The organism is Ensifer sp. 2TAB8, from assembly GCF_052115125.1.
Classification (GTDB): domain Bacteria; phylum Pseudomonadota; class Alphaproteobacteria; order Rhizobiales; family Rhizobiaceae; genus Ensifer.
In genome coordinates this window covers 1-57,671 of record NZ_JBFRGB010000019.1, presented here as the reverse complement: position 1 = coordinate 57,671, position 57,671 = coordinate 1, and the positions used below count along the sequence as shown (strand labels likewise).

The 57,671-nt window shown below is 60.8% G+C and carries 46 protein-coding genes and 1 riboswitch (1 of these 47 running past the window's edge); of the genes, 23 read left to right on the top strand and 23 right to left on the bottom strand.

The window, feature by feature from the left end:
- The 6 genes from AB4Z53_RS25750 to AB4Z53_RS25725 form a co-directional block, all read right to left on the bottom strand.
- Nucleotides 1-452 carry the 5' portion of a CMD domain protein gene (locus tag AB4Z53_RS25750; protein WP_441598404.1) on the bottom strand. 166 nt of this gene lie to the left of the window's left edge, so only the first 452 of its 618 coding nucleotides appear in the window; its start codon is at nt 450-452; its stop codon lies off the left edge, out of view.
- Between the two features lie 28 nt (nt 453-480).
- Nucleotides 481-1,527, bottom strand: a complete 1,047-nt coding sequence (locus AB4Z53_RS25745) for a putative FMN-dependent luciferase-like monooxygenase (RefSeq protein ID WP_113540632.1) — start codon at nt 1,525-1,527, stop codon at nt 481-483.
- Nucleotides 1,528-1,555: 28 nt separating this feature from the next.
- A complete protein-coding gene (locus tag AB4Z53_RS25740; protein ID WP_441598462.1) occupies nt 1,556-3,187 on the bottom strand; it encodes a dipeptide ABC transporter ATP-binding protein in 1,632 nt (543 codons plus the stop codon).
- Nucleotides 3,184-4,023 carry an ABC transporter permease gene (locus AB4Z53_RS25735; protein WP_441598460.1) on the bottom strand — a complete coding sequence of 280 codons (840 nt, stop codon included), beginning with the start codon at nt 4,021-4,023 and terminating at the stop codon, nt 3,184-3,186. Before AB4Z53_RS25735 ends, AB4Z53_RS25740 begins: the two co-directional genes overlap by 4 nt.
- A gap of 41 nt (nt 4,024-4,064) precedes the next feature.
- Nucleotides 4,065-5,009: an ABC transporter permease gene (locus AB4Z53_RS25730; protein WP_441598401.1), complete on the bottom strand. Its 945-nt coding sequence runs from the start codon at nt 5,007-5,009 to the stop codon at nt 4,065-4,067.
- Nucleotides 5,010-5,077: 68 nt separating this feature from the next.
- Nucleotides 5,078-6,715: a TIGR04028 family ABC transporter substrate-binding protein gene (locus tag AB4Z53_RS25725; protein ID WP_441598399.1), complete on the bottom strand. Its 1,638-nt coding sequence runs from the start codon at nt 6,713-6,715 to the stop codon at nt 5,078-5,080.
- Nucleotides 6,716-7,046: 331 nt separating this feature from the next.
- On the opposite strand from AB4Z53_RS25725, the gene galE reads away from it, so the two are divergent.
- Nucleotides 7,047-8,033: a UDP-glucose 4-epimerase GalE gene (gene galE / locus AB4Z53_RS25720; RefSeq protein WP_441598398.1), complete on the top strand. Its 987-nt coding sequence runs from the start codon at nt 7,047-7,049 to the stop codon at nt 8,031-8,033.
- A gap of 53 nt (nt 8,034-8,086) precedes the next feature.
- Here the strand turns inward: galE and AB4Z53_RS25715 are convergent, their stop codons facing one another.
- From AB4Z53_RS25715 to AB4Z53_RS25700, 4 genes are all read right to left on the bottom strand, one after another.
- Nucleotides 8,087-9,088 (bottom strand): acyltransferase family protein, encoded by a 1,002-nt coding sequence (locus AB4Z53_RS25715; RefSeq protein WP_441598396.1) that lies wholly within the window; start codon nt 9,086-9,088, stop codon nt 8,087-8,089.
- A gap of 23 nt (nt 9,089-9,111) precedes the next feature.
- Nucleotides 9,112-10,395, bottom strand: coding sequence for an O-antigen ligase family protein (locus tag AB4Z53_RS25710; protein ID WP_441598394.1), 1,284 nt, complete (start codon nt 10,393-10,395; stop codon nt 9,112-9,114).
- An 8-nt stretch (nt 10,396-10,403) separates the two neighbouring features.
- Entirely contained in the window at nt 10,404-11,675 is a 1,272-nt protein-coding gene (locus tag AB4Z53_RS25705) for a polysaccharide biosynthesis/export family protein (protein ID WP_441598392.1), read from the bottom strand.
- Nucleotides 11,676-11,745: 70 nt separating this feature from the next.
- The gene (locus AB4Z53_RS25700; RefSeq protein WP_113540625.1) at nt 11,746-12,426 is read right to left on the bottom strand and encodes a sugar transferase; all 681 of its coding nucleotides are present in this window, start codon (nt 12,424-12,426) and stop codon (nt 11,746-11,748) included.
- A 737-nt stretch (nt 12,427-13,163) separates the two neighbouring features.
- Here AB4Z53_RS25700 and AB4Z53_RS25695 point away from each other — a divergent pair.
- Complete coding sequence (locus tag AB4Z53_RS25695; RefSeq protein ID WP_441598389.1) at nt 13,164-13,448, top strand: exopolysaccharide production repressor protein; 285 nt, start codon at nt 13,164-13,166, stop codon at nt 13,446-13,448.
- Nucleotides 13,449-13,656: 208 nt separating this feature from the next.
- On the top strand, nt 13,657-14,676 hold the full coding sequence (locus tag AB4Z53_RS25690) for a glycosyltransferase family 2 protein (RefSeq protein WP_441598458.1): 1,020 nt from the start codon (nt 13,657-13,659) through the stop codon (nt 14,674-14,676).
- Between the two features lie 46 nt (nt 14,677-14,722).
- Here AB4Z53_RS25690 and AB4Z53_RS25685 read toward each other — a convergent pair whose 3' ends face one another.
- Together AB4Z53_RS25685 and AB4Z53_RS25680 are read right to left on the bottom strand one after the other, a co-directional pair.
- The gene (locus AB4Z53_RS25685) at nt 14,723-15,670 is read right to left on the bottom strand and encodes a polysaccharide pyruvyl transferase family protein (protein ID WP_441598387.1); all 948 of its coding nucleotides are present in this window, start codon (nt 15,668-15,670) and stop codon (nt 14,723-14,725) included.
- 88 nt (nt 15,671-15,758) lie between these two features.
- Nucleotides 15,759-16,724: a glycosyltransferase family 2 protein gene (locus AB4Z53_RS25680; protein WP_441598385.1), complete on the bottom strand. Its 966-nt coding sequence runs from the start codon at nt 16,722-16,724 to the stop codon at nt 15,759-15,761.
- Nucleotides 16,725-16,845: 121 nt separating this feature from the next.
- Between AB4Z53_RS25680 and AB4Z53_RS25675 the strand changes: the two genes are divergently transcribed.
- Nucleotides 16,846-18,330 carry a lipopolysaccharide biosynthesis protein gene (locus AB4Z53_RS25675; RefSeq protein WP_441598383.1) on the top strand — a complete coding sequence of 495 codons (1,485 nt, stop codon included), beginning with the start codon at nt 16,846-16,848 and terminating at the stop codon, nt 18,328-18,330.
- A gap of 25 nt (nt 18,331-18,355) precedes the next feature.
- On the opposite strand, the gene AB4Z53_RS25670 is transcribed toward AB4Z53_RS25675, so the two are convergent.
- The gene (locus AB4Z53_RS25670) at nt 18,356-18,553 is read right to left on the bottom strand and encodes a hypothetical protein (RefSeq protein ID WP_441598381.1); all 198 of its coding nucleotides are present in this window, start codon (nt 18,551-18,553) and stop codon (nt 18,356-18,358) included.
- A 174-nt stretch (nt 18,554-18,727) separates the two neighbouring features.
- Here AB4Z53_RS25670 and AB4Z53_RS25665 point away from each other — a divergent pair, with 174 nt between their 5' ends.
- The 9 genes from AB4Z53_RS25665 to AB4Z53_RS25625 all read left to right on the top strand — a co-directional run bounded on the left by AB4Z53_RS25665 (nt 18,728) and on the right by AB4Z53_RS25625 (nt 29,813).
- Nucleotides 18,728-19,861 carry an acyltransferase family protein gene (locus AB4Z53_RS25665; RefSeq protein ID WP_441598379.1) on the top strand — a complete coding sequence of 378 codons (1,134 nt, stop codon included), beginning with the start codon at nt 18,728-18,730 and terminating at the stop codon, nt 19,859-19,861.
- 2 nt (nt 19,862-19,863) lie between these two features.
- The gene (locus AB4Z53_RS25660; protein WP_441598377.1) at nt 19,864-20,646 is read left to right on the top strand and encodes a glycoside hydrolase family 16 protein; all 783 of its coding nucleotides are present in this window, start codon (nt 19,864-19,866) and stop codon (nt 20,644-20,646) included.
- Between the two features lie 100 nt (nt 20,647-20,746).
- On the top strand, nt 20,747-21,952 hold the full coding sequence (locus tag AB4Z53_RS25655; RefSeq protein ID WP_441598376.1) for a glycosyl transferase family 1: 1,206 nt from the start codon (nt 20,747-20,749) through the stop codon (nt 21,950-21,952).
- The gene (locus AB4Z53_RS25650; RefSeq protein WP_441598374.1) at nt 21,949-22,947 is read left to right on the top strand and encodes a glycosyltransferase family 2 protein; all 999 of its coding nucleotides are present in this window, start codon (nt 21,949-21,951) and stop codon (nt 22,945-22,947) included. The genes AB4Z53_RS25655 and AB4Z53_RS25650 overlap by 4 nt, the downstream gene beginning before the upstream one ends.
- Nucleotides 22,944-23,870 (top strand): glycosyltransferase, encoded by a 927-nt coding sequence (locus AB4Z53_RS25645; RefSeq protein WP_441598372.1) that lies wholly within the window; start codon nt 22,944-22,946, stop codon nt 23,868-23,870. The genes AB4Z53_RS25650 and AB4Z53_RS25645 overlap by 4 nt, the downstream gene beginning before the upstream one ends.
- Nucleotides 23,870-24,886: a glycosyltransferase family 2 protein gene (locus AB4Z53_RS25640; RefSeq protein WP_441598370.1), complete on the top strand. Its 1,017-nt coding sequence runs from the start codon at nt 23,870-23,872 to the stop codon at nt 24,884-24,886. Before AB4Z53_RS25645 ends, AB4Z53_RS25640 begins: the two co-directional genes overlap by 1 nt.
- Nucleotides 24,887-24,890: 4 nt before the next feature.
- Nucleotides 24,891-25,796, top strand: a complete 906-nt coding sequence (locus AB4Z53_RS25635) for a UTP--glucose-1-phosphate uridylyltransferase (protein WP_441598368.1) — start codon at nt 24,891-24,893, stop codon at nt 25,794-25,796.
- 68 nt (nt 25,797-25,864) lie between these two features.
- Nucleotides 25,865-28,225, top strand: coding sequence for a polysaccharide biosynthesis tyrosine autokinase (locus AB4Z53_RS25630; protein ID WP_441598366.1), 2,361 nt, complete (start codon nt 25,865-25,867; stop codon nt 28,223-28,225).
- A 481-nt stretch (nt 28,226-28,706) separates the two neighbouring features.
- The gene (locus AB4Z53_RS25625) at nt 28,707-29,813 is read left to right on the top strand and encodes an OpgC family protein (RefSeq protein WP_441598364.1); all 1,107 of its coding nucleotides are present in this window, start codon (nt 28,707-28,709) and stop codon (nt 29,811-29,813) included.
- 747 nt (nt 29,814-30,560) lie between these two features.
- Here AB4Z53_RS25625 and AB4Z53_RS25620 read toward each other — a convergent pair.
- Entirely contained in the window at nt 30,561-32,015 is a 1,455-nt protein-coding gene (locus AB4Z53_RS25620; protein ID WP_441598363.1) for a TrkH family potassium uptake protein, read from the bottom strand.
- A gap of 357 nt (nt 32,016-32,372) precedes the next feature.
- On the opposite strand from AB4Z53_RS25620, the gene AB4Z53_RS25615 reads away from it, so the two are divergent.
- Nucleotides 32,373-32,615, top strand: a complete 243-nt coding sequence (locus AB4Z53_RS25615; RefSeq protein WP_441598361.1) for a hypothetical protein — start codon at nt 32,373-32,375, stop codon at nt 32,613-32,615.
- A gap of 47 nt (nt 32,616-32,662) precedes the next feature.
- Here the strand turns inward: AB4Z53_RS25615 and AB4Z53_RS25610 are convergent, their stop codons facing one another.
- From AB4Z53_RS25610 to AB4Z53_RS25580, 7 genes are all read right to left on the bottom strand, one after another.
- Nucleotides 32,663-33,775 (bottom strand): glycoside hydrolase, encoded by a 1,113-nt coding sequence (locus AB4Z53_RS25610; protein WP_441598359.1) that lies wholly within the window; start codon nt 33,773-33,775, stop codon nt 32,663-32,665.
- Between the two features lie 7 nt (nt 33,776-33,782).
- Entirely contained in the window at nt 33,783-34,955 is a 1,173-nt protein-coding gene (locus AB4Z53_RS25605; RefSeq protein WP_441598357.1) for a polysaccharide pyruvyl transferase family protein, read from the bottom strand.
- Between the two features lie 154 nt (nt 34,956-35,109).
- The gene (locus AB4Z53_RS25600; protein ID WP_441598355.1) at nt 35,110-36,288 is read right to left on the bottom strand and encodes a polysaccharide pyruvyl transferase family protein; all 1,179 of its coding nucleotides are present in this window, start codon (nt 36,286-36,288) and stop codon (nt 35,110-35,112) included.
- Between the two features lie 38 nt (nt 36,289-36,326).
- Entirely contained in the window at nt 36,327-39,008 is a 2,682-nt protein-coding gene (locus AB4Z53_RS25595; protein WP_441598353.1) for a glycosyltransferase, read from the bottom strand.
- Nucleotides 38,998-40,467: a DUF6212 domain-containing protein gene (locus AB4Z53_RS25590; protein WP_441598351.1), complete on the bottom strand. Its 1,470-nt coding sequence runs from the start codon at nt 40,465-40,467 to the stop codon at nt 38,998-39,000. The genes AB4Z53_RS25595 and AB4Z53_RS25590 overlap by 11 nt, the downstream gene beginning before the upstream one ends.
- 176 nt (nt 40,468-40,643) lie before the next feature.
- Nucleotides 40,644-41,897: a glycosyltransferase family 4 protein gene (locus tag AB4Z53_RS25585; RefSeq protein WP_441598349.1), complete on the bottom strand. Its 1,254-nt coding sequence runs from the start codon at nt 41,895-41,897 to the stop codon at nt 40,644-40,646.
- Between the two features lie 45 nt (nt 41,898-41,942).
- Complete coding sequence (locus tag AB4Z53_RS25580) at nt 41,943-42,515, bottom strand: MarR family transcriptional regulator (RefSeq protein ID WP_441598456.1); 573 nt, start codon at nt 42,513-42,515, stop codon at nt 41,943-41,945.
- A 232-nt stretch (nt 42,516-42,747) separates the two neighbouring features.
- Between AB4Z53_RS25580 and AB4Z53_RS25575 the strand changes: the two genes are divergently transcribed.
- From AB4Z53_RS25575 to AB4Z53_RS25535, 9 genes are all read left to right on the top strand, one after another.
- Nucleotides 42,748-44,493, top strand: coding sequence for a type I secretion system permease/ATPase (locus AB4Z53_RS25575; protein WP_113540602.1), 1,746 nt, complete (start codon nt 42,748-42,750; stop codon nt 44,491-44,493).
- A complete protein-coding gene (locus AB4Z53_RS25570; protein ID WP_441598348.1) occupies nt 44,490-45,908 on the top strand; it encodes an HlyD family type I secretion periplasmic adaptor subunit in 1,419 nt (472 codons plus the stop codon). Before AB4Z53_RS25575 ends, AB4Z53_RS25570 begins: the two co-directional genes overlap by 4 nt.
- Nucleotides 45,909-46,221: 313 nt before the next feature.
- Nucleotides 46,222-46,881 (top strand): calcium-binding protein, encoded by a 660-nt coding sequence (locus tag AB4Z53_RS25565; RefSeq protein WP_113540600.1) that lies wholly within the window; start codon nt 46,222-46,224, stop codon nt 46,879-46,881.
- 68 nt (nt 46,882-46,949) lie between these two features.
- Nucleotides 46,950-49,202, top strand: coding sequence for a glycosyltransferase family 2 protein (locus AB4Z53_RS25560; RefSeq protein ID WP_441598346.1), 2,253 nt, complete (start codon nt 46,950-46,952; stop codon nt 49,200-49,202).
- Nucleotides 49,199-50,044, top strand: a complete 846-nt coding sequence (locus AB4Z53_RS25555; RefSeq protein ID WP_441598344.1) for a class I SAM-dependent methyltransferase — start codon at nt 49,199-49,201, stop codon at nt 50,042-50,044. The genes AB4Z53_RS25560 and AB4Z53_RS25555 overlap by 4 nt, the downstream gene beginning before the upstream one ends.
- Nucleotides 50,041-51,303: a glycosyltransferase family 4 protein gene (locus AB4Z53_RS25550; RefSeq protein WP_441598342.1), complete on the top strand. Its 1,263-nt coding sequence runs from the start codon at nt 50,041-50,043 to the stop codon at nt 51,301-51,303. The genes AB4Z53_RS25555 and AB4Z53_RS25550 overlap by 4 nt, the downstream gene beginning before the upstream one ends.
- 10 nt (nt 51,304-51,313) lie before the next feature.
- The gene (locus AB4Z53_RS25545) at nt 51,314-52,045 is read left to right on the top strand and encodes a hypothetical protein (protein ID WP_441598341.1); all 732 of its coding nucleotides are present in this window, start codon (nt 51,314-51,316) and stop codon (nt 52,043-52,045) included.
- 10 nt (nt 52,046-52,055) lie between these two features.
- Nucleotides 52,056-54,275: a hypothetical protein gene (locus AB4Z53_RS25540; protein WP_441598340.1), complete on the top strand. Its 2,220-nt coding sequence runs from the start codon at nt 52,056-52,058 to the stop codon at nt 54,273-54,275.
- Nucleotides 54,272-55,573, top strand: a complete 1,302-nt coding sequence (locus tag AB4Z53_RS25535; protein ID WP_441598338.1) for a glycosyltransferase family 4 protein — start codon at nt 54,272-54,274, stop codon at nt 55,571-55,573. The genes AB4Z53_RS25540 and AB4Z53_RS25535 overlap by 4 nt, the downstream gene beginning before the upstream one ends.
- A 151-nt stretch (nt 55,574-55,724) precedes the next feature.
- Here the strand turns inward: AB4Z53_RS25535 and thiD are convergent, their stop codons facing one another.
- Nucleotides 55,725-56,546, bottom strand: a complete 822-nt coding sequence (gene thiD, locus AB4Z53_RS25530; RefSeq protein ID WP_441598336.1) for a bifunctional hydroxymethylpyrimidine kinase/phosphomethylpyrimidine kinase — start codon at nt 56,544-56,546, stop codon at nt 55,725-55,727.
- Nucleotides 56,547-56,798: 252 nt separating this feature from the next.
- Nucleotides 56,799-56,901, bottom strand: a riboswitch (TPP riboswitch).
- 295 nt (nt 56,902-57,196) lie between these two features.
- A complete protein-coding gene (locus tag AB4Z53_RS25525) occupies nt 57,197-57,424 on the bottom strand; it encodes a helix-turn-helix transcriptional regulator (RefSeq protein WP_441598334.1) in 228 nt (75 codons plus the stop codon).
- Nucleotides 57,425-57,671 lie beyond the last annotated feature (247 nt).

The following is a 57,671-nucleotide window of genomic DNA, read 5'->3' as shown; positions in this document are numbered from 1 at the left end:
CGGAAAACCAGCAGATGTGCATGTTCAAACGCGGCTGAGAGCTTGCCGCCGAGCACGTCACGGTTTGTCTCCGAGACACGGTAGAGCAGACCTGCCTTGTTCTCGACGCTCAGTGGCCCCTCGGGATAGTTGCCATAGGGACCTGTGGCTTGCCCTGCCCCAATCTCGGTGTTCATTATCTCGACAAGCCAACGGCCCGCAGCACCTTCCTCCAGCGGATTGACGTAGAATTCATAGATATCGGGCTGACGGTGCAGCCCGGCGACAAAGCCCGCGACCGCCTGCCGCTCCACCAGTGACACGTCGCCGACGGTCTTGGGCTGAAACAGCGCCAGGTAGCTTTGCTGTGCCTGTTCACGCGTCTCGGGTCGCTGAGCGCGCACGCGGTCGAGGTTCGATCCCGGCGTGATGCCGGCAAGCAGATCGATGATGTCTGGCGACACTTGGGTCATGATAAGTCTCCTTTGGGGGATATCAGTTTCAGCCAACGGCGCCGAAGCGGCGCGCGTGGAACTTCTCTTGCGGCGCCCAGCCAAGCGCCGGCGCGACCTTGGTCGCGATCAACTCGATCGATCGCAGGATCAACGGGTGCGGCGGATCGACGGAATGAACCTGGAACACAAGGTCGGTAACACGCTCGAGCGTCTCGTCGCTGCGGAGGCTTTCAATGACATCGTCCACCGATCCAACATGGACGTCGAATGCAGCAATCAGATCTGCAAGGGAGTTGCCGGCAACCTTGTGGCCGGCGGCGATCAGGCGTTCCGCGCCGCGGTTCAACCCAATCTCTGCCAGGCGCAGCGCTTCGGCCCGGCTATCGGCGACAAACAGGCTACGGGAACCGAGGATGCGGGGCGCACGACCGGGGGGAAGCGCGTGCAGATAGGCATCGATGATCGGGTTTTGCAGTTCCGCCAGTGAGGCGTTCGGGTTTTCCTGCGGTCGCGGTTGCGTGCGCGACAGCATCAAGCCGTCGCCGGCGCGACCGGCACGCTCACCCCCGGCAACCGAGAAGGTTGCCTGCCAAATGCGATCGAGCAGTTGCGGCGCTGCGGGATAGAGACGGTCGCCGCCAGCGAGCGCGCGGCCGGCCCAGGCATCAAGTACCGTCTGCAGATGTCGACCGAAGACTGCGCCACGTTCCGCACTTTCAAGACCAAAAGCCGTGAAGGACGACGGCGTGCCACCGGTTCCAAAGCCGACCTCTAGCCGGCCGCCGGAAAGCAAATCGAGAACCGCTGCGTCTTCCGCCACCCGGGTCGGGTTTTCGAGCGGCAAGGTGATGACGCCCGTGCCGAGGCGGATGCGCGTCGTCTCTGCGGCCACGTGCGCGAGAAAGACCAGAGGCGCCGGCAAGCCGCCCTCATCGGCATGGAAATGATGCTGCGCCACCCAGGCGGTATCGAAGCCGAAGCGTTCGGCCGTCACAATCTGCTCCTTGGCGTAGTAATAGCGGGTACCGGCGGGAACGTCGTCGAGCAGGCGGGTGAAAAAGCCGAGGCGCTTGCGCGGGGTCGTTTCTGTCATGGTCAGTCCTATCTGTGATGTCAGCGCATCAGGCCGCGGCCCGGCGCTTTTGCCCGGGTATGGCGTTGATGAGTTCTCGGGTGTAGTCGCTGCTGGGATGTTCGAAGACCTCAGAGACCGCGCCACCATCGACGAGGCGCCCATCCTTCAGGACGGAGACGGTGTCGGATATCTGGCGCACGACGGCGAGGTCGTGAGACACGAAGAGGTAGGTCAGGCCGAGATCGCTCTGCAGCTCCTGAAGGAGCGCGAGAATGCGCGCCTGGACGCTTACGTCCAGAGCGGATACCGCCTCGTCCAGCACCACCACCTGAGGATCGAGCACAAGTGCCCTGGCGATGGCCACTCTCTGGCGCTGGCCACCGGAAAGCGCATGCGGTCGTCGCGAAAACGCGTCTTCGGGCAACCCGACACGCGCGAGGATCGCCCTCGCCTTCTCCTCGCGGTCAGCGCGCCTGAGCCGGCTGAAATTAAGCAGCGGCTCTGCCACGATCTGCAGGATGCTCTGGCGCGGATCAAGCGATCCGTAAGGGTTCTGGTAAACGAGTTGGATCTTGCGTCGAAATTGCCGGAGGTCTTCCCCGGTAAGGCCAGAAAGATCCGTACCGTCAATCTCGATCCGTCCAGCGGTCGGCTTGTCAAAACCAACGATACTTCTGATGGTCGTCGTCTTTCCCGAGCCAGACTCGCCGACGATCGCGTGGGTCGATCCGCGACGGACACGAAAGCTCAGATCGTCGACCGCGCGAAACCGGCTCTTGCCCACGCCCGCAAATTCGCGAACAAGACCGTCGACGACGACAATATCGTCCTGAACGCCCGAACGGACTTTAGGTGGCCTGGATACCGGCGCGGCAAACGACGGTGCAGCGGCAAGCAGTTGTCGCGTGTAAGGACTGCGCGGTGCCGCCAGAACGACGCTCGCTGCGCCTTGTTCCTGAATTCGCCCGTTCTGAAGAACGACGATCCGGTCAGCGCGATCGGCGGCAACGCCCAGATCGTGGGTCACCAATAGGACGGCAGCGCCATACTCGGCTCGCAACTCATCGATCAGGTCGAGTATGCGTCTCTGCACGGTGACATCGAGCGCACTCGTCGGCTCATCGGCAATAATCAGTTGCGGCCTCAGGGCGATGGCAATCGCGATCAACACCCGCTGGCGCATGCCACCCGACAGTTCGTGCGGATATTGCCGCGCACGCAACGCGGGCTCGCTCAAGCCCACGCGGGAGAGGAGGGAAATAACCCGATCGTCGATCTCTTCAGGACGTAGCGCACCGTGGATCCGGAAGATTTCGCCGACTTGCGCGCCAATGGTCTTGACCGGATTGAGAGAGTTCCCCGGATCCTGCGGCACAAGACTGATCCTGGCGCCACGCACCGTTTCCAGTTGCCGGTCGGTCCAGCGGGCAATGTCGGTTCCGTTGAGCTTGATGGTACCGCGTTCTAGACGACCGTTCGCTGCAAGCAGTCCAATGATCGACTGCGCCGTGGTCGTCTTGCCGGAGCCGGATTCCCCAACCAGCGCAATAACCTCGCCGGGATTGATGCGGAACGAGACATCGTGAACGGCGCGACGAGCCGTGGACCCATCATCATAGGCGATGCACAAACCTTCGACTTCGAGAACGGGCGGTACCTGCTGAGGAATCACGGTCATGCTGCGGCCTTTCCAAAGGATTGGCTGATACGGTTGGCAGCCAGGACGACGAGAACGACTACGACGCCGGGCGCGGTTGTCAGCCACCAGGCCGTCGAGATGTAATTGCGACCCTCCGCGATCAGCAGACCCCATTCGGGTGTCGGTGGCGGCGCGCCATAGCCGAGAAATCCGAGTGTGGAGATTTGCAGCACAGCCGAGCCGAACTGAAGCGATGCGAAGGCGAGGACGGACGTGAGCGAGTTCGGAAGGATGTGCCGCCAGAGGACCGATACAAAGGTACCGCCGCTGCCAAATGCCGCCTCGACATAGTCGCTGCGCCTTACGCGAACGACTTCGGCCCGCGCCAATCGGGCGAAGCCCGCGACCGAGGTGACGCCGACGGCAATCGCCGCATTTACCGTGCCAAAGCCGAGAAGGATGATAATGCTGAGCGAAAGCAGCAACGGCGGGATCGACAGGAAGACATCGACAAGCCGCATGATCGCGTCATCAAGCTGTCGGCGGACGGAACCGGCGATCACGCCGAGCCCGGTGCCGACAATCAGGCCGAGGCCAACGGCAACGAAGGCGCCCGTCAGCGAATGCACGGCACCATGGACGATGCGCGCGTAAAGGTCGCGCCCAAGAGCATCCGTCCCGAGCAGATGCTCTGCACTCGGCCGCTTCAACTGCGCCCCGCCCACACCCTCGAGCGGATTATAGGTAGTGAAGAGCGAGGGGGCGACCGCCCAAAGGAAAACCGTTGCCAGTATGAGCCAGGACAGGGCCAGCCCTGGAGGCACGCGGCGCAGCGCCAAGACCGTGCGAGAGCGTCGCCCATCTGACCTCCGCATAGCATCCGAAGCGATGTCATCGGGAAGCGTATCGAAAGTGGTCATGCGGCAGCTCCGACTTTTGTCCTGAGGCGCGGATCAAGCACTGGGTAGAGCAGATCCACGGCAAGGTTGATGATCACGAAGGCGAGCGCCGAGAGGACGACGATGGCCTGGAGGACAGCAGCGTCCTGGCTGCCGACGGCGCGCTCGGTAAGACCACCGATGCCGTTGAGCCCGAAGACGGTTTCCGTCACTACGGCCCCGGCGATCAATTCACCGAAGAGCACGCCGGCAATGGTCAACGTCGGGAGGAGCGCGTTCTTTGCCACATGCCGCCAAAGAAGCCACTGGCGGTTCGCGCCCTTGGCGCGGGCGACGCCGACGAAAGGCCGCGTCATGACCTCGTCAATGTTGCGCACAAGCACCTGGGCGAGCGGCGCTGAAATCGGTACCGCGAGCGTGAACACGGGTAGGATCAACTCCTGCCAGGGTCCGGGATTGATGACCGGAACGAGCTTCAAGCGAAAGGAGAAGATCTGGATCAGCATGATCCCGAGCCAGAAGGTGGGGATCGAGATGAAGAGCGAAGGAACCGATTGCAGTGCACCGCGAAGCCAGGCGAATGGCGTCAGGCTGGAGAGGAAGGCAATGAGGATTGCCAGCGCGGAAGCAAGGAGAAAGCCAAGGGTGGCGAGTTTCAAGGTTGCCGGCAGATGCGCTGCAAGAAGACGGCTGACGGGCACCCCCGCCTGAACGGAGTAGCCGAAATCGCCGGTCAGGAACTTGCCGATCGTCTGCACGTATTGAACGAGTATGGGGCTATCGGCGGCATAGGACGCACGGATCTCTGCGACCTGCTGGGCGCTCAGTCCGAGATCGGGATTTTGAAACTTGATGAGGATCGCGTCACCGGGCATCGCCTGCAGCAACACGAAGGAGATCGAGAATGCGGCCCACAGGACGAAAAGCGCCTGTCCGACGCGATTAAGCAAATAGGCGGACATGGATCCATTCCTCTGCATGCGAATTTCGGGGAGTGGCGGCCACCGCAGGCGCGGTGGCCGCGTGTCGATCAATGCTCCGCGAGCCAGGTGCTGTAGAAGCTCGGGCGCCCGACAGCCTCGAAGGCGACGCCCTGTACGTAAGGCGCACCGGCATAGGCCTGCGGTTCTTCGAAGATCGGGATCGCATAGGCCTGATCCACGACGTAGTTCTGGATCTCACCGGCGATGGCGAGGCGCTTTGCACGATCCGGCTCGGAGGCCAGTGCGTCGAGCAAGCCGTTCAGCTTGTCGTCGACGAAGCCCTGGACCTTGTCGCTGAGACCACCCTTCTGACGCAGCACGTCTCGGTTCTTCGGATAGTACTGGCTCTTGATCACATCGGGGTCGGCACGGCCGACCATCGCCGGCGAAACCGGTGTCTTCAGCGGATCGAGATCATCGACCGTCCTGCTGCCGCTATCCCCGGCAAGCACGTTGAGCTTCACGCCAACCTTGCCCCATTGCTGGGCGACGAGTTGCAGCGTCTCCTTGTTCTGCGGCTGCGGCAGGGATTCGTACGCGGTCAACACAAGTTCCCTGCCGTCCTTCTGGCGCAGACCGTTGGAACCGACGGACCAGCCTGCCTCATCAAGCAGCGCCTTTGCCTTTTCGGGATCGAAAGCGAGCTTTGCCGAGATATCCTTGTAGCCGAGCGCGGACGACGCGATGATCGAGGTGGCCTGTGGATAGTTGGCAGAGAACAGCGTCGTGACGATTTCCTTTGCATCGGTTGCGTGCAGCAGCGCCTGGCGCACCTTGACGTCTGCCACGAGCGGATTGTCCGGGCGGAAAACGACACTGTTGTTCACGCCGCGTGTCGATGGTGCGTAGATCTGGTAGTCCTGCGCCTCGACCTGCTTTTCATCATAGGCCTGGACCTGACGGATGAAATCCGCCTGCCCTGCGAGCAGCGCGCCGATGCGCACGCTGTCTTCACCGGTGATGATATAGGTGATGCCATCGAGATAGGCGCGGCCCTGATGCTCGAGTTTCGCCGGACCCCAAACGTAATCTTCGCGCGCCTTGAGCTGCAGCTCCTTGCCGATCGCTTCGCTCTCGACCACGAAGGGACCGGAGCCGATGATCTTGGTCGCATCGCCAAGTTCCTCGAAGGGTAGCGCGAGCGTGCTGGCGGCAACGAGCCCGGAGCCGATGACAGAGGTTCCTTGCAGGAAGCCCGGCGACGGACGCTTGAAATAGAACTTGACGGTCAGCGGGTCGAGGACCTCGCTGCGCTCATAGTTGTTGATGACTTCGGAAACCGGTTGCTTCAACGCTTTGTTGCCGAGACCGAAAACGTCGTAGTTCTTCGCGACTGCTGCCGCGTCGAGAGGCGTGCCGTCGGAGAAGGTGACGCCAGGGCGGATCTTGAACGTGTATTCGGTCGTATCCGCGTTGATCGTCCAGGACTCGGCGATCCAGGGCTCGATCTCCAGTGTTTTCGGATTCTGATAGGTCAGCTTGTCGGTGATCTGATTGAGGATCCCGCCGTTCGGATAGAAGCCGCCTGCCGGGGGATAAAGGTTGGTATGGGCCTGCTGCTCCAGATAGATCAGCGTCCCGCCTTTTACCGGCGCCGAGCCTTCGGCGCGGGCACCAACGTGGGTCAGGCCAGTGGCTGCGAGCGTCGCGAGGGTGAACGCAAGCCGTTTCAGTTTCATCGTCATGAGAGCCTTCCTTCGAAAATCAGAAGGCTATGGTACGACTGTCGTCGCAGTTATCAATTAAATCTAGTAAATTAATATGCTATATGTTTCGACCCAGCGGAAAGAAGCATCTAGCGCGCTGCCGCCAGCGAGTTAATTGTCCCTCCTTGTGTTTTTCCCACCAAATTTGACGGACCCAAACCCACGCAGGTGTGGAAAGAAACGCGCTGATAACCACCGCCACATACCCGACATGCACACGTGCTTGATTGCGCGCGGCATTGGCGACATTGTTGTCATCCGTTGAAAAGTCTTGGCAATTTCTCTGAACCTCCCAAGGATCGTAAGCATCATGGAAAGCAACAAAGTCCTCGTCGTCGGCGGTGCCGGCTACATCGGCTCGCATACGTGTCTCGAACTCGCCAACAAGGGTTTCGAGCCTGTCGTCTACGACAACCTTTCGAACGGCCACGAGGAATTCGTCAAATGGGGCGTGYTCGAAAAGGGTGATATCCGCGACCGCCAACGGCTCGACGAGGTGCTCGCCCGCCACAAGCCGCGCGCAATCCTGCACTTCGCCGCGATGATTGAGGTCGGTGAATCGGTCAAGGATCCGGTATCCTTCTACGACAACAACGTCATCGGGACACTGACGCTCCTTTCTGCCGCGCTCGCCGCAGGCGTTGGGGCCTTCGTCTTCTCATCGACCTGCGCCACCTATGGTCTGCCGGAAAGCGTGCCGATCGACGAAACGCACCGTCAGGCGCCAATCAACCCCTACGGTCGGACGAAGTGGGTGTGCGAGCAGGCGCTGAAGGACTACGGCCAGTACAAGGGTCTTCGGTCTGTGATCCTTCGCTACTTCAACGCCGCAGGCGCCGATCCGGAAGGCCGCATCGGCGAGTGGCACGAGCCTGAAACGCACGCGATCCCGCTTGCCATCGACGCTGCACTTGGCCGCCGCCAGAGCTTCAAGATCTTCGGTACGGACTACGATACGCGCGACGGAACCTGCGTGCGCGACTACATCCACGTCCTTGATCTGGCCGATGCGCATGTGCGCGCCGTCGAATACCTGCTGGCGGGCGGCGACAGCGTCGAGCTCAATCTCGGCACCGGTACAGGCACGACCGTCAAGGAGCTCTTGACGGCGATCGCCGACGTCTCCGGGCGCGAGTTCAATGTCGATCTGGTCGAGCGCCGCGAAGGCGATTCCACGACCCTTGTCGCCAACAACGACAAGGCGCGCGACATTCTCGGCTGGGTTCCGCAATACGATCTGGCGGACATCACCCGCACCGCCTGGAACTGGCATTCGCGGCGCAACCAGGGCGCCTGATAATCTGCTGATAGCTGATTTGGTGCGGCGTTTCAGGTGCCGCACCAAGAGATTTAAGCCGCCTGCTGCAATGGCTTAGGCGCGATCCGCGGGCGCAGACGCCGCGTCAATGGCTTTTCGAGCAGGACGTAGGCGGCGACGCCCAATGCCGTCCCGGACAAGACGGCCAGAAACGCCGACAGCGCTAAATCCAAACCTGCCCTGGCGCATACCTTCACCACGACCGATATGGCGAAGGTGTGCCAGAGATAGATGGAATAGGACGAATCGCCGAGGAGCATCGGCAACCCACGAGGGCGAAACCAGCCGCGGCTTTCGAGCGCCAGGGTGCCGACGACAAGCAGGACGGCCAGAGGCCCAAGCACGAATTCGTCGAAAGGCAGACGAAACACGGCGAGCGCCGCAAAACCTGAAAACGCGATCGCGATGAGCGCCAGGCCGGCATTGCCTCCCGGCACCCTGCCCCGCAGCCACAGTTCGGCAATGATCATGCCGGCCACGAATTCGAGAATGATCGGCCGAGTATAGGTCGAAAACAGCGCATTGTCCGTGTCGATGGCAAAGCCCAAGCCCACCAGCAGCAGGAAACAAGTGCTGATTGCCAGCAATCGTCGTGATCGCGGCAGCAGCAACGTCAAAGCGAAGACGGCGTAGAAGAACATCTCATAGTTCAATGTCCAGCCCTGGACGAGAACCGGCCAGACCTCGCCGGTGCTCGGGGATGGTATCGGTACGAACAACAGCGATGCCACGACGTGCGTTGGGCTGAGCACGAGATTGGGAAAGAGCCCGGCAAGGCCGCCAAGGACCATCACTGCGGTTGCCAGCCAATAGACCGGCGCGATCCTTTGAACGCGGTCACGCAAAAAAGAGAACGGCGACATCGGCCGGCGCTCGCTGATCACCCACATGATGAAACCGCTGATGACAAAGAATATGTCGACACCGGCTGCGCCGATCGCGAAATGATGGCCAGTGCGTTCGGCCGCATGAAAAACGACCACGCCCAGCGCCGCAACGGCGCGCAGGTACTGGATCCCGTAGATTGTGCTCATCGAGCCCCCGCTGGTCCGATCCATCAATACCTCAGCTGTGCCACGCCCTGCGGCACGATCCGCGCTCTTTGGATCTCAGCCGGGCGCGCGTCCGGGCGGATTTGCGGCATGGTCAGCTTGCCGGCGGCGAAATAGAGCAGGAACGAGCCGACGTGATAGGGGTTCATGATGTCGATCTCCACGAAAGACCGCACCAGCAGCAACATCGTGATGCCAAAGAGGACCGAGGACTGGATATCGTGGTCCTCCGTCAGGAGGCGCTTGATGTGACCGAGAACGGTGGTCAGCAGGATGCCCGATAGCAGAACGAGCCCGATAAAGCCTGTTTCGACGATCGCCTCGATGAAGGTGTTGTGGAAATGGAACCCCGAGCGCGTCGAGATGTAGAACTCTTCCCAGAGGCGCTCGGCCTCCGAGAAGCCCTGAACCCAATAGGCCTGATAGCCTACGCCCACCATAGGCGAGGCCATGGCTGCCTCGATGCCCTGCTGCCACAGATAGGTCCGCCCAGTCAGCGTCGAATCCTTGCCGAAAAGGCCAAGCACCAGATCGACGCCGCCGCCATAGATCCCGGCGACCGCGACCAGCGCACCGCAGATGACGGCGGCCAGGAACAGCCCCTTTCGGTGGCCGGGCGAGAGCATGCCGACGACGCGCATGCCAAGCCACAGCCCGATGATCACCGCCGTGGTCAATACGGATGTGGCCGATTGCGAAGCCAGCAGCGAATAGGCCGCAAGCAGCCCGACCGCGCCGGACGCCAGCAGCCAGGAGCGTCGCTCGCCAAGTGCCACAGGCGCGATGAAGGCGAAATAGATGCCCAGCGAAGCGTAGAAACCGAGCTGGTTTTTCGACGAGAAAGCGCCGACGAAACTGTAGGTGCCGTCAAGCGGATCGAGATGGTAGACGCCGAAAAGCAGGGAATAGACAAGCACGATCCCGATCCCCGCGATCGCACCGCGCGTCAGCGTTCTGACATCGATCAGACGCATGGCGATCAGCGCGCACACCACATGCGACAGATACTGGATGCCTGTGCGTGCCGTCATCGAAGGCGCTTCCGACCAGAAGACCGACAGGCAGGCAAAGACGGCAAAACCGAGGATCCACAGACGCCTGCCGTAGTTGCCGAGCACGCGACGGTAGTCGACAAGGACGAGCGGCAGCCACAGCGCGTAATAAAGCAGGATCGACACCTGCCCGAAACGCGAGGAATAGGCGAAGACGAAGAACGACAGCGCGATCGCAACGGTGCCATAGACACCATTGCGGTCAGGCGATATCAAGCTCGACTTCGCAATCCTCACGATCGGTCCTACTGTGTCGCGAGGTTCGCTTGAACCTTGATCACGTCGCCCGGTAACACTGGCGTGTTTTCGTCGGCTGCGATCTCGGACGGCTTGCCGTCACGCTCGCGGATGATCGAATAGGCGATCACAACATCCTTCGTATTGTCCTTCGACTGAGCCGCTTCAGCCGATTGCAGCAGGGCTTCCGCCATCAGGTCCCGGCTGGTGCCGAGCTTGATCTGCAGCGTGTCGAGTTCTGCCTCGGTATTCTGGAGGTCCTGCGCCAATTGCGCGTCCCAGTCGTTGCGAAGGTTGGTCTCGTCCTGCGCCGCCTTGCTGACATCCTGTTTTGCCTTCAGCGAGGCCGTATCGATGTCGAGCAAAGCAGATTGCAATTCGGCCACCCGTTGTTCCAGCGCCAACTTGCGCTGGCTGAGCGCCAGGCCCTTTTCGGCCAGGCTCTCCACCTTCTCGCGATCTTCAGCAGCCAGCTCCATCTGCCGCTTCTGCGTTTCCGACTTCTTTGCCAGCGACTGGATTTCGCTTTCGAGCAATGCCTTCAAGTCGGCGAGCGACTTCAATTGCAGCTTCTGCTTCCTGTCGCGCGAGCTCATCAGCGCTGTCTCGTTGGCAAGCAGCTTGTCGATGCCGGATACGCCCTGGAGATCCTTCGGCAGCTCGATGCCCTCCTTATCGGCAATTTCGGCCTGCAGGCGCGCGCGACGGATCAAGAGCCTGTTGCGTTCAGCCGATTGCACGCTCGAATCGCCATGGGCATTGATGTAGTCGCGGGCGAAACGCTGGCCGCTGTCAGATCGACGCAATCCGCCCCCGAGGCTGATGGCCTTCAGTACCGTCAGATTGGGTACGAATGGATACTCGCCAGGCTTTTCGACCTCACCGGAAAGATAAAGCGGGCGATATTGTGCGAGTTCGACGGAGGCGGACGGCCGATCGCGCAGACCGAACAGCGTCTGCATTTTCTCGCCGATCGCCTCCCCGACCTCGGTGGTCGTCTTGCCGGCCGCCGGCAGGTCGCCGATGAACGGCAACGATAGTGCGCCGGACGGCCCGACCGTGTACTCCCCGGTGACGACCGACCAGTCGCGTACCGCACCTTCGGCGGTCTGCCACTCGGCGACGCGAATCTTGAGCTTGTCCATGGTGCCAAGCTGATATTCCTCGGCGCCGGCTTGAGCGGCGCCGAGGACCACTGCGGCTACCAGGACCGTGTGGTGAAGGAAACGAGACACCTTGCGGGAAATCCGGGATTTCCCTGACGGAGCGTGTGTTTTCATAGGGGCTTCCGTTAAAAACGCCGATCCCGCGATCGACCTGTCGGTCGCGCGGGCACAAAGGCGTGGATCGTCAGTAGCTGCCGCGAGAGAAGCAAACGGCCGGGATGGTCTTCACGACGATGGAGAAGTCGCTCAGCATGGACCAGTTCTGGACATAATGGGTATCGAACGCGACGCGAGCCGCGTAGGAAACGTCGTTACGTCCGCTGATCTGCCAAAGGCCGGTGAGACCGGGGCGCGATTGCAGGTAGTAGACGGCGGCCTGGTCGTAGAGCTCCAGCTCGTCCTGCACCACCGGCCGTGGGCCGACGATGCTCATTTCACCGCGCACGATGTTGATGAGCTGCGGCAGCTCGTCGAGGCTCAGCTTTCGCAAGACGCTGCCGACAACGGTGACCCTGGGGTCATCCTGCAGTTTGCGCGATGCGCGCCACTCCTCGTAGGCGGTGGGATTGTTTCTGAGATACTCCTGCAAGATCCGGTCACCGTCCGCCCGCATGGTGCGGAACTTCAGACAGCGGAACGACTTCCCGTTGTGACCGATACGGCGATGGCCATAGAAAATGCTGCCACCGTCAGAGAACTTGACGAGCGCAACCAGCATCAAGAAGAGCGGGCTCAAAAAGACGAGCGCCAGTGAAGCGGCAAAGATGTCGAAGCCACGCTTCGCAACACCACCCACAGGCGGGAGCGCCGCAGTTTCTGCGGCACTGAAAAACGGCGGATTTGCCGATCGAGTCGCAGACTTCATAGAGATAACTCCATTTACGTTGGCGAATGGTCGGTCCCTCGAAAGGGCACACTCCTATTCAAGAAAGAGTGTGTGGTGAGAATTTGTCTTTTGAGGGCGAAATAATGGCGGGTGCCCAAACGGCACCCCAATTACGAATATCACTGATTTCGAATATGTAATATTTCCATCCCGGCAACCGTTATATTATCAGACGGCGAAGTCTTACGTTCGGAACTTTCGTGTATTGTATCGGAGGTGCGCAATTGCGTCGCCGTAAAGCCAATATATCTTGGTATCTGTTATGTTTGCCTTGACCTGCAAGTGCCGGATTTGGCGCTTATAGAAATTGACAGGTGTCAGTCTTTCCGCGGAAATGCTGCGTTGCAGCAAGGTTTTGCGCCGCACGCACGACGAGACACCAAAAGTTAATTTCGTAACAAAAGGTGATCTCAATCGTTACCCAGACGGCAACCCACGGGCGGTACGGCCATTACAAAGCGTCGAGAGGTGGCGAAATTGCCTTGGGATTGCCATGGAGTGGCAGGGATCGAATCGTGGCGAGATCGAAAAATGGCCAATTTGATTCGCATGTTGGTGTTCTAAACGCGACATAAAGACTTTGTAGGCAGAGTGGCGGCAGGGCGCGGTTTTGACGGTTGAAGCGAAAGGGCGCTGCCAATATATTGGAACTCTGAGGAGGAAAGGCCGAACTCCGATGACCACATCGTCGACAGAACCGAGTGCGAGGTAGCGCCATGTACGCACCGCGCGTTCTTGTGAGCATGCTCGGCGCCCTCGCCGTATTTGCGATCGTTACCTATTTCCTAAACGGCTCGCTGGCATCGACGCTAGTCCAGACCATCCTATGCGCCGTTCTGATGCAGGTCGGCTATTTCATCGCCGTGCTTTACCTCGTCTGGAAGAAGGCGCGGGAGAAGGAGAGACAGGCCGCCGAGATTGCGCGACTGGCCGGCGACGACAATTCAGCCGGCAATGCGGCGCCGCAGCGCCTCGATCGTCCTGGCCACTTCAATCGCTGAACAGGCCCTCCCTTTCCGTTCCGCAGCCCACGAGACGAGCCCAGAAAATCTCATAGTTGACGCGTTTGCGACACGATCGCCCTGCATGGTCCGGTCGTCGCCACCCTTGGCGGCGTCGCGTGGCTACCGCTAGCCCAAGAAGCAAAGCCACGCTGGAACCGAAGTGCCGCAGGCCCGCAGATCTGCGCGCTGCCCGTGAGACACGATGCTGGAGGCCCTCATGACCACAGATGTCTGCGTCATCATCGCCGCAAAGAATGCCGAAAGTACCATTGCCCGAGCCGTTGCGTCCGCCCTTGCAGAACCAGAAAGCGCTGAAGTGATCGTCATCGACGACGGCTCGAGCGATGATACCGGAGGTGCGGCGCGTGGCGCCGACGACCACAGCGGGCGCCTGACGATTGTGCGCTTCGAAGTCAATCGCGGGCCATCGGCTGCCCGCAATCACGCCCTGTCGATCAGCCGCTCGCCGGTGCTGGCAATCCTGGACGCGGACGACTTCTTCCTTCCAGGCCGTCTTGGCCGGCTGCTTGTGGAGAGCGGTTGGGACCTGATCGCCGACAATATCGCCTTCATCGACGAGGCGGCAGCGGCCGATATCGCAGAGAAGATCGAACCCTTCCAACCGCAACCCCGCCTCCTCGGCCTGATCGACTTCGTTGAGGGCAACATCTCCCAACGCGGCGTGAAGCGTGGCGAGGTCGGGTTTCTGAAGCCATTGATGCGACGCGACTTCCTGGAGCGGCATTCGATCCGCTACCGCGAGTCGCTTCGGCTCGGCGAAGACTATGATCTCTATCTGCGCGCGCTCGCCAAGGGCGCACGCTACAAGATCATCCGAAGCTGTGGTTATGCCGCCATCGTCCGCAGCAACTCGTTGAGCGGCAGCCACCGCACCGAGGATCTCAAGCGGCTCTATGAGGCGGATCGGATGATCCTTGCGGGAAGCACACTGGAAAGCGAAGCCGCGGCTGCGATCCGAAGGCATGAGCGGCATATCAAGGACCGCTATCAGCATCGACACTTTCTCGACCTGAAACGAGAACGCGGCGCGATGGCTGCCGTCGGCTACCTCCTTCAGCAACCCGATGCGCTACCCGCCGTGACCATCGGCATCCTTGCCGACAAGACCGAGCGCTTCAGACAGCCGACGGATGCTCCGGCGGCACTTGGCGGCTCCGGGGGGCTGCGCTATCTGCTGCCCGCCACGGCGCACGGTAAGAGGTAGTCATCGTGCCGGGCCACGGCACTTTCGGGGTGCCGTGGCGGGACCATCAGAGATACGATTGGCGCACGGCCGCAAGGGCCTCCTGAAAACGTTCCTTGCGTTCGGCAAGTCGGTCGTCGCTGCTCAATTGCGGTGCCGTGCGGATCGCCTGCCAAAGCGCAAGCGTCGAAGGTGCGGCGAGAACCTGCTTGGCTGCACTGCGCAAAAAGGTCTGCCTCGGCTCGGTCGTTGCCACCATCACGTCGTGAGCGATCGGTCGAAGGTTCGGCGCCTCAGCCACCGTCTGCGCCTCGTAGTCCATGCCCCAGAAGCGTTCGCCCTTGATCATCGCTTCGGCGCGGCTCGATACCGGCACGTGGCGGGGCTGGTAGTGGACGCCGACGGTGCTTGCCCAGTCATTCCACTTGAAGCCGTTGATGCTTTCCGAGGTCGTCACGGCCACCCACGGCACGCGAAAGGCATCAGCAAGGATGGCCCCATGCATCGATTCGGCGACGATGAATTCCGACTGGGCGATCTCGCGGATCACGCTTTTGGCTTCGCCGCGCGGATCGATGTAGTGAAGGCCGACAGTACCGCAGGTCACCGGCCACATGCCGGCAATGGCGCTTTCCCAATGCGGAACGAAGCTACGCTTGTGGAGTTTCGGCAGGTTCTGGAACTCCGGCATTTCCGCGACCATCACGGCGGGATCGACAATGCCGAGTTCCGGCGAAATGCCGATCTTCTCGGCGGTCAGCGGCCCTCGGACGCAGCGGATATCCCACTCCTTCGGATCGCGCATGTCAGGCAGCGTGCCGTAGCCGAAGCCACTGCCGATCACGAGCTTTCTGATACCGTCGGGCAAAAGCGCCCGGTTGAGCACAGTGCCGACGCCCACCAGCAGGATTTCCTCGTGAACGTCGCGGAACCCCGGCAGCAGGAAATCCCATAGCCAAAGATTGAGGTCGTCGCCGAAATTGCCATGCTGAGATTCCCAGTAATAGGGCTTCATGGGCAGTCCCTTCTTTCAAGATGCTTGATATGTCCGGATGCCGCGCTGGACGGCCTTGGTGTTCCTCCTCGAAGGAGCGTTGTTTTGATCAATTTGAGCGGGAAAACTTGCCGACAGCGAGTTCCAGCGCGCTTCGCAGGAGCGTCGGATCACGTAGGACCCAACGCGCCAGGAGGCGGAATTGCGGCGACTTGCGTCGTTTGAGCCGCCGCGCCTGGCTCCACAGGGCCTGACGGCGTGCGGTATGCTGATAGGAGCGGATCGAAGCGATTGCCGAGGGTTTGCGCGAGAAGCGCCCCTCGAGCGTTTCCAGAGCAACAAAGGTGTTGAACTGCTGCTGCAGGAACTGCGGCGAATCGTTGTCGATCGAGTGGAAGATGTTGATGCCCTCGCCGCGCTCGGCGCCAGCTTCGTCACAAAGCACGACCCGTTCAGCGGCAAGAATGCAGTCGCAGAAGAACAGAACGTCCTCAGCCGCCAGCCTCAGCGCCGCATCGAAGCGGACCGTCTCGAAAAGGCTACGCCCGATCACCATGCAGGAGAGATGCAGGAAGCTCCAGTTTTCGAGCATGACGTTGGTCAGATCGGGAATTTCGACGACCAGAGGCCCCTCCTGCAGCCTGACGACGCTGTTGCTTTGCGTTAGCTCGGCGACATCGAAATGATAGTAGAACGCGTCCCCGCCGGTGATCGACGCCCAATAGCAGTCGGCGCCGAAGCGGCTCATGCTTTCATAGGCATTCTTCAGATGATCCGCGGTCCATTCATCGTCGGAATCGAGGAATGCCACGAACTCGGCATCGTCGGGAACATGGTCCAATCCAGTGTTTCGAGCGCCGCCAGGCCCCTGATTGGGCTGCCGAATCACGGTCACACGCGCGCGTTCCTGCTCACTTAACGGCCCCAACTCCTCATCAATCAAATAGGGAGAACGATCGTCTATCACCAGAACGTGAAAGTCCTGAAATGACTGGGCAAAGACGGAGGCAAGTGCCCGTCGAAGAATACCCGGTTCCTTCTGATAGTACGGAATAATAACAGTCAGCTTCGCCATCTTTTCGCCCCTGCGGTTTCTCTAATAGAGTCTTGCGTGGTCTCCTCCCACCGGGTCGCGGCCTTATATTTAGCCCAGGTCCTTTGTCGGAAATCCTTCAAAGGCATCAAGGATGCTCTCTATGCCCTCAACCGTAAATGCCAAGTCTGTGACGCGGAACGTCGGCTGGAGCGTCCTTTCAAAGACAGGTACTTTCGGGCTGAAATTTGTCACGGTGCCGATTCTGGCGCGCATCCTGACGCCGGAAGAGTTCGGGACGGTGGCCGTTGCACTCACCGTCGTGCAGTTCCTGGCGATGATCGGCGGCGCCGGTCTTGCCTCCGCGCTCATCATCCAGCGCGACGAAGATATGGAGCTCATCCACTCGGCCTTCTGGGCCAATCTTGCCGTCGCGCTCCTGATGGCGCTTGGGCTTTTCGTCTTCGCCGACCCGCTGGCAAGCCTGCTTGGAGCACCCGAAGCCGGTTACCTGCTTCGGATCATGAGCGTGCTGATCCCGCTGCAGCTTGGCGGAGACGTCGCCTATTCGCTCCTCGCCCGGCGGATGAATTTCAGCAAGGACGCCGTCTGGACCATGCTTTCCGAGACCGTCGGGGCGCTTGTCGCCGTCGGCGCGGCCCTTCTCGGCTTCGGCGTCTGGTCGCTGCTGGCGCAGCTTTTCGTTTCCGCATTCATCCGCCTTGCCGGCCTCTATGCGGTCTCGGGTTATGTGCCCCGGCTTGTCTTTTCCGTGCGCCGTGTTCTGACACTCAGCCGGTTCAGTTTCGGCATGATGGGGTCCGAGATCGCCAACTTCATTACCTTCCAGTCGCCGATGGTGGTGATCAGCCGCTACCTTGGCCTCTCGGACGCCGGCGCCTATTCGGCGGCGAACCGCTTTTCCAGTATTCCCAACCAGATCGTCCTTTCGGCGGTCATGGGCGTGCTCTTTCCCGCTTTCAGTCATATGGGCGAGGATCGCGAGCGTCGATCACAGGCGCTGATGCTGAGCACGCAGGTCACCACCGTGCTGTTGGCGCCGATGATGTTCGGTCTTTGGGCGCTTGCCGAACCGGCGATGCTGGTGCTTTTCGGCCAGCAGTGGGCTGCCGCCTGGCCGGTCCTCGGCCTGCTTGCGCTGTCTAAGGGACTGTTGACGCCCTGCAGCACCTACGTTCCCTACCTCAAGGGCATCGGCCAAGGCACGGTACTCTTCTGGTGGGCGGTGATCCGCGCTGTGGTGACGACAGCAGCCGTCGCCTATGGCGCCATCGGTGGCTCGCTTGTCGAGGCGATGATTGCGCTTTGCATCGTCAACCTGGCCACTCTGGTCGGTTACTCCTGGGTCGTGTTCCGGGCCGATCGCCTGCCCTTCCTGCGCGGCTTCCTGATCTCGATCAGGCCGATGATCGCGGCATTCGCGATGGCTGTCGCCGTCAGGGTATTGCTGGATTTCTATGGCGCGCTCGTGCCGAGCGCGGTCCTCCAGGTGCTGATCGGCACGGCAATCGGCGGCTTGATCTATCTCGTTCTGATGCTGCTCATGGAACGGCCATTGTTGATGAAGCTCTACGGCATGGTTCGTAAGCGCGATGGTTCGCAGGGCGTGCCGGCGGCTGCCGAATGACCGACTTTGGCGGCCGCAAACTGCCTCACCCTCGCCGCATTTCGGCTTGGTTCGGCCCGGCGCGGCCGGTTTGCCGCGTGACAAATGAGAAAAACAGCACAATTTTATCGTGCTTATCATCAACAATCACAAGCAAAAGCATCAACAAATAAGCGCCTGATAATATTCCGCAAACGCCGCCACTATAGGCTTTTTTCCCGTCCATCCGCACCCAGATAGGCATATAGTCCTATAGGCTTAACGTCTTCTCATGCTGCGGCGCAGCAAAGTGCGGCCGATTCGTTTGTTGCGGCGCCATATTTTCAGCCTCGCCCAAGCCTAGCCTTTAGCACAGTGAATGCGGGCTCTGGTCTGCTCTGTTGAAACGGTCGCCTGAGAATGGCGCTGGCAGATAGGGGTGACGGACATCGTGGATGTGAACGCGAACATCTCATCGCGGATCAATCTGATGCGCATCGTGCTGATCTCCGGCATCGTCTTCGTGCACGTGCCGCATGATCCGGCGACGAGCCCGTATGCCGGCACGTATGGCGTGCTCGACTGGTTGCGCGTCTTTCTTGGCGACAGCCTGTTTCGTGTCGGTGTCCCGTGCCTCAGCGCAATCTCCGGCTATCTCCTGTTTCGGCGTGGCCTCGACAGCTTCGATTACGGCAAGACGCTCAAGACCAAGATAAGAACCGTGCTGTTGCCCTTCCTGCTTTGGAATATTGCATTTCTCGCGCTGGCCTTCGTGGCGCAGACCCGAGGTATCAGCTTCGGCTACCTGCCAGATGTGGTGGGCGCAAGCGTGCGGGAATGGCTGAACCTTGCCGTGGCGCTGACGGATCTACCGATCAACGTGCCGCTCTACTTCTTGCGGGACCTGCTGCTTTGCATCGTGCTGTCGCCGGTACTGGCATGGCTGATCAAGCGTTATCCGATGCAGACGCTCGCCGTGCTGTTCGCCTATGCCGTGCTGCCCTTGCCAAACGGGATCTTCCTGAAGAAGTCGATCCTCTTCGGCTTCAGCACCGGCATCTACATGAGCCTGCATCGCGTTGACGTTCGCGGTCTCGATCGCTTCTCCTGGCCGATCACCATCGCCGTCCTTGGTGCTTCGCTACTGCTTTCGGTGGTGCTTTTCCAATACGGTCCCGAATTTCCGGTCTGGGTCGACATGCTGCGCAGCCTGACCGCTCTATTAGGTATTCTGGGTTCCTGGGCCGTTTCCGAACTGTTGGTCCGAACAAGCCTCGGGTCGCGACTGGGACGCGGAAGCGGGCTCAGCTTCTGGATCTTCTGTACGCACTACCCGCTGCTCGTTCTCTTCTGGATGATCTGGAACCGCACCGGCTTTGGATATTACCCGGCGTTCTACTACACGGTTCCGTTCATCACGATCGCAATCCTTGTCGTCGCCTACGGCCTTGCCGGCCGTTGGCTTCCAAACCTGACCGCAACCCTGACCGGCAGCCGCGCGGGCGCTGCCCGCGGCGGCAATGCGCGGCCGGCAGAGCAACGCGGCGAACTTTCCCCACAGCAAAGGACCTGACCATGAGATCTTCTGGACCTCTCCGCCTCGCCCTGTTGAGCCTTGTCGCCGTCGGCCTTGCCGGCCCGGCAAATGCTGAAGGCACAGGAGAGGCAAAGTCCTTCATCGACAACTTCGACAGCCTCGACACCAGCATCTGGTACGTATCCGACGGCTGGAACAACGGTGCCCACCAGAACTGCACGTGGTCCAAGAAGCAGGTGAGGGTCGATAATGGCGTCGCCGAGCTCTCCTTCACCGAAGGAAAGCTTGGCGAGCGAAACTACTCCTGCGGCGAGATCCAGACGCGCAAGCGGTTCAGCTACGGGACCTATGAGGCTCGCATCAAAACGGCCGATGGCTCCGGACTGAACTCGGCGTTCTTCACCTATATCGGCCCAGCCGACAAGAAGCCGCACGACGAGATCGATTTCGAGGTTCTCGGCAAGAACTCCGCGAAGGTTCAGATCAACCAATATGTCGCTGCCAAGGGCGGCAACGAAAAACTGGTCGACGTGCCGGGCGGTGCCAACCAGGGCTTCAACGATTACGCCTTCGTCTGGGAGAAGGAGCGTATCCGCTACTACGTGAACGGCGAACTGGTGCACGAAGTGACCGATCCCGCGAAAATTCCCACCAACCCGCAGAAGATTTTCTTCAGCCTTTGGGGAACCGACACGCTTTCGGATTGGATGGGTGCCTTTTCCTACAAGGGCCCGTCGACGATGCAGATCGACCGGATCGCGTTCACCGCACCGGGCGACAAATGCCAGTTTGCCGAGTCGGTCGCCTGCCGGACGAACTAGCCGGCGACCAGGAACCGCATTCATAGGCGACGCGTTCAGACCACAAAGCGCGACCTTACAAACCATGCTCGGCGACGGCCGAGCAGAAAACCGGGTGTTCATGCTGCAGGTACTTTATTTCGCTCAGGATCTTGCCGACCCCGCCGTTCGCCGGCGTGTCCTGATGCTTCTCGCCGGAGGCGCAAGGGTCAAGCTTGCCGGGTTCAGGCGCGACGCCAACCCACTGGCGGCGATCGAAGGCATCGAGCCCATCGAGCTTGGAACAACCCATGACGGGCGTTTCGTGCAAAGGATCGGGGCAATCGCCAGGAGCTGCTTCTCGCTGAGGCACGCTCTGCGCAACGTCGAGCGCCCCGACGTGATTATCGCGCGCAATCTCGACATGCTGGCCATTGCCAGGAAGGCTGTCGGCGTCTTTGGCGGCGACGTGCCGATCGTCTACGAGTGTCTCGACATTCATCGCCTGCTTTTGCGCCGCGACCTCGCCGGCAAGGCGATGCGGGCAAGCGAAGCGTTTCTCGGGCGCGAAGCCCGACTGCTGATCACCAGTTCTCCTGCCTTCGTCGAACACTACTTCCGTCCGCTTTCCGGCATCTCCGCACCGACCATGATGCTGGAAAACAAGGTGCTCGAACTTAACGAGGCGACAGCGCGACCGGTGGCCGCAGCAGCGACGCCGCCGAAGGATAGGCCCTGGCGGATCGGCTGGTTTGGCGCTCTGCGCTGCCGCAAGTCGCTGGCATTGCTGTCGGCGTTTTCCCGCAGAATGGAAGGACGCTTCGAGATCGTGCTGCGCGGCCGGCCGGCCCATTCGGAGTTCGACGACTTCGAAGGTTTCGTGCGCAACGAACCCTTCATGCAGTTCCATGGGCCCTACCGCAGCCCGGAGGAACTGGGCGCGATCTACTCCGACGTACACTTCACCTGGGCGATTGATTTCTTCGAAGAAGGCCAGAACTCGAAATGGCTGTTGCCGAACCGGCTCTATGAGGGGTGCCGCTTTGGCCGCGTGCCAATTGCGCTGCGCGGTACCGAGACGTCGCGGTTCCTGGCCATCCGCGGCCTCGGCATGCTGCTCGATGAGGCCGAACCGGAGGCGCTTGTCGGCCTTCTCGGCTCGATCGACGCCGAGCGCTACGCCGAGGCGTCCGGTCGGATTGCGACCTGCGCGGCCGATACCTGGATTTTCAACCGCAGCGACTGCGAGGGCCTTGTGCGCCGACTTTCCGCAGTCACCTCGACGGCGCCGCCGCGGATCGCACCAACCCTTTCCCCAACACCCCAGAACGAAGGCGGATTGTCATGAGCAACAACACGCTGGCTTCGACACGAACGCTTATCGTCATTCCCTGTCTCAACGAAGCCGAACATCTCGAAGGCCTGGTTGAGGGACTGCGTCCTGCCGCGGCGCGTCTCAACGGCGCCATCCTGATCGTCGACGGTGGCAGCACGGATGGCACGCGCGAGATTGCCGCCCGCCTTGCTGAGGAGGATGCCATGGTTCTTGCCATCGACAATCCCAAGCGCATCCAGAGCGCGGCGATCAACCTTGCCGTCGCAGAATACGGGACGTCCTTCGACTACCTGATCCGCATCGATGCGCACGGGACCTATCCCGACGACTACTGCGAACGTCTCGTCGAAGAAGCGCTTGAGACCGGGGCGGACTCCGTCGTCGTCGCGATGCAGACTGTCGGCTTCACGCCCTTTCAGAAGGCAACGGCCTACGCCCAGAACTCCAAGCTCGGCAATGGCGGCGCCAAGCATCGACTGGGCGCAACCAGCCATTGGGCCGATCACGGCCACCATGCTCTGATGCGGATTTCCGCCTTCCAGGCGATCGGCGGCTATGACGAGATCTTCAGTCACAACGAAGATGCGGAGTTCGACTACCGCTTCCGTCAGGCGGGCTATCGCATCTGGATGACCGACCGGACGAGCATGGTCTACTATCCGCGCGCCGAGGTCGGCCCGCTCTTCCGCCAGTACTTCGCCTATGGACGGGGGCGCGCGCGCAATGTTCTGAAGCACCGGGCATGGCCGAACCTCAGGCAGTTGCTGCCACTTGCCGTGGCCCCCGTCGCCATCGGCGCTCTGCTTGCCGTCATCAACTGGCTCGCCGTCGTGCCGGTCGTCCTGTGGGCCGCGGCCTGCATCGGCTACGGCATGTGGATGGCGCTCGGCCAGAAGAACCCCTACGGCCCGCTTGCAGCCCTTTCGGCCATGGTGATGCATTTTGCCTGGTCGGCCGGCTTCTGGCGCGAGTTGCTCACTTCGCGAAACAGAAAGGTGGCGCCATGACCGGAACGCACGCCAGAACAAGGATCGATATTGCGGTCTGCACCTTCCGCCGTCCCGAGCTTGCGGAAACGCTGCATTCGCTGGCGCTCATCACGGTGCCCGCCGACGTCGACATCCGCGTCATTGTCGCCGACAACGACGCGACACCAAGTGCCGAGCCGCTGGTCAACCAGATGCGCCCGACCATGCCCTTCGAGATCCTTTACGTGCATTGCCCGGCGTCGAACATCTCGATCGCCCGAAATGCCTGCCTCGACAACAGCACCGGACACTATCTCGCCTTTGTCGATGACGACGAGACTGTGTCACGAACCTGGCTCTTGCAGTTGCTCGACACGGCGGTTGCGACCGGTGCCGACGTCGTGCTCGGCCCGGTTCGCGCTGAATACGCGTTGTCCGCTCCGAACTGGATGCGCCGCGGCGACTTTCATTCGACCCGGCCCGTGTGGGTCGAAGGCGAAATCCGCACCGGTTACACCTGCAATGTCCTGCTCGACCTCACGCGTCCGGTCCTTTTCGACAGGCGGTTCAATCTGGCGCTCGGGCGGACCGGCGGCGAGGACACGGAGTTCTTCCGCCACATGCATGCGGATGGCGGACGTCTCGCCTATGCCCCGGAGGCATTGGTCTTCGAGCCGGTTCCGGAAAAGCGCGCGCGCCTTGCCTGGCTTGCCAAACGCCGCTTCCGCTCCGGCCAGACCCACGGGCGGCTGTTAAGTGAGCCGGGCCAAGCCGGCAGGCAGATCGTGGAAATCGCCCGGGCGATGGCCAAGTCCGGCTATTGCGCTGGGGCCAGCCTGCTCCTTCTCGGCTCGCCGGTCGCCCGGTCGCGCTACGCGCTGCGCGCCATCATGCATGCTGGTGTCGTCAGTGGACTTCTCGGCGTGCGTGAACTCCAGCAGTATGGGGCCGCGACCGCCTGATGACGCCCCCCGCACCAGAGGTCAGTTTTGTCGTCGCGGCCTACAACGCCGCAGACACGATCGGCCGCGCCATTGAGAGCGCGCTGGCACAGGAAGCGGTCGATGTGGAAGTGATCGTCGTTGACGATTGCTCCGCCGACGACACCTGTGCCGTGGTCGAAGAGATCACTGATCCCCGCGTCCGGCTGTTGCGGCTTGCCAAGAACCGTGGGCCTGGCGGCGCGCGCAATGCCGGGCTTGAGGCGGCAAGCGGCTGTTGGATCGCCGTTCTCGATGCGGACGACACCATCAGCCCACGACGGCTTTTCCGCATGATCGAGCTGGCGTCGAAGGCGGGCGCCCAGATTGCCGTCGACAACATCGAGGTCGCGAACCTCGACGGGCGTGTCGAGCGCATGTTTCCCGAGGCCTTGCTTGAGCAACACAGCATGTTGACGCTTTCGGCTTTCATTCAATCCAACGTGCTTTTCCGCTCGACCTACAATTTCGGCTATATGAAGCCGATCTTTGAGCGCCGTTTCCTGAACGAGCATGGTCTACGCTTCAAGGAGACCATCCGGATTGGTGAAGACTACATCCTGCTGGCGTCCGCGCTCGCGTCCGGTGGGCGTTGCATCGTCGATCCTTCAGCGGGCTATTGCTACCACATCCGCKAGGGCTCGATCTCCCGGGTGCTTGAGCTTCGCCATATCGAGGCGATGATCGCGGCCGACAGGGATTTCCTCGAGAACCACTCGATCGATACCACAGCGATGACAATGCAGCGGCGGCGCGACAGGAGCCTGCGCGAGGCGCACGCCTTCCTGCGCCTCGTCGATCATCTGAAATCCAGATCGTTGGTGGGGGCCGCCCGGGTGGCCTTCTCCGACCCCCGAGCGCTTCGGCACCTCAGGATGCCGATCGCCGTGCGACTGCGCCGTTTGCTTGCGCCGCTCGCACGCTTGAAGTCCGCCACACCGACGGTGGCGGCTGAACGATCCACCTCGGGCAATAGCCCTCACGTACGTAAAGGATAAAGCCATGGACCGTATCAGGACCGTCAGGAAAGCTGTGATCCCGGTCGCCGGCAATGGAACGCGGTTCCTCCCCGCGACCAAGGCGATACCCAAGGAGATGCTGACGATCGTCGATCGTCCGGTCGTGCAATATGCGGTTGATGAAGCCCGCCAGGCGGGCATCGAGCACATCGTTTTCGTCACCAGCCGCAACAAGCAGGCAATCGAGGATCACTTCGACGATACGCCGGAGCTCATCTCCTCTCTGACCCGTTCCGGCAAGAATGCCCAGGTTTCAGAGCTCGAGGAGATGCTGCCGCGTGCCGGCTCGGTCAGCTTCACGCGACAGCAGGCCCCACTCGGTCTCGGTCACGCCGTCTGGTGTGCTCGCGACGTGATCGGCGATGAGCCGTTCGCGCTGCTCCTGCCGGATATGCTGTGTCACGGTACGCGCGGCTGCATGGCCGGCCTCGTCGACCTCTATCGCCAGACCGGCGGCAACGTCGTCGGCGTCGAACAATGCGCTCCGGAAGATGCGTCGAAATATGGCATCGTCGGCAAGGGCGCGACCGTTCCCTATGGTTTCGAAGTGACGAAAATGGTCGAAAAGCCGCGCGCCGGAGAGGCACCGTCGAACTTTTATCTGAATGGCCGCTACATTCTTCAGCCCGAGATCTTCGACATTCTCGCACACCAGCAACGTGGCGCCGGCAACGAAATCCAGTTGACCGACGGAATGCTGAAACTCTCGCAAAATCAAACGTTTCACGCCCATCCCTATGAGGGGCGCACCTTCGACTGCGGGTCCAAGGAAGGCTTCATCGCCGCCAATGTCGCCTTCGCGCTCGCGCGCTCGGACCTCGGCGACATGGTCTATGCCTCGGTCAAGGACATGGTCCTGTCTCATGAAGGCCGCATCCGCGCGGCATAAAGCTTGTTTGGCGCCTCTTTTCGAGGCGCCAGCCTTTGCACCCAAAGGGAAACGGACAGAGCGACCCAATGAACCAAAGAAGTCTCCCCTTCAATAGCGTCGTGCCGAGGGAAATGGAGGAACCCGACAAGTTCATCGACCTTGACCGGCTCTTCTCGGTCATCGTGCGCCGCGCCAGGCTGGTTGGCGCGTTCGTCGTGCTGTTCCTGGTACTTGGCGCGGTCTATCTCGTGTTCGCGACACCGTTCTATACGTCGATGACGCAGATCCTGCTCGACGAGAACCTCTCGAAATACGCAGAGGAACAGGCGACACCGCAAAACAGCCAGCTGCTCGACACCCAGATGGCGAGCGCCGTCGAGATCCTGAAGTCCGGCGAACTCGCGTTGCGGGTCGTCGACAAGATGAAGCTCGACGACAACGACACGGTTCTCAATCCGCCACGTTCTCCTTTCGGCGTCGCCAAGGACTGGCTGAGATCGGTGACCGGCGTCTTCTCCTTTGGGTCCGATATCTCCGAAGAGGCTGCGCGCAACGGCAGACGGCAGAAGGCAGCTGCACTCATCCAGCAGGGGCTGTCCGTCGAGCGCGTCACCAGAAGCTCCGTCGTGTCCCTTGCCTATCGCTCCAGTGATCCGCAACTCGCGGCAGCCATCGTACGTGGCTATGCCGACGCCTATCTCAACGACCAACTCAACGCCAATTTCGATGCGACGGAACGCGCCTCGGTCTGGCTGCAGGAGCGCCTTGCCGATCTGAGGCAACGCTCGCAGGCAGCGTCCCTTGAGGTCGAGAAGTACCGCAGCGAGAACGGCCTGACGCTCGCGCGCGGCGAACTCATGTCCGAACAGCAACTGGCAGATCTCAACAGCCAGCTCATCATCGCTCAGGCCGATACGGCAAGCGCGTCTGCGCGGTTCAAGCAGTTCCAGGCGATCGTCGATCAGGGGCCCGAAAACGCGGTCAAGAACGCAACGATTTCCGCAAAAGAGGGCGATAACTCCGTCATTCGCGAGCTGCGTACCCGCTATCTCGCCGTCAGCAAGCGCGAACAGGAAGTGTCGCAGAGCTTCAGCGTCGATCATCCTCAGGCAGTATCGCTGCGCAGGGAAAAGTCCGACATCGGCCGGCAGATCTTCCAGGAACTGCAGCAACTGACAGCAAGCTACCGTAACGAATATGAGGTCGCCCGCTCGCGCGAGGCGTCCCTTCGGGAAAATATCGAAGGCACCACGGGTCGCAACTCGGATGCAAACCTGTCGCTCGTGCATCTGCGCGAACTCGAGCAGAAGTCGGCGGCACTGAAGACGCTCTACGAGACTTACCTCAACCGCTACGAGCAGGCTTCACAACAGCGGTCCTTCCCGATCGCCAAGGCCCGTGTCATTTCCACGGCCGGCGTTCCGACTTCGGCCTCAAGCCCGAAGAAGACCCTGGTCCTGGCACTTTCGGCGGTGCTCGGCATGATGGCAGGCGGCGCGTTTGCCGCGTTCCAGGAGTTTCGCGAGCGGACCTTCCGGCTTGAAAGCGACGTGCGCTCGATCCTTGGACACAGGTCCTTCGGTTATGTTCCGCTGATCGGCCCACGCCAACCAACCACGACCGACCGGGTTCGCGCAAGACTGATGAAGGGCAAGGTGCCCCTGCCGACGACGCCGGCCTCCGTGCCGTTCGAACGGGTCAGTCGCATCGTGCTCGACGCGCCGCGCTCGTCTTTTGCCGAGACTTTCCGCAACGCCAAGCTTGCTTGCGACCGGATGCTTCATGGCAGCGGCTCGCGGGTGATCGGCATCGTTTCGGCGGTGCCGGACGAGGGCAAATCGATCATCGCGGCGAATTTTGCAGCATTGCTCGCCGCAAGCGGCAAGAAGACGCTGCTGATTGATGCCGATATCCGCAAGCCCGGCCTCAGCCAGATGGTCAACCCGCCACCGAAGACTGGCCTTGTCGAGGCACTGATCGGCGAAGCCTCCTGGCCCGCCGGCATCAAGATCGACCAGAAGACGAAACTGGCGATCTTCCCGGTTGGCGGGGAAGCTGGCGCAAAGAGCGAGCCCTATGACAGCCACGAACTGCTCGCCTCGCCGGCAATGGCGGAACTCATCGACAACGCCCGCAAATCGTTCGACTACGTCATCGTCGATCTTGCGGCACTTGCTCCTGTCGTCGATGCCAAGGCGTTCTCGCCGCTTGCCGACGGCTTCATCTATGTCGCTGAGTGGGGCCGCACGCCGTCGCGTCTGGTGCGCGACCTGCTCAATTCCGAACCGCAGATCAATGGCAAGATCCTTGGCGTGATCCTTAATAAAACCGATATGAACGAACTGGCGAAATACAGCGACTTCGGTGGAGCCGAGCATTACCGCCATCGCTTCGAGAAGTACTATGTCGAGAACGCCGAGACCTATCGCAGGACAGAGGCGGCGTGAGCGCCCGACTTTGCCCGAATGAGATAAGGAGCCTCACACCGGAGCGGGTCGAGGCTTCTTAAAATGAATGGTCGCGGCAGACCGGATTAAGTATGTCATCCACCGATCGCGCGGCACCTAGCATAAAATATGATGGATGTAGTTATATTTTATGGTAGGTGCCGCCAACCGTGAGAATGTGGTGACTGACCCCGCGATGCCGAAATACGACAGGGAACTGATTTCGATCATTCTAGCAACGCTCGCAACGCTGCTTTTGGTCGCAAGCGCATTGCTATATTTCGTCATCTAAATTGGGAGCTCGAGATGACGAAACGCTCTTTCAATCGGGGCTCTGGTTGATCACGACTTTGCCAAGCATGATTTGTGCGCAACGATTTAGTTAAAAATGCGCCTTTGTCCAGACATCAGAAAATAACGATTTTCTCGTATGGGTTTCCCTGGGATCAGCGTCGTTTTTCGACACCCAACGGGGAGATGAATGGAGAAGCAACGAGAAAGCAGGATTGATCTTCTGCGCGGGCTCGCTCTCCTCTTGATCTTTGTTGGCCATTCCGAGTTCACGTTTTCAGGTTTTGTGCAGCATTCTCGTGGTTTCGCAGATGCTTCGGATGTCTTTGTACTCTTAGCCGGAATGTCCGCCGCCCTCGCCTACTATCGTCCCGACCGATCGCTCCACTTCCTGCAACCGTGGAAACGAGCCTTCACCCTCTATCTCGTCCATGCGTTTTTGTTTTTGGTGCTGGCAAGCATCTCGGCCGCTCTGCTGGTAGCTGTCGGCCCAACCCCCTGGGCCGATATGAATTCGTTCTGGGGCGCGCCTTTTCAGCATGTAGCGGAGGCTCTGCTGCTGATGTACATGCCGGGCAATCTCGATATCCTGCCTTTGTATGTGGTGCTGCTTGGCCTCACCCCTTTTGCCATCTGGCTTCACAAGCGCTCGCGAACTATGTTGCTATGCTTGTCGTGCCTGGTCTGGCTGGCCGCGGGGGTCGGTCGCATCAATCTTCAGAACTGGGCGCTGGCTAGCCGTGAGTGGTATTTCGATCCGTTTTCCTGGCAGTTTCTTTTCGTCATCGGGATGGTTATCGGCGTTGGACTGAAACAGACGAGGCCCGTGCTCAGCTACAATCGTTTGGTGTTTGTCGCGGCAGCCATCTTTGCGATCACAGCCATCCCGATTAATCTTGCCGTATATCTTCGGCTCGCAGAGCCACCATTCAGCGAGCTGTATCATCAACTCGTTTCTAAAACGAACAGCGGCCCGCTGCGCATCCTAAATGTACTGGCGATCCTGTATCTCGCATGGAACATCCGCGCCGTACAGGCTGCGGCCCGTCAACCCGCCTTTCGTTTGCTCTGCGCAGCCGGCAAGCACAGTCTTCCTGTTTTCTCGGTCGGTCTACTCCTCGTTTGTGTAACCAGGACACTGGTGAACGCCACACCAAACCCGTCGCTACTGATCCAAGCGACATTGCTGGTTGCGGGTTGCCTGTTACAGTTGGCGGTTGCTTGGTGGCTCGACGAGCGCCACAGGGAAGCTAGCTGGCGCGCGCACGCGGCATTAGCGACCCCCAAACGGCCGTAACCCCGTTCATCCAGCGAGTGGTCGTTAGAGGCAGTTTCTGAACCCACAAAGGGAGACCGGGTTGATTATCTCACCCCGCTGACACGCGGGGATCCTTTACCTTAAAGTGTGCAGACAAGGTCGGATCGCGATCGAGCAAGTCTCGCCATTCCTGTTCTGTGATGAGGCCAAGCCGAAACTCTTTGAGAAGAAATTGCTGTTCCTCAGTAAGTGGCGGGAGTTCGTCGGACTCTGACCACCCGAACATCACATAGTCCACCAATGTCCGCAGAAAGTGCCGCATCTCTACACTATGCTGGCCGCAACGTGTTGGCGCAAGCTGCCTTGCGGCACTCACACGTTTCACAAAAGCGACAGCGCCTACGCTCAGTTGAGTATCGACTGAGGAAAATCATGATTCCGGACGAAATTGCCGCAATAGCCTGGAGCGTTTCGGCCCGGCATTTGGCACGCGGACAACGCGACCCCACGATGATGGTTGCGGAGGCGATTGTATTAGAGCGGCAACGCTGTTTGGATATTGCCGCCGAGTGCTGTGGAGAAAACAGCGACGTCGCAAGAGAGATACGACGCACTGGCAGATGAGGCACAGTTTTCCGATCGGCAAATCGCCGGCTATGTGGCTTCATACCTGACGCCATTAGCCGAGCGCAGCCCTATGATCGACCGTAGCCACGTCCGCCCCCCGGTGGGCATTCGCCGGCAGGAGGCGCACTGGCGCCGATTTGAAAGGAAACAGCCTCGACCTCAATCCTTCCAGAAGAGCGGCGTCAGGATGACGAGCACCGTCAGGATTTCGAGACGGCCAAGCAACATCATGACCGACAGAAGATAGAGGGCAGGATCTGACAGGGTCGAGAAGTTGCCGGCCGGCCCGATGATCGGCCCTAATCCGGCGCCGACATTGGAGAGCGCCGTCGCAACGGCGGAGGCTCCTGTGACGAGATCATAGCCCATGGCGCCCATCGCCAGGCTGCCGAACGCCCAGATGAACATGTAGGCCGTAAAAAACATGAACACCGTGCGCTGGACGTCTATATCGACGAGGCCCTTGCCGTACCGCACTGTATGCACCGCATTCGGGTAGATCAGCTTGAAGAGCCCTGCCCGAATGGAATTGAAGATGATGATGAACCGGTAGGCCTTCATGCCGCCGGCTGTCGAGCCGGAACAGCCGCCCATGAAGGTGGCGGCAAAGGCGAGCGCGACAATGAACTCCCCCCACAGCATGTAGTCATCGCTGGCAAAGCCGGTCGTCGAGAGGATCGACGAGACCGTGAAAAACCCATGCGCAAGCGCATCGTTTGCAGCAACGCCGTTGGCGACCCGCTGATAAAGACTGGCGGCAAGCGCAAGCACGGTCAGATAGGACAGGAAAACGATAATCTGCGGGTCCTTCAGCGTATCGAGGCGACCGCGTACGATGAAGAGAATGAGCACCGAAAACGGCAGGCTGCTCAAGGTCATGAAGAACGTGGCGACCCAGAGGATCGGCAGGCTTTTGAAGTAACCGAGCGACGCGTCGTGGGTGGAAAAACCGCCGGTCGCGATCGTCGACATCGCATGGTTCAGCGCGTCGAAGCGGCTCATGCCGAGATAGGAGTAGATGATCGTGCAGGCGACGGTCAGCACCACATAGATGAGAATGAACGCACGCGTGAAGGTGACGATCCTGGCAAAGGGCTTCTCAGTCGTATCCGAGGATTCCATCTTGAAGAAGGACATGCCGCCGACGCGCAAATAGGGCATGACGAAGAGCCCGAGCGCCACGATCCCGATGCCGCCAAGCCAATGCAGCAGCGAACGCCATAAAAGAATGCCGGGCGGGGCGAAGTCGAGACCGGTGATGACAGTCGAACCGGTCGTGGTGATGCCGGAGACGGACTCGAACAGGGCCTTTGCGAATTCAAGCTTGAGCGACGACAGCCAGAAAGGCACCGCCCCAACGAGCGAGATGACGATCCAGAGAAGGTTGACGACGAGGAAGCCCATCTTGCGGCTGAAAGGCGGTGGGCCACCCTGGGTCGCCGCCACCGTCAGGAGCGAGATGCCCCCTGTTATGAAGGCCGACACGGCAAAGATCCGCCAGTCCGGATGCCCGTAGAACAGGTCGACCGCCGCAGGAAGAAGCATCGCCAACGACAGGTAGAAAGCTGCCTTGGCGGCGATGTTGATCGCGGACTGGTAGAGCGATGCATGCAAGGGTCGACGGCCTCAGCGCAGTTGCCCGAAAGCCCGAATCGGCTGTTGGGATAGGTGGCCATTCAATCTGAAAGACGCGCGATTCGCACCCGCTACGGCTGGCAGACCCGTCCGACTACGGCCAAGAGCCAGTTTTCCATCTTGCATTCCCCCATTTCATCACTGTCACTGGGGCACCCGACCGCATCGAATACACCAACGCCCTGCGCTACCGCAGCCGTTCTGCGGCATTTTGCCCAATCAATTCTAACTCACGAAAAGATCAGGCCTTTCAGGCGCGACAAGTCATCACCTTGACTTATTTCTGCGTGTAAAGCCTGCTTCATCCATTCCACATGCAACCTTTGAGCTAGACCGATGACCCCCGCCCGCTTCACTCAATGCCTTCTTGTTCTTCGCTGGACGCCGATCAATCTGGCGAGCGCCCTGCATTGCAACCTGGCATGGATCGAGGCGATGGAGACCGGAGAGGAGAAGGTGCCGGACGAACTGGCGACCTGGCTGGAGACGCTGGCGCGGACCCACGAGGAACTCGGCATCCCCGTCACCTATCGCGGCAAGGGCCTGGAGCCGGCGACCGGCCGTATGGGGCGCCGCTGAGGGACGTAGCCGGGCACTGATCCAGACTRCCATTCTTGCCGAGAGGATCAGTTGTCACCCGGGGCGATAGCCATGGCGCCGGCCGGGCTCAGCTTACCGCACCGCCAGAGCCGATACGCCTGCTGCGTATCCCAGTCATAGTAGTAGGCCGCATCCAGTCGTTTGGCGTTGGCCATCTGGGAAAAGACGGTTCGCATCGCTGCCATCGCGCCCTCGCGGTGGCTGTCGTCGACAGGGCAGCTACGCGCGGTGTTGGCGATCCCCCACTCCGTCACCCAGCATGGCCGGCCGCTTTCCGAAGGCTTGCAAAAATCAAGGAGCTTGGTGACGACGGATTTGATCGCTTTCGAAGCCCTGCGAGCCGGGTAGATATGGATGCCATAGGCATCGACGTACTGGTCCATTCCTCGTTCCCGCAGAAGCGCTATCACCTCAGCCGGATCGAGGCGCTCCATGCCTTGCCGGTCCGCTTCCTTGGCACCCATATCGGAGAGGCCGGCGGAGACGATGACGGCGCCGCCGCTCTTGGCGCTTTTGCGCACTTCGTCCCGGGTTATCCTGAGCGCCTTAATGTAGCGATCCAGGCCTTCTTCGAATGCGGCACGATATTTGAGATCGGCAAGGGTTCGCGGCGTCTGCTGGCCGGGCTCCCGATAGACCGCAAGGTCGCCATTGTAACCGGCAAGGTTGATCTCATTTCCAGGCTCGACCGCCTCGAGACGAACACCAAGGGCATCCAGCCGCGTGAGTGCATCGCGAAGGCCCAGGCGGTATCGGTCGAGATCGAGATCGGACAGGCGGTTGATATCCCAGATGCGCCCCTGACCACTGCGGGGACGAACGGCATCGGCATAGTAGTCTTTGTTCGAAAGCTGGATTTCGAGCAAGACGCGCAATCCCAACCGGCTCGCCATGCCGACCGCCTCGATGCTCTTGTCGACCGGCCGTGACAGGGAAAGGCGCACGTGCGTCGCACCGCTATCGGCGATCTCCTTGAGCACGCGCTCCTGTTCGGCTTGATCGAGCCAGGCGAGATTGAGCCGATTGACCCCGTAGCGCGCGAAAGTCGCGTCCTCGGCCAATGCAGGAGGGGCACAGGCGATCACCGCCAGGCAAAGCTGGACGGCAAGGAGCAGCTCCCTTGGCGCTGCTCTCGTCATATGGCGATTAAATGCCAACCTGTTTGAGCGCACTTTGGAAGTTCGCCTCGCAGGCCGAATACCGCTCGGTGACGGCCTGCACATCGATCTTGGACAGGAAGTTCGCAAGATGGGCGCGCTTGTCGCCTTCGCGGTTCCACACGCTGGCCTCGATATAGGGGAAGCCAATGAATTCGAGCATCTCGCGCATGCGGTCGTCGACGGCGATCATCAGCGACGGTGTACCTGCCTGCATGCCGATGACGCAGCCGTGGAAACGCCGGCCGATGCAGAGGTCTCTCGACGACGACCAGGCGCGCCACTGGTTGGTGTCGAAGAACACCATGAGCTCGTTCTCTCGCTGCCACTTTTCCTGGTGTTTGTACTCGGTCTTACCGGTGATGCGTCCGCTCGAGCGGTCGTAGACCGGGGCGTTGTCGTCAACGGGAAGCGTAAGATTATAGGCGACCACCTCGTCCTGGATAACGTAGCTTGCGACGCTATCGGGCTTCAGCAGCGCATGGGCATCGACGATCGTGTCGGCGACGCTGCCGAGATAACCGCCGAGAGCAAGCTTCTGCGCCGATGCGAGGTCCGCGTTGGCCAGAGACGTCAGCGAGCGTCGCATCTCGTTCGGCGCGAAGAAGAGCGAGGGGCAGCCGGTCGGCTTGACGAACTTCATACCCTCGGCCCTGAGGAACTCCGCGGTGAAATAGCCCCGGGTCAGGAAGAAGCTCTCTTTCTGCTTCAAGACCTCGAGGAACCGCAAAGTACCTGCCGGCAGGTTCTCCTTGAGCCCTTCACGCTTCTGGATCCCAATGCCCATTACCAGCACCGGCATTTTCAGTTTCTCGAAGACATCGGCTTCGAGATCGGCCGAATAGCCCGGACGCAGCAGGTTCGCCGAGGCGAACACGCACATGTCGAATTCCTTGTTCAGGGCTTCGTAGACGTCGTTGGCCCCACGACTATTGACCAGGTGCCAGAACGGCACATAGGTCACGTCATGGCCGCGCAAGGCGTAGGCTGCGCCCTCGCCGATCAGGTAATTGCCGGTGTTGGCGATCTTTTTGACCTGATCAACCAGTTCCTTCTTGCTTCGAATATCGTCGAAGTAGGGCTTGTGATGGACCGTCGCACCGGACACGCGCGCGACGGTACGCTGGAGATAAGAAGGGATTCCGGTGAGCAGGATACGCATCGATACACCTGATTTGTGGGCTAGCCGACATTGTTGACGAAGAGCGAGAGCGGCACGAGGAGACGTATGTGCAGTCTTCCCCATCCCGCTCGAAAATTATGAAACTGGTCGCATGCATGCCTCGGGTCGAACGTACTCGAGGCATGCACGCGATTTACTGGCCGATGCCGATCTCACGTAGCACCGTTCGGAAATTGCGTTCGCGATCGGAGTAGCGGTCCACCAGTTCGGACGCGTTTAGCCCGGCCAGATGGCTGGCGACGAATTCCGCGCGGTTTTCGGCTTTTTCCAGCTCCTGGACTTCGACCGACGGCAGACCAGTGAAGCCGAGCATTTCGCGCATGCGGTCGTCGACCGCCACCATCAGGCTCGGCACACCCGCCTGCATGGCGATGATCGAGCCGTGGAACCGCCGACCGAAGTTGAAGTCCATATGTGAGGCCCAGGCGCGCCACTGGTTGGTATCGAAGAAGGTGCGCACGTCGAACGGCACCTTCTGGCGCTCTGCACCCGGAAAGGCGAGCTCGCCGAGCATCTTGCCTGAGCAGGAGTCGAACACCCGGCCGTCGGCATCCGGCTCGACCTTCATGTCGAAGTGCAGGAACTCATCCTGGATGACATATTGCGGCTTAGCGCCTTCAGGGTTCAGAGCCAGCGCATCGACTATGCAATCGTGATTGGCCCCGAGATAGCCCGAGAAGATCGTCTTGGCCTGACCGATCTTGACGCTTGGCAGCTTCTTCATCGACGCGCGCATGTTGTTCGGCGCGAAGTAGACCGACGGGCAACCGGTCGGTCGTACGTATTTGAAGCCTTGATCCTTCAGGTAGCCGGCCGTCTCATAGCCACGGGTCAGGAAATAATGTTCGCGATCCTTGAGCACGTCGAGCAGCCGCTTGGTTCCCTCCGGCAGGCCGGTTTCCAGGTCCTTGCGGTTCTGATGGCCGATGCCGAGCATGACGATCGGCATCTTGAGCTTGCTCAGCACATCAGCTTCGGCATCCGCCGACAGCCCCTTGCGCAGGAGATTTGCGCAGGTGAAAACGCAGATGTCGAAGTTGTTGTTGAACTCTTCGAAGCCGCTGCCGTTCTTGTGGGCGTTGTAAAGATGCCAGAACGGAATCTGCTTGGCATGCGGCGCGATGGCGCGCAGAGCTCCCTCACCGATCAGATAGTTGCCGGTGTTACTGATGTTGCGAAGCTCCTGAAGAAACTCGTCCTTCGATTCGGGCTGCTTCTGCCGTTCCGAATAGGAAACCGACAGGCCATTCGCGCCGTTTGCGAGGCGCGTGTAATGACCAGGAATGCCCGTCAGGAGGATTCTTGGACGCATGCGTAAGTCCCTTCTAGTTGAAAAGTCGCCCGGCGCGCTCAAACTGCTGCTGCGACGCCGGTATTGGATGTCTCACGCGCACGAATGACCTTGGCGCGCGAAAGAGATGAATTGCTCACGGAGGTGTCGCACCAGCCAAGGAACTCCGCGAAAGAGTTGGACCAGGCACGGCGCGCCGCCGTTCTGAGGCAGCCTTCCATGATGGGGGCAAGCAGGTTGCGGTCGCGGGCGACCTCGGTGATCGCCTTCACCATGTCGCGCACAACCTGCGGGTCAGAGGGTGCGTCGATCAGGATGCCGTCCTCACGGTCAACGATGAGTTCGTCGACGGCCCCGACGGCGGTCGCGATCGGGACGCAGCCAAGCTGCTGCGCTTCCGCGATCATCAAAGGCGCACCTTCCCAGCGCGACGGCATGACCAGCACGTCTGCCCAACCGAGCGCCTTGATCAGATCCCGACTGGCAAAGACGGGCGGGCGCACATCGACGCCGAGCTCCTTGAGGCGGTCCGTCCAGGAGAAACTGGCGTCGGCGAGAATCTCGCCGCCGATCGCCCGCGCGTCGAACGACACATGTGCCGCACGCAGCTCCGAAATCGTCGCGGCAAGCCGGTCGATGCCTTTCTGCTGGTCGAGGCGGCCCATGTAGAGCAGCCGCAACCGGTCGTCCTTGCGCTCGATCCGGCGCACTTGCAGGACCTCTGCCAACACTTTGGGAGGTACGGAGAAACTTGCGCCGTTCGGAACCGCAAAGATCTTCTCCAGCGGCACGCCGAAGCTGTGCAGATAGAACTTGAGCTGTTCCGAGCATGTCAGGAAAGCGTCATAGCAATGCTCGTGCGCAATCGCTGCGAAAGGCTGGCCGGCTGGGCGCTTGAACGGCGTGTTGTCGACGACGTGCAGATAGCAGGCCGTGCGCGTGCCTTCGGAGCGCAGGCGCGCGATCAGCGGGTGCATCGCCATGACGTGGTTGTTGATGACGAGATCGAAGCCCGAAAGCTGGCCCTTCAACGCGCCCCAGTCGACCTCGTGATGTTCGGCAATGAAGTCCTGTCCGAGGAACGAGCCGGAGCCGCCCCAGGCAGGAATACCCTGATCCCAGAAATGAACGTAGTCGAAGCTCGCATCGAATTCGTCGATCACATCCATCCGGCTGGTGCCGAGCACGAACAGGTGCGTCTCATAGCCGGCGGCACGCAGTTCGCGGGACGCGGCATAGATAACTTTTTCCGCGCCACCGAAGGAGGCATTCGGCACCAGTAGTGCTGCCGTCTTCTTTCCGGCCTCGCTGTGCCCGAGAGGCAGTACAGGCGAGCCACCGATTTCGGTGCGCAAGGCTTTATGCAGATCGGAATAGGGCATCAGCCGTGGCGGGCGCCAGGTCCAGCGGCGGCCGGCGGTTCGGCGCAGCGGGCTCGTGGCGATCGCGTTGACGCAGTTGATCATGACCTGCTGCGGTGTGATGAGTGTCCGGCGCGGCAGGGCTCTTGGGAACGGGAACCGCACATTGAGGACCGCCGACGTCGGCCAGACCTGCTGGCTGCCGATCGAGGCGAACCAGTCGAGCGCGTTGTTGCGAATGACATCGCGCAACAGCGCCGTCGATATGAAGATGAGGTCCGGCTGTCCGACGTGCTCGGCCCCTGCATCGAGGAACGTCGGCTCAATCTTGCGCTGCGTGGCGTCGTTGCCGAGGTGGACGAATACGACGTTGGCTTTCTCGCTCAACCGCTCAAGGTGGCAGAGCACGTTCGGCAGCATGCGGGAGCGCAGGAGGAGATCGATCGTCGCCCCGCTTCCTGCCATCACGAACGGCGGGAAGTGCACATTGTCCGGCTCACCGGCATTTGCCCAGAAGGCTGGAATGATGTCGTCGAGGCGCAGCCGCTTTGGTTGCTTGGTCGGGTCTGTGAAGAACGAGATCGCCGCGTCTTCGGTACGAGCGAAGAGATAGCGCGGGCATTCCTCGTGTTCGAAATCGACGAGCATCGGTCGCTGGAAAAGCGCCCGGTGACGCTTCCTGAGGAAGCTTACGGATGTCGCGCGGTCGCGGTTTGCTTCCTTGAACCGGCTTTCCGCCCGCAGACGATATTCGAACGTCGTCTCGTGGCAAGGCGTGCCGACGAAGCCATGTTCGACGCAGGAAAGCCAGAATTCCCAGTCCTCGAAACCGTTCTGCCGGTCGTCGTTGAAACGAACGCCCTCCCGGAAGACATCGATCGAGATCATCGATCCGGTGTCGCAGATGTTGTCCGTGATGCAGTGTACCAGCCTGGAGTAGTGGTTGCCGTAGTGCGCCCGCCAGCTCACCGAGAAGGTGTCGATATTGGTATAGACCCAGCCCGCGCCGCTCTCACGCAATTGCCGGTAAAGGGTTTCGATCGTACCCGGCAGAACGCGGTTGTCGGCGTCGAGAAAATAGACGGCCTTCGCTTCGGGCAGGTTTTCGAGCACGTAGTCGATGGCGCGATTTCGTGCGCCGCCAGGCCCAGCATTGCGACCGAAGACCACATGAATGTCGGGATGGGCCGCAGAAAACAGCAGCAGCTGATCGAAGGTTTCGTGCCGCGGATCGCCGTCGACGGAGACGACAATGGCGATCCGGCAATCTGAAAGCGTCGAGGCCAATGCGGACTCGATTGCTTCGAGCGCCAGCGCCGCGTGCCCATAGAGCGGCATGGTTATCGCAATGAGGTCGCGTGGATCGCTGCTACTTGACATGAGACGCCCCCCCCGACTGCTTCACCATCCGGAAGCCCGACACCTTGAGCCAGGAAAAATCGACCGAGTCGGTCACGGCCCGGCTGAGGATCATCAGATCCATGGGCTGACGTACCGGCTCTTCCAATTGGAAGTTGATGTTGATCGGCTGCTGGTTCGTGACCTCGCGCCAGCCGCTGAAGAATGCGGAAGGCTTCACCGAGCCCTTGCGGGCAAGTTCGGCGACCTCCGAGCGTGGGTTCGAATTCGCCGGCGCGAGCAGGAAGCTGACGGCGGCCGGCGCCCCTTTCGGGTGATCGACGATGGCGCTTGCGGAAAACGATATGGTTCCCGGCTCGACCGCACGGCCGACGGCGCCGGCCGAGACACCGCTCGGCAGCGGATGGCAGACGACGGCGTGTTCGTGCTCCAGGAAGCGTACCGTCTGAAACTCAGGAACGACCGGCGTGACGGAGACGTCAACGATTTGGCTGAGCAGATCCACCGACAGCCTGTAATCCTCGATGAAGTGGCCGTCGAGCAGTGCCGTGGGCGCGATCATGTTGGGCATGCGTGTCGGCTTGACGCCGGGAAGGCCCGTATAGATGCGGAACGCGAGCGGACGCAGATCGAGATCGGCATGACGGGTTTCAGAGCGTGCCGTGTAATGCTCGCTGGCAATGGGGTAGCCCAGCGATAGTCCGATGGTTTCCGAGCCCGTCGTGGATACCCTCACCCGCAGGGTCCTTGCGCCGCCCCCACAGGTGCGCGGCAATGCAAAGAAGTTCCAGGTCGGGACCAGCTGCGAAAACGGAACGGCCCATTCGGCCACGCCTTCGCCGCTTTCGACATAACTCAGGACGACCACCAGCTCGCCACCATCTCGCGGCACGGAATTGAAGTGGAGCGCAAGGCCTGCCACGCCGTGGCTGGAAACGGGCAGGAGCTGTTCGACGAAAGCGTTGGCGATCAGGTGGCCGATGCCTTCGTCCTTGGGGTCGACATAGGGGTCGTGTGCAAAGACTTCGGTGACCGGCTCCCAGTTGCGCGCCTGAAATGCGTCTTCGAGCGCACGGTAGTTTTCGAGCAACGTTTCACGCTCCCGGCGCAGCAACGCAAGCTCAGAGGTGATTGCACTCGAGAACCGCGCGAGCCGGCCGACACCGCCATCCACGAGCGCTTGAATGAGCGCTGCACTTTCTGTCGCAGTATGCGCACTCAACCGCTTGACCGGGAACTCCGGAACGGTGCCAAGCGCACGCAAGGACACGAGCTGCTCTGCAAGGTCCTCCTCTCCTTCTTTCGAGAAGGCAAGCCCGATCAGCGGGAATACATTTTCGAGAGTGGCTTGGGCCCGATCGCCCTTGGGAAGAAAATGAACCAGGTGCTCGATGCCGCTAGCGGCGACATCAGCCCTATCGTGATCCGATGCCACCACCAGCTTTCGCTTCGCCTGCGAATACCTCACGCCAGAAGACATCAACTCTTGCACGCGCCACCTTCAAAAAAAGAACAACTTCCCTCTGAGGTTGAATTCGCCGAAACGAAATAAATCGGCGAATTCAAGCTTCTAAGAAAAGCATATCAAGGTTATTTGCAGTGCACAATAAGTTATATTTGCGTTTCTCCTGAAATAATACTTCGGCTTTTGAAGTATTATGCAGACGACACCAGTGAAATATTGGGGGTAGAGGCGCCGCTTGTTGCCTTATCCAGCAATGTCATCTGTCGCGCGATGCAATCGCCCAGCCGGAAGCGCTGCTCGATCGTCCGGCGAGCGGCTGCGCGCATGTCCGTATGCCTTTCCGGATGACGGAGCGCCTCCGAAAGAGCCCCCGCCAGCGCATCCGTATCGTAGAAGGGCACGAGCACGCCGTTGCGACCGGAACTCACCACTTCCTGCATGGGGGCGGTATCCGATCCAATGACAAGTGCGCCGCAGGCCATGGCCTCCAACACCGACCAGGAAAGCACGAAGGGGTAGGTCAGGTAGATATGAGCCGCGGAAATCTGGAACAATTGTCGCAACACGGCATGTGGCACGACGCCCGGGAACAGGAACCTGTCTGCCGGTACGTCCAGAGACTGAAGGAGGTGATCCTTCCAGGCGCCGCCGCCCGGCGGAGGCGCGCCGTAGCTGACGCCATCCCCCCCTACAAACACAAAGAGCGCGTTGGGGTGCTCCCGAGCGACTTTCGCAGCCGCTGCGAGCGCCTGTGGAAAGCCGCGATAGGGCTCAAGATCGCGGGCGACGAACGTGACGATCGGCGGATCGCCGGCCTTCAGCACCCGCCCATCGGGGAGCTTCAGAGAAGCGGACGCATCCGGACGGAAGACGCGCGTATCGACGCCCTCATGGCAAACCGCAATGCGACCACGGTGCTCGGCCGGATAGAGACTTCTTTGCCAATGGGTGGGGCTGATACCGCCATCCAATGCATCCAACGACAAGAGCTGCGCCATGTTGCGCAAGCGCAGGCGCTTTCGCGTGTCCAGGTCGGGCCGGTCGTCAGGGGCAAAGCCGATGTCGGCCCCTTCAGCGCGATAGAAGAATTCGCAATAGCCGAGTGCCGGAACTTGAGGCAGCACGTCCTTGGCGAACATCATGCTGCCCCAGCCTGTGTGCCCGACGATGACGTCGGGCACCTGGCCCTGCTTCGCCATAGCCTCGAAGGTCTCGGCCACCCGGTGACCAATCCGGACGTGATGGTCCGGAACACCCAAATGCCTTGCCATTTGCGCATTGGCCTGCGGCCCCGGTTCCGCCCTGTGACGAATGACCCGCGTGGACGGAATCCGCTGATCCACGGTTTCCGTCACGAGTGTCACTTCATTTCCCGTCTGCGCCAGATGCGCCGCGAGAGCGGCGAACTGGCAGAAGCCGCGCCGGTGTACAAATGCTACGTGCATGTTCCTAGCCTTTTACCGATGAAAGGACAGCGTTCGCGCCGCGGCTCAAATGCCGTAGCGCGTCGCATTCCCCCAAACCAGCTCAAGCCGGTGCAGCGTTTGAAATGCGGTTTCGAGATTGCGCCGGTCCTGCTCGCCGTGGCTGAGGACCCGCTCATAGGCGCCGGCCGCTTTCCGGAGCGATTCACAGAGCTGCCTGCCCTTTTCCGAAAGCCGGATGCGAGCCGAACGCCGATCGCGCTGCGATGCAGCGCGGTCGATATATTCCCCGTCGCCCAACTGCTTCAGATAGTAGGAAACGTTGGAACCGACATAGTGGCCGCGATCCAAGAGTTCGGCCACGGACACTTCGGCATCACCGATCGCGAGCAAGACCATGGCTTGCGCCGGGCCAATATCATCCACACCAAGCTTCGTCAGTTCGGCGCGCAACAGGCCGGTAAACCGTCTGCTTGCTCGTTCCATCATCCGCGCCAGCTCGAAATAAGTGACCACGGACGCTTCGCTCTCCTGGTCAATATTTTCGTGTTCAGGGGCACTACCAACGGCGTCATCCCCGGGCCGGATGGTAACAGCGCCGCCAAAATCTGCGAACGGATAGAGAATCCTTTGATTCATCCCTCTCTCCAACTAAGCATTACTACGATATTCAAAAATTACTTCAAATTTTGAAGCAATTTTTCGCCCCCTTTACTCCCCCCGAATACGACTATCTTGAGCATTCCACCATTATTGTGTCACACTTATCACGGCAACACTGTGATTTAAGTGATAACAAACAAAATAGCTTCCTCAAGACCCCAGCGAACTTATCCAGAAAATCGCCACGCGTGACAGCAAACGAGGCAATATGATTAGCAAGAACCAAATTGGGCCAAAGACGGCGCAAAATGGAGCAAACGATCCACGACTGCTTATTTTGAAGGCACGCCGAGTGTTCGTTTTGGCACTTATTTATGCAGCGCTGCTGAGCGCGTGCATCGGCATCTTGCAGCTCTCCACGCCGCTTTACATGATGCAGGTTCACGACCGGGTCCTGAACAGCCAGAGCATGGACACRCTCACCATGCTGACGATTCTGGTGATCGGCGCGCTCATCATCTACGGCGTGCTCGAATACATCCGGGCACTCACGTTCCAGGCGATGGGCAGTGCGGTCGTGCGTTGGCTGAATTTGCCGGTGCTGACGGCTGCGGTGCAGGCAGCGGCCGATCAAGGGCTGACCCGGGCGACCCAGTCGCTACGGGACCTGGCGGAGCTGCGCAGCTTTCTCACGACCTCCGCCGTCAGTGCGCCACTCGATGCCGCCTGGTCGCCAATCTTCCTCGGTGTGCTCTTTGCGCTGCACCCGATGTTCGGCCTTCTCGGCGCCATCTCAATTGCCCTGCTCGTGTGTTGTGGATTGCTGACTGATTTGCTGACTCGCCGGCTGATGAAAGAGGCCAATCAAGCCAATATCGAGGCCGTTTCGAAAATTGGTGCGAGCTTGCGCCATGCCGAAGCGATCGAAGCCATGGGCATGCTCCCTGCGCTTGCCCGGCGCTGGCGCGCGGCACAGATGCATGCGCTGGATTCGCTTGAAGTCAGCGGCAGCCGAAGCAAGGCGATGGCGTCCATCACGCGTTCGCTACGCTTCATGATTCAGGCGGCGGCATTGGCGACAGGCTCCATCCTTGTCATGAAGCAGGAGATCTCTCCCGGCGCGATGATGGCGACAACCATCCTGGTTGGCCGCCTTCTTGCCCCATTTGATTCGATGATCGAAAACTGGCGCCAATGGGTTTTGGCCATCGCCAGCTGGCGCCGGATCGAGGCCGCACTCAAGGAAGACCTCGCCGTACGCCAGACGATGCCCCAGCCACGCTCGCAGGGCGATCTAGTCGTCGACAAGCTGGTCTATGCCGCGCCGGGTCTTGATGTGCCGATCATCAAGGGCATCGGATTTACGCTTTCGCCGGGCGAGGTGCTCGGTATCGTCGGCCCGTCTGCTGCTGGAAAGTCGACGCTTGCGCGCCTGCTCGTCGGGATCTTGAAGCCGACCACCGGCGGCGTCTTTCTCGACGGCAACAACGTCTATCTTTGGGAGCGCTCCTCGTTCGGGCAGATGACCGGCTACCTGCCGCAATCCGTATCGCTGCTGGAGGGCACCATCCGAGATAACATTTCGCGCATGGAGGAAGGTGAACCCCAAAAGGTGCTCGACGCCGCCCGCCTTGCCGACGTGCACGACATGATCGGCCGCCTGCCACTCGGCTACGACACACCCGTCGGAGACGGCCACCTGACGCTTTCCGGGGGTCAGAGGCAGCGCATCGCGCTTGCTCGCTGCCTTTATGACCGCCCTCGCCTGATCGTTCTCGACGAGCCGAACGCCAACCTCGACGCAATCGGTGAACGGGCGCTGATCCGCGCAATCGAGCGCGCCCGTAACGACGGCGCGATCGTCATCATGATTGCCCACCGGCCAACCATCATGCAGGCGGCAGACAAGCTGCTTGTCCTTGAAAACGGCCGGATCACCCAGTTCGGACCACGCACCGACGTGGTTGCATCCATGACCCCCGGCGAACCGAGACGGGAAGGCGCTTCCGCATGACAAACAAGCCAAAACTCCCGATCGCGCGGGATGCGCAGACCGTAGTGACGACGGGGGCCCGGGAGAACCTGCCCTCCATCGTCGACAGGCCACATCCGCTGCACGCCCTTCAGTCCGAAGTCGAGGGGAGCGCCTCTGCCCCTTTGCGCGGCGTGGTCCTTGCCGGCCTCACGACCATTCTCGTCGCCTTTGGCGGCTTTTTCGGCTGGGCGTTCTCGACCGAGCTCAGCAGCGCGTCGGTCGCAAGCGGCACAATCGTGGTCGATTCGAAACGCAAGACCGTCAGCCATTTCGAAGGCGGGATTCTCAACCGGTTGCTCGTCCAGGAAGGTGATCGCGTCACGGCCGGCCAGCCGTTGATGAAGCTTGAGGACACACGCGCCCGCTCTGACCTGAAGGCGCTCCAGAGCCGACGCATAGGACTGATCGCAAAACTTGCGCGGCTTCGTGCCGAACAGACCGGATCGACCGCAATCACCTTTCCGAGCGACCTGACTGCGACACCGGATGCGACCGCCGAGGACGCGATCAAAGCGGAAACGAACTTCTTCGATAGGCGCCGGGAAGCCAAAACCGGTCGCCTGGAGGTTCAGGGCAAGACGATCGAGGAGTTTTCCGAAAAGGCGAAATCGCTGGCGGAGCAGATCCGCGCAACCGATCGCCAGATCGAACTGATTACCGAACAGCGCACGTCGATCGCAACTCTGGTCGAGAAGGAATACGCTCAGCGCTCGAAGCTGATCGAGATCGATGCCAAGCTCAGCGAACTTGCTGCGACCCGCGGCGAGCTCGCGGGCAACAAGGCCCAGGCGGAAAAGGCGGAAGCCGGCGCTGAACTCGGATTGACGGGAATCGAGAATGAATTCCAGTCGGAAATTGCAGGTGAAATCACCACGGCCCGCCTGGAGCTTTCCGATGTCGAAGAGCGACTGGTGTCCGCCAAAGACGTCCTGACGCGCCTCGACATCCGCTCGCCTCAAGCGGGCATCGTCACCAACATTCAGCTACGCACACCGGGCAGCGCCGTGTCGGCCGGTCAGCCGTTGCTCGATATCGTGCCTGAGGACGAACCGCTTCTCGTCGAAATGCATGTCGGCACCCGCGACATCGACAGCATCGACATCGGCTCGAAGACGCAGATCCGGCTGACGGCCTACAACCAACGCACGCACCTGCCTCTCGACGGCGAGATCAGCTACGTTGCGGCCGACCAGTCGGTGGATGAGAAGTCGAATGTTTCCTACTACGTGGCGCGTGCCCGCATTGCGCCATCGTCCCTCAGTGCGAACCCCGACATTCGGCTCTATCCAGGCATGCCAGCCGAGGTCCTGATCGTCCACAAGCCACGCTCGGCGATTGACTACATGGTCTCGCCGATTGCGGACAGCCTGAACCGCGCATTCCGGGAAGATTGATTCAGAACCTCAATCGACGTCAAAAGCCGGCGAAGTTCAATTTCGCCGGCAATTTATTTCTAAATTCGAATTTAATTCCAAGTAATACCAAAGATACTTACCCCTTATATCCCAGGGATAATCATTAAAACGACACACAATATACATCGTAGGTAGCAGATAATAATACAGTGCAGCTGATTTTATTTCTTTTTTGCTGTTGCCATATGTTTTTTTGCAGTGCAATGTCGCCGCGCTCGCCACCGGTTTGAGACCGGGGATGAGCGCAAGCAACAACCAAGATGACGTAAGCAACAACTAAGAGGAGTAGCATATGGCCACGTTGGAAGGCGGCGCGTATGATGACGCCCTTTTTGGCTCACGCTTCGACGACTTCATCCATGCCCGTGGTGGCGATGACTTCGTGAACGGAGGCAATGGCGACGACACCATTTTCGGCGACGAAGGTGATGACATGCTGTTCGGCGGTAACGGCAGCGATACCCTGTTCGGCGGCTGGGGCGACGATGTTCTCCATGGCGACAACGGGAACGATGTCCTGTTCGGCGGCCAGGGCAACGACCTGCTCTACGGCGACAACGGTAACGACATTCTCATTGGCGGCGACGGTAGCGACCTGCTGATGGGCGGCCGCGGCAGCGATATTCTGTTTGGTGGTGCCGGCAACGACATCATCAACGGCGGTCACGGCGACGACATCATGACCGGCGGCGAAGGCAGCGACGTATTCGTGTTCGACGGCGGTGGCGGCAACGACGTCATCCTCGACTTCACGCCAGGCGAAGACCTGCTGCAGATTTCGAAGGACATCAACGGCCTCGACATCTCGTCTCCGGAAGATCTGGCATCGCGCGTCACCCAGGTTGGTGGCAACGTGGTCATCGACTTCGGTCATGGCGATACACTGACGCTCGTCAATGCGGACGCCGACGACATCCAGGCGAACCCGAACCACTACTTCACGATCCATTGAGATTGATCGGCGCGCCCCACTTCCTCCCATGTGGGGCGCCCTCCCTTTTCGTCCTTCAGGAGTAACGCGTGACGGCAGACGACCGTATCAGGAGCCTGGCCCAAGAATTCGCAAGTGCTGCGGCATTCAGGCTCAGCCTCGATGTTGCTGTGCTGATATGGGACGCACCTGCAGACCTGCCGGCGAAAACCAAATACGCACTTTCAGCATCGCGGTCCCTCGTTCCTCTCGTCAGCATGGCGCTTCCGCGCGCCGATGGCGGGCAGCGTGTCTTCTGGGCGATGCGCCCCGGAAACGAGCGGGAACTCGCGGAAATTGCCGTGGAGCACCACGTCCTTCAGACAGTTGTCCTCGAGCCCGCTGGCCGGCTTCCGTTTCTGGACATGGCAGGGCAGTTCGCCGCACTCGTGCCGGAGGCACGTTTCAAGTTTCTCAACAACCTGCTCACTGTCTGGCGGAGTGCATTCCGGCTCTCCCGAGACGAATTTTTCACCGGGCTGGTCGACGATGCGATCCATGCCTTAAACCTTGGTCAGCGCGCAGCGACGATTTCGTGCCGGCTTGCCCATGGCCGATACCTGGCAGAGACGACCGTCAGCGCCGAGTTCGGCGAGATCAGTGCGATCTATGCGCTGAGCGCCGATGCCGTCCTGCCATTGCCGCAGCAATTTGCCATCACCGGTCGGGCGGAGCGCGGCTGGCGCCGTTGCCACTTCGTGCTCGAAACGCCGCGCGCCCCGCAGGCGCTTTCGCTGATGATCATGGGCAAGCGCGGGATTGCCATCCGCGAAGTCGCCCATCGTGGTTCGCGCTACCCGAGCGTTCAGGAATGGTGGCCCGAACACGGCGCGGCTGCGGGCCTGCGCGAGTTCGTCGTACGTTGCCTTTCCGCCATCCCTGAAAACGGCATGGCGCTTGCGACCGACCTGCAGCTTCGTTCGCCGCTGCCTGCGCGCCAGGCCGGAAAATCTCCACTCCACCCTGGCGCGGAGATCGACCTCGCCCTTGCGTTGCCGGATGGGCTGTTGGTCGGCGGTTGGACGCGCGACACAAGCGGTGTGCTCTCGGGGATCGACTATCTTCAGGAAGACGGCACGGCCCTTCCGCTTGACGGCAACTGGTATGAATTCCCCGGCTGGGCCCGCGGCGCGGAAGAGGGCTCGAAGACGGATGTAACGGGCTTTGTCAGCTGGCTGCCAATGCGCGAGCCACTCGGTGCCTTGCTGCAGCCCCGCTTCCAGATGCGGCTTGCCTCCGGCGCCGTCAAAGCGCTCGTGCCGAAGCCGCAGCCCTTCGATCCCGCAACACAACGCAACCGCATCCTCAGGGCCGTTCCGCCACAGCATGCCGTMGATGCGGCGTTCCGCACGATCCTGGCGCCTGCGCTCAAGGACGTGGAGCAAAGACTGGGAAAGACGATCAGGGTCGATCAGACGAAGGACTTCGGTCCGATGCTGGAGGCGCCCTTAGTCTCGATCGTCGTGCCACTCTACCGCGTTCTCGATTTCCTGCGCTTCCAGCTCTCGGGCCTTGCCACCGACCCCTTCGTCGCCGCCAATGCCGAGATCATCTATGTGCTCGATTCCCCCGAGATCCACGATGAGACCGAGCACCTGCTCGGCGGCCTTCACCTGCTGCACGGCCTTTCGATGAAGCTCGTGGTGATGAACCGCAACGGTGGTTATGCCCGTGCATGCAACGCCGGCGCGCGCTATGCTCGCGGCTCGGTCGTCGTCATGCTGAACTCCGATGTCATTCCATGTGGGCCGGGTTGGCTGGAGACGCTTGCACTGCCCGTGCTCAAAGAGACGTCGCTCGGCGCCATCGGCCCTAAACTCCTTTTCGAGGACGGCTCCCTGCAGCATGCGGGTCTCTATTTTGCCCGCAACAAGCAGGACATCTGGCTCAATCACCATTTCTACAAGGGCATGCCGGGCGCCTATGCGCCCGCGCAACAAGCGCGCGTCGTGCCCGGAATCACCGGCGCATGTCAGGTGATGCGTCGAGAAGTCTGGGACCTCGTCGGCGGCTATGCCGAGGACTTCGTGATCGGTGACTACGAGGATAGCGATCTCTGCCTGAAGATCCGGCAGGCCGGCTTCGACATCGTCTACGAGCCGGCTGCCTGCCTTTACCACCTGGAGCGGCGGTCGATCAGCCGCAGCCAGGATTACACGCGCGGTGTCGCAAGCCAGTACAATGCATGGCTGCACACCGAACGCTGGAACGACGACATCAGTACATTGATGCCAGCCTATCTCGGCGCCGAAGAGGCGGCTGCGCCGAGCGGTCACAAGACTGCCGCCAGGAGCGCTGCATGAACCAACCCGCACTTCGCCACGCAGAAAGCCTGCAAACGGCCCAGCAGCCGAACGAGGACCGCATCGACGGGATGCTTCAAACGGTTCTGAACAATCGTTTCCTGCCACAGCCCGACAGCAACAGCGTGTTCGTCGGAGACGGCAACTACCGGGCGGTCGGCGCCGAATTTCTGGGCCATTTCATCCGCATGGGTGGATTGCGGCCGGAAAGTAGCGTGCTCGATATCGGCAGCGGCATCGGCCGGATGGCGGTTCCGCTCACGCAGTATCTCGATGCCGATCGCGCCCGCTACGTCGGCGTCGATCCCGTCGAAGGCGGTGTCGCCTGGTGCCGCAAATCCGTCACGCCGGTCTACCCGAACTTCACCTTCGAGCATGTGGACATTGCCAACGAGCTCTACAATCCCATGGGCAAGATCAACGGCAAGGCGCTGAAGCTCCCCTATCCGGACCGCACGTTCGATTTCGCGATCATGACGTCGATCGTCACGCATCTGCCGCCGGACGAAGTGCTCGTCTATTTCAGCGAGATCAGCCGGATGCTGAAGCACGGTGGCCGACTTTTCGTGACGGCGTTCGTGGTCGATCAAGTGGCCGCGAAAAACGAAAACGGCAGGCGGGATCCGCGCCTCGGCTTCAATCGCAGCGGCGACGGCCCCTGCTGGTTCGTACCGGGCCTGCCGCCGCTCGCGGCCGTCGGTTTCGATGACGGGTTTCTCGATCGGGCGCTCGAGCGCGCCGGCTTTTCGACCGTCCTTAAATCACTCGGCCATTGGCGCGGGCAGGATGCCGGTCACTACCAGGATGTCTTCGTTGCCGAACGCCGGGGTGCAAACGGATGAAGAAGCGCATCCTGGTTGCCGCGCACAATCATCCGGCACTCCATCCGGGGGGCACGGAGATTTTCGCGCACGACCTCTTCCGCGCCTATAAACGCGCCGGCCACGAGGTGTTGTTCCTCGGCGCCACGAACCAGACCCATCGCCAGGTGCGCCCGGGAACGAGCTTCCAGGCGATCGGCTCGGAAGGCGACGAGGTGCTGTTGTGGTCCGGTCATTTCGACCGCTTCTTCATGAGCCAGATCGACCTTTATGGCGTCGTCCCTGACCTCACGGAACTCCTGCGTGATTTCAAGCCGGACGTGGTCCACATTCATCACCTGCTGCTGCTTGGCGCCGAGTTTCCGCATGTCGTGCGCCGGACCTTGCCCGAGTGTCGTATCGTGATGACGCTGCACGACTACTACCCACTTTGCCACCATGACGGACTGATGGTGCGAACTAGCGGCAAGGAGCTTTGCCACAAGTCAACGCCCGACCGCTGTCACGCCTGTTTCAAGGATATTCCGCTCGACCGCTTCGTGCTTCGCGAGCAGCATCTGAAAGCGCTCTTACGCACCGTCGACCGTTTCGTATCGCCGAGCCAGTTCCTGCGGCAGCGATACATCGACTGGGGCCTCGACGGAGAGCAGATCGATGTCATCGCCAATGGCTTACCCCGACGAGACGTTCCGGCGCGGAAGGTCCGACAGGAAAACGACCGGCCGATCTTTGGTTATTTCGGCAACCTCAATCCCTGGAAGGGCACCACCGTCCTGCTTGAGGCCGCGCGGCAACTGATCGACGAGGGCCTGCGCTTTGAACTCAGGGTACACGGGGGCGCACCGTTCCAAAGCGATGGTTTCAAGGACGAGATCGCTCGCCTCTTCAAGAAGACCGCCCCCACCGTCCAGCAGCGCGGCGCCTACCGGCGCGACGACATTGCCGAACTCATCGCCGCGGTCGATTGCACCATCGTGCCGTCGATCTGGTGGGAGAATGCGCCGCTCGTGATTGGCGAAGCGCAAGCCCAGCGCAAGCCAGTGATTGCGAGCAACATCGGCGGCATGGCCGAAATGGTTCAGGACGGCGTGAGCGGCCTGACGGTTACGCCCAACGACCCGCGGGCGCTTGCCGCCGCCATGCGCCGCATCGCGGAAAACCCGGATCTCAAGCGTCGCCTCTCGGCGAACGCCCGCAAGCCCGATGATATCGACGCCACTGCCCACCGCTATCTCACGCTCATCGATAAGATAGAGCCGGCACGAACCGTCGCCGCCTAAAGGAATGACCATGTCTGTAGCAGCCGACAAACCGGATGTCGCACCGGATCAGAACAATGCAAAGCCCCTGAAGGGCCGCGTGGACGCGATCGACCAGGGCCGCGTCTTCGGCTGGGCATTCGACCCCGAGACGCCCGAGAAGAGGCTCGCCATCCGCGTGCTTCTGGATGGCAAGGTGATTGCCGAGGCGCTCGCGGACCGCAACCGATCCGATCTCAAGCGAAACGGGATCGGCGACGGCAACCACGCCTTCGAAATAGCGCTGCCTGACATGGCGAGCGCCCGAACCGGCGAACTGGTTGTCATGGCCTCGACCGAAAAAGGCGGCGAGTTGCCGCTTCGTGTGCCGAAGCCCGACGAACAGGCTGCCGAAGCCCTGATCGCCGCACCGCTTGCAAAAGTGCTCGACAAACTGGATGTCCTGATGGCGGCGCAACGTCAACTCCAGGTCTCTCAACGCTCGGCCATCCGCCAGAAGCTCGACGATGGCGAGGACGGCGAGGCGCCTGGGTTTGCCGCCGTCAGTGACGACGTCGCAAATCTCCGCACGGAAATCACCCAACGATTGACCGATCTCGACGTGCACCTGATGCGTCTCGACGGGGTTGTGGCGGGTATGGAAAAGAGCCTCACTGCCTTGAAGCAGCGCTCGAACGGAGACCTGAAGCCGGCATTTCTGCTTCTCTTCGTGCTTGCGGGCTTTACCGCGGGTGCGATCCTGACGCTCCTCCTGCGGACCTGAGGGGCACATCATGCCCAATCAGGAGCTTTCCCTCTCGCCGAGCCCGGTACCGCTTGCCCGGATCATGCGTAGCGGACGCATCGTGGCGTGCCCGATTGACGAGACGCTGCTGCTGGTGATTGGCGCCGGCGGCCCGATGGCCGATCAGCTGCCGGTCGAGATCGACGAAGACCCCAAGACCCGAGCGATCGCTGCCATCATCGGCTGGCGGCTTTCCGCGCCACAGGGATCCGCCCCCCATGGTTTCGCCGCGCTCATCCCCGTCGAGGGAGCGCGTGGCATGCCGGCAACGTTGCGCTTCGGAAAAGAAGGTAGCGGCAAACGCTACATCGTTGCGCCCCGTACCGTATCGACCGGCGATGTTGCCGCGATGCTGAAGGAGCTCGCCGGCCCGCAGGTTGTTCACGTGCTGGGCCGCCTGGTGGACGTTTTGATGAAGCCGCCGCTTGAACCGCGGAAGCTGACGGCAATCACAGCACTGCTCAAGTCAGGAACCGCGAAAGACGGATACATCGAACTGCTCGGCGAAAGCCACGATGATGTGATTGCACTCAAGGGCTGGGCGCATGACATTGCAGCCGGTGCTAGCCGAGTGGTCATCCGTACGGAAAACACATCGGTCGCCGAGTGCAGCATCGCGGTTTTTCCGCGCAAGGACGCGCCGGAGGATGCCACCGGCTTTCTTGGCCTCCTGTCTGCGGATGATCTGCCGCGGGCGCGTGACATCCAGGGCATTTTCTATCGGGGGCGTGGCGCCTGGCGCTATGCGCCGGTCCACGAGCGCAAGTTCGTTTCAGGCCCCCTTGAAACGCCGGGTCATATTCGCGCGATGCTGCTCCAAAGCCAGAGTTCGCCGCAGGTGCTGTTGCGCCTGCGCGAAGCGGCTAGCGGCTTTGACGGCACAGAAACGATCTCAAGCCTCCCCGTGCCGGTCCGGCTCGGTGTCGACGCGCTCTACCAGGGCGATGAAGGCACTTTTCTGATCTCGGGCTGGATGCTCGATCCGGACGATCATGTGCAAAGCGTTCGGCTGCGCCGAGGGCGCGCCGAGGCGCGACTTGACGGCGCCTGGACCCGGACTGAGCGGCTGGACGTGGAAGATGCCTTCGTGGATCGTCCTGAGTTCAAGGGCGCGATTTCGGGACATCGCCGTTCGCACGGTTTCATTGCTTTGGCGGGCGGCCTCATCGGCGATCCGGCAGCGCCACTGCATCTTGAAGTCACCCTTCGCGATTCCCGCCGTGCCTATATGCCGCTTCACCCGACACGGCTGTCGCCAAGGCACTCGGCGCTGCGGCTGCTGAACGCGATCGATCCGACCAGCTGGGCCCTGCCCGATATCGTCGATCGCCAGATCGTTCCGTTCATCACTGCAGCGCGCGCTGATGCTCCGAAGCTCGAGACAGTCATCGACATTGGCCGCTTCGGCGAGGCTGTGGGGCCGGCAATCCTTGTCGCCGTGGGCGAGGTCGAGGAGGATCTTTCCGCCCTGTTGGGACTTCTGGCGATCGATCCGCAAACGCGGCAGGTGCCGATCGTGCTCGTCCTGCAATCGGAACAGTTTCGACGGCGCTCCGCCGGCATCCGGCGGCTTGCGGAATTCTATCGCCTGCCGCTGCGTCTGGTGTCGGTCGAGGGATCGAGCGATGCAACCGACCTGGCGCGGACTGCGGCGCAGGCAATCGACAATGAAACCGTCATATTGCTTTCTGCATCCCTGACACCCGCCAATCCCGGTTGGTACCAGACGCTTGTAGCAAACCATGAGACCAGGAGCGGCAGCATCATTTCGCCGACCCTTGCCTATGAGGATCATTCGATCCGCTGGGCCGGCAGTTCGTCGCCCGATCGTGCGGATCCTCTGCAGACGAGCCGTTATGCCGGTTATCCGGTCGGCGCTGTCAACCGCCTGAAGCTGACGCGCGTTCAGACCGCGTCTCTCGAATGCTGCATCATGCCCCGCAGCGCGCTTCTCGATGATACTGGTACTGCGCCCGCCTATCTCGGTGCGTCCCTCAACGGCCTGGATCTCGCCTTGCGGCTGAGCCGCAGGGGCTACGAATCCTATTGGCTGCCCGTCCTGCAGATGCTCGGTTCGGATGAGGCGTCCGGCACTGTTTCGGCAGCCACGGCCAGATACGTGGAGCGTGTCGATCAGACGTTATTCCGCGGCCGCTGGATGCAGACTGTCGAGACAGAAAACACGCCCCACAACGAGGTTTCGGCATGAGCGACAAACTCCGCGCGCTGGTGATCTCGCACGGCCACCCGACCCATTCGCTGGGCGGCGCCGAGATCGCCTCCCATGGCTTGCACAAGGCGTTGAACGTGTTGCCGGGGATTGAATCGATCTACCTCGCCCGCGTTGGCAATCCCGTGCCGCGCCACGGTGCGTCTGCGCTGATGAGCCTTCGCCTGGCGATGGACGAAGTGCTCTACCATGCCGAGGACTTTGATCATTTCTTCCTGTCCAACGGCGATACCGACGCGATCCGCCGAGACCTTTTGCGCTTCGTGGGGGACATCAAGCCGGACATCGTTCACTTCCACCACATCATCGGCTTCGGGCTGGAAGCGCTCTTTGCTGTGCGCGACGCCCTGCCGAAAGCGCGCATCGTCGTGACCTTCCACGAGTACCTGGCGATCTGTCACAACCACGGACAAATGGTGAAGCGGCCCTCTGGCCAGCTTTGCAATGGCGCTTCGCCGATCAGCTGCCGCACGTGCTTCCCCGAAATCCCGGTGTCGCGCTTCGTGCGCCGCGAGCAGTTCGTGCGAGGCATGCTGAACCTTGCCGACGCCTTCATCGCCCCAAGCGCCTTTCTCGCCAATCGCTATGTCGAATGGGGCATCGCTGCCGAGAAGATCTTCGTGATCGAAAATGGCATCGTCCTTGGTGAAAAGACGCCGGCGCGTGAGTTGCCGGCGCCGACGGCACGTCGCAATCGTTTTGCCTATTTCGGGCAGATGACCCCCTTCAAGGGTGTTCACGTGCTGATCGATGCTGTATCGCGCGTGCCGGACGATATCTGGGGTGACGATTCCACGCTGATGATCTTCGGCGGCAACCTGGAGCGTCAGCCGACCGAGTATCAGGACCGCGTGGCGAAACTGATCGAAGACGCCGGCCGCCGCGTCCGCTTCTACGGCGCGTACCAGAACCAGGATATGCCGAGGCTGATGCGGTCAGTCGACTGGGTGGTCATGCCTTCCGTCTGGTGGGAAAACTCGCCGATCGTGATCCAGGAAGCGCTCCACCACGGCCGGCCGATCATTTGCTCCGACATCGGCGGCATGGCCGAAAAGGTCCGCGACCGCTTGGACGGCTACCATTTCCGTGCCGGAAGCGCACAAGACCTTGCGGATCGACTAATCGAAGTGCTGAGCACGCCAAGATCATGGGACAACCTCAGGGCAACACTCAGGCGCCCGATGAGCCATGTCGACTGCGGCCGCGAGCATGTCGCGCTCTACCGGAAACTGCTCAAGGAGGAGCAGCCTGTTCACTCAAGCGCTGCTGTGGCCTGAGTAGTACCGCGCAGCCCCTATCACTTATCTGGCTACAACGAACAGCGAACCACTCACTTTCCGCTTCTGTCGGTCATTCCATTGCATATATTAAACAATGGAATGACCAGATCTTTTAAAGCTCAACTTAAACGACGGAGCCGGCACAAGGCTAAGACACGGATTGGGTGCCGCTCGGGTCCCACCACTGGTGGAAGTGGTGAACCGGCCCGCGCCCCTGCCCGATTTTGAGTTCTGCTGCGGCAACAAGCGCCTCATGCAGATAGGTCTTGGCGGCTACAACCGCTTCCTCGAGCGTGTCGCGACGGGCGAGGCCAGCCGCGATTGCAGCAGAGAGCGTGCAGCCAGTACCATGATCGTTTCTCGTCTCGACCCGCTGGCGCGACAAGCGCAAGGGGGTGTCCCCGTTGAAGAGGATATCCACTGCTTCGTCGCCCTTGGCATGCCCGCCTTTCATCAGCACGGCACGCGCACCAATCTTCAAGAGCATCTCCGCCTGGCGCGCCACCTCCGTCTCATTCTCGGCAACGTTGCGCCCTGTCATCAGCGCCGCTTCAGGCAGGTTCGGCGTCACGATGAGGCCAAGGGACAGCAATTCCTCCTTGAGCGTCGCGATCGCATCGGGACGCAACAGTACGTCACCCGAGGTCGCGACCATCACCGGATCAATGACAGCCATCTGCCCATGTCGCCTCAAACCGGACGCGATCGCCGCAATCGTCTCCTCGCGCGACACCATGCCGATCTTCACCGCGCCAACCGCGAGATCCGAAAGCACCGCGTCGATCTGGGCTGTGACGACAGCCGAAGAGATATCCTCGACAGCCGTGACCCCTCTGGTGTTTTGCGCGGTGATGGCCGTGATCACGCTGGCACCATAGACGCCAAGCGCCGAAAACGTCTTCAGATCCGCCTGGATACCGGCGCCACCGCCGGAATCCGAGCCTGCAATAGTGACGGCGATAGCGGTCATGCCTGGCTCCACTGAAACGTGGAAGCAACTCCTAAGATGGCGAACACGCGATTAAGCCACGAGCTCAAGCACGCGTGAACTGACGTGGGTGCTCCGTGCAATCTGGAGGAATCCGACCGATCGAGCCCTTGGGTCGGTCGCCTCGCGCCCCAGAGTTCTTCGTCGCGGCATTCTAAACGGCGTACTGTCACCAGTGATCTCCCGAAACCAAAAAACACGGAGATCCAGACGAACGGCGGAGACGCGGGGTGCCAAAGAGGTCCTTGCCGTTCCTACGCCAGTATGATCCGGATCAGGTTCAAGGGTCTGGCTCACCGCCATCTCAGCACCGTCCGGTGCGCCCCTCGGCAGGGGAATGCTATGGGAGTGTGGGAGAGGATGTCAATTGATCAAATTGACTGAACGAGCATGGTCGGCTCGGTGCAGGCGCGGGAGGCATTCAAGATGCTCAACAACGAAAAAGGCCCCTTTTGCATTGAGAGCGCAAGGAGCCTTGTGTCTGAGCGTTCGACTTCACAGACATTCGGACTTTACTTCTCTCATACGACAACGCAAACGGTCATGGACGCATGACAGCGGTGATTTCGCGATTAATGTCCAAGTCCTATATCTCAGGTGCCCCACAAAACGCCGGCGATCCGCCGCGACTATTAATGCGGTCTCTTGAAGCGAACCCCAACACCGCCACCGTTCTCGGGTATGAACTCTATTCCTGCGTCTTCGAGCACGCGTTGCACACGTAGGAGCGTAGAGGGACGTAACTTGTCTCCTCGCTCGAGACGAGTAACCGTCTGTGTTGAGACGTTGGCCGCTTCAGCGAGTTCGAGCACGCCCCATCCCAATGCAACGCGTGCCAACTTACACTGGATCCCTTTCATATCACCATGCCATGGTGATTTTGGTTGCACATGCTTAGGTTGCCCTGTATAGGAGTAACGGTCTAACGGCTGTACCTGGTGTTGCGAGCACCGGGCACAGCCTGACCACACCCAAGCTTACGGGAGCTCGGATCATGGCTGATTCCGACAATAGCAGAACTTTGCCTACGGTCACCCGAGGAGATTTTCATTCTCTCGTGGCGGCCCGTTTACCCACATATCCAGAGGTTGCGACCCATCAGAATCC

Coding starts and splice junctions, on each gene's coding strand:
- AB4Z53_RS25745 (WP_113540632.1), bottom strand. CDS start 1,527: ATGACAGAAACGACCCCGCGCAAGCGCCTCGGCTTTTTCACCCGCCTG.
- AB4Z53_RS25740 (WP_441598462.1), bottom strand. CDS start 3,187: ATGACCGTGATTCCTCAGCAGGTACCGCCCGTTCTCGAAGTCGAAGGT.
- AB4Z53_RS25735 (WP_441598460.1), bottom strand. CDS start 4,023: ATGCGGAGGTCAGATGGGCGACGCTCTCGCACGGTCTTGGCGCTGCGC.
- AB4Z53_RS25730 (WP_441598401.1), bottom strand. CDS start 5,009: ATGTCCGCCTATTTGCTTAATCGCGTCGGACAGGCGCTTTTCGTCCTG.
- AB4Z53_RS25725 (WP_441598399.1), bottom strand. CDS start 6,715: ATGACGATGAAACTGAAACGGCTTGCGTTCACCCTCGCGACGCTCGCA.
- AB4Z53_RS25715 (WP_441598396.1), bottom strand. CDS start 9,088: ATGAGCACAATCTACGGGATCCAGTACCTGCGCGCCGTTGCGGCGCTG.
- AB4Z53_RS25705 (WP_441598392.1), bottom strand. CDS start 11,675: ATGAAAACACACGCTCCGTCAGGGAAATCCCGGATTTCCCGCAAGGTG.
- AB4Z53_RS25700 (WP_113540625.1), bottom strand. CDS start 12,426: ATGAAGTCTGCGACTCGATCGGCAAATCCGCCGTTTTTCAGTGCCGCA.
- AB4Z53_RS25695 (WP_441598389.1), top strand. CDS start 13,164: ATGTACGCACCGCGCGTTCTTGTGAGCATGCTCGGCGCCCTCGCCGTA.
- AB4Z53_RS25685 (WP_441598387.1), bottom strand. CDS start 15,670: ATGAAGCCCTATTACTGGGAATCTCAGCATGGCAATTTCGGCGACGAC.
- AB4Z53_RS25680 (WP_441598385.1), bottom strand. CDS start 16,724: ATGGCGAAGCTGACTGTTATTATTCCGTACTATCAGAAGGAACCGGGT.
- AB4Z53_RS25675 (WP_441598383.1), top strand. CDS start 16,846: ATGCCCTCAACCGTAAATGCCAAGTCTGTGACGCGGAACGTCGGCTGG.
- AB4Z53_RS25670 (WP_441598381.1), bottom strand. CDS start 18,553: ATGCCTATCTGGGTGCGGATGGACGGGAAAAAAGCCTATAGTGGCGGC.
- AB4Z53_RS25660 (WP_441598377.1), top strand. CDS start 19,864: ATGAGATCTTCTGGACCTCTCCGCCTCGCCCTGTTGAGCCTTGTCGCC.
- AB4Z53_RS25655 (WP_441598376.1), top strand. CDS start 20,747: ATGCTGCAGGTACTTTATTTCGCTCAGGATCTTGCCGACCCCGCCGTT.
- AB4Z53_RS25650 (WP_441598374.1), top strand. CDS start 21,949: ATGAGCAACAACACGCTGGCTTCGACACGAACGCTTATCGTCATTCCC.
- AB4Z53_RS25645 (WP_441598372.1), top strand. CDS start 22,944: ATGACCGGAACGCACGCCAGAACAAGGATCGATATTGCGGTCTGCACC.
- AB4Z53_RS25635 (WP_441598368.1), top strand. CDS start 24,891: ATGGACCGTATCAGGACCGTCAGGAAAGCTGTGATCCCGGTCGCCGGC.
- AB4Z53_RS25630 (WP_441598366.1), top strand. CDS start 25,865: ATGAACCAAAGAAGTCTCCCCTTCAATAGCGTCGTGCCGAGGGAAATG.
- AB4Z53_RS25625 (WP_441598364.1), top strand. CDS start 28,707: ATGGAGAAGCAACGAGAAAGCAGGATTGATCTTCTGCGCGGGCTCGCT.
- AB4Z53_RS25615 (WP_441598361.1), top strand. CDS start 32,373: ATGACCCCCGCCCGCTTCACTCAATGCCTTCTTGTTCTTCGCTGGACG.
- AB4Z53_RS25610 (WP_441598359.1), bottom strand. CDS start 33,775: ATGACGAGAGCAGCGCCAAGGGAGCTGCTCCTTGCCGTCCAGCTTTGC.
- AB4Z53_RS25605 (WP_441598357.1), bottom strand. CDS start 34,955: ATGCGTATCCTGCTCACCGGAATCCCTTCTTATCTCCAGCGTACCGTC.
- AB4Z53_RS25600 (WP_441598355.1), bottom strand. CDS start 36,288: ATGCGTCCAAGAATCCTCCTGACGGGCATTCCTGGTCATTACACGCGC.
- AB4Z53_RS25595 (WP_441598353.1), bottom strand. CDS start 39,008: ATGTCAAGTAGCAGCGATCCACGCGACCTCATTGCGATAACCATGCCG.
- AB4Z53_RS25590 (WP_441598351.1), bottom strand. CDS start 40,467: ATGTCTTCTGGCGTGAGGTATTCGCAGGCGAAGCGAAAGCTGGTGGTG.
- AB4Z53_RS25585 (WP_441598349.1), bottom strand. CDS start 41,897: ATGCACGTAGCATTTGTACACCGGCGCGGCTTCTGCCAGTTCGCCGCT.
- AB4Z53_RS25580 (WP_441598456.1), bottom strand. CDS start 42,515: ATGAATCAAAGGATTCTCTATCCGTTCGCAGATTTTGGCGGCGCTGTT.
- AB4Z53_RS25570 (WP_441598348.1), top strand. CDS start 44,490: ATGACAAACAAGCCAAAACTCCCGATCGCGCGGGATGCGCAGACCGTA.
- AB4Z53_RS25565 (WP_113540600.1), top strand. CDS start 46,222: ATGGCCACGTTGGAAGGCGGCGCGTATGATGACGCCCTTTTTGGCTCA.
- AB4Z53_RS25555 (WP_441598344.1), top strand. CDS start 49,199: ATGAACCAACCCGCACTTCGCCACGCAGAAAGCCTGCAAACGGCCCAG.
- AB4Z53_RS25550 (WP_441598342.1), top strand. CDS start 50,041: ATGAAGAAGCGCATCCTGGTTGCCGCGCACAATCATCCGGCACTCCAT.
- AB4Z53_RS25545 (WP_441598341.1), top strand. CDS start 51,314: ATGTCTGTAGCAGCCGACAAACCGGATGTCGCACCGGATCAGAACAAT.
- AB4Z53_RS25540 (WP_441598340.1), top strand. CDS start 52,056: ATGCCCAATCAGGAGCTTTCCCTCTCGCCGAGCCCGGTACCGCTTGCC.
- AB4Z53_RS25535 (WP_441598338.1), top strand. CDS start 54,272: ATGAGCGACAAACTCCGCGCGCTGGTGATCTCGCACGGCCACCCGACC.
- thiD (WP_441598336.1), bottom strand. CDS start 56,546: ATGACCGCTATCGCCGTCACTATTGCAGGCTCGGATTCCGGCGGTGGC.
- AB4Z53_RS25525 (WP_441598334.1), bottom strand. CDS start 57,424: ATGAAAGGGATCCAGTGTAAGTTGGCACGCGTTGCATTGGGATGGGGC.